This is a genomic window from Actinomyces oris (assembly GCF_001929375.1).
In the GTDB taxonomy this organism is placed as follows: Bacteria; Actinomycetota; Actinomycetes; order Actinomycetales; family Actinomycetaceae; genus Actinomyces; species Actinomyces oris_B.
On sequence record NZ_MSGO01000042.1, the window covers coordinates 1 to 47,836 of the forward strand.

Annotated in this window: 27 protein-coding genes and 1 pseudogene; 5 read left to right on the plus strand and 23 right to left on the minus strand. The window is 68.2% G+C overall.

All coding sequences use genetic code 11. From position 1 onward, the window contains the following. From BKH32_RS10380 to BKH32_RS10390, 3 genes are all read left to right on the plus strand, one after another. Positions 1–486: tetratricopeptide repeat protein (locus BKH32_RS10380; protein WP_143222796.1), on the plus strand; the 486-nt coding region annotated here is incomplete at its 5' end. Between the two features lie 51 nt (positions 487–537). Further along, complete coding sequence (locus tag BKH32_RS10385; RefSeq protein ID WP_075249970.1) at positions 538–1,863, plus strand: metallophosphoesterase family protein; 1,326 nt, start codon at positions 538–540, stop codon at positions 1,861–1,863. Next, positions 1,860–5,303, plus strand: coding sequence for an AAA family ATPase (locus BKH32_RS10390; RefSeq protein WP_075249971.1), 3,444 nt, complete (start codon positions 1,860–1,862; stop codon positions 5,301–5,303). The genes BKH32_RS10385 and BKH32_RS10390 overlap by 4 nt, the downstream gene beginning before the upstream one ends. A 66-nt stretch (positions 5,304–5,369) precedes the next feature. Here the strand turns inward: BKH32_RS10390 and BKH32_RS10395 are convergent, their stop codons facing one another. The 18 genes and pseudogenes from BKH32_RS10395 to BKH32_RS10475 form a co-directional block, all read right to left on the minus strand. Beyond that, positions 5,370–8,045: a hypothetical protein gene (locus BKH32_RS10395; RefSeq protein ID WP_256691619.1), complete on the minus strand. Its 2,676-nt coding sequence runs from the start codon at positions 8,043–8,045 to the stop codon at positions 5,370–5,372. A gap of 314 nt (positions 8,046–8,359) precedes the next feature. Further along, positions 8,360–9,382 (minus strand): hypothetical protein, encoded by a 1,023-nt coding sequence (locus BKH32_RS10400; protein ID WP_075249973.1) that lies wholly within the window; start codon positions 9,380–9,382, stop codon positions 8,360–8,362. 101 nt (positions 9,383–9,483) lie between these two features. Further along, positions 9,484–10,392 carry a hypothetical protein gene (locus tag BKH32_RS10405; RefSeq protein WP_256691622.1) on the minus strand — a complete coding sequence of 303 codons (909 nt, stop codon included), beginning with the start codon at positions 10,390–10,392 and terminating at the stop codon, positions 9,484–9,486. Between the two features lie 278 nt (positions 10,393–10,670). Further along, positions 10,671–11,594 carry a hypothetical protein gene (locus tag BKH32_RS10410; RefSeq protein WP_075249975.1) on the minus strand — a complete coding sequence of 308 codons (924 nt, stop codon included), beginning with the start codon at positions 11,592–11,594 and terminating at the stop codon, positions 10,671–10,673. A 30-nt stretch (positions 11,595–11,624) separates the two neighbouring features. Beyond that, on the minus strand, positions 11,625–13,784 hold the full coding sequence (locus BKH32_RS10415) for a hypothetical protein (RefSeq protein WP_178384620.1): 2,160 nt from the start codon (positions 13,782–13,784) through the stop codon (positions 11,625–11,627). 189 nt (positions 13,785–13,973) lie between these two features. After that, positions 13,974–14,387, minus strand: a pseudogene (locus BKH32_RS14770) (hypothetical protein); the annotation flags it as partial. Positions 14,388–14,425: 38 nt separating this feature from the next. Then, on the minus strand, positions 14,426–16,585 hold the full coding sequence (locus BKH32_RS10420) for a hypothetical protein (protein WP_178384621.1): 2,160 nt from the start codon (positions 16,583–16,585) through the stop codon (positions 14,426–14,428). A 136-nt stretch (positions 16,586–16,721) separates the two neighbouring features. Beyond that, positions 16,722–19,451: a hypothetical protein gene (locus tag BKH32_RS10425; RefSeq protein ID WP_075249978.1), complete on the minus strand. Its 2,730-nt coding sequence runs from the start codon at positions 19,449–19,451 to the stop codon at positions 16,722–16,724. A gap of 1 nt (position 19,452) precedes the next feature. Further along, positions 19,453–23,034 (minus strand): tubulin-like doman-containing protein, encoded by a 3,582-nt coding sequence (locus tag BKH32_RS10430; RefSeq protein WP_075249979.1) that lies wholly within the window; start codon positions 23,032–23,034, stop codon positions 19,453–19,455. A 128-nt stretch (positions 23,035–23,162) separates the two neighbouring features. Further along, positions 23,163–26,000, minus strand: coding sequence for a vWA domain-containing protein (locus BKH32_RS10435; protein ID WP_256691625.1), 2,838 nt, complete (start codon positions 25,998–26,000; stop codon positions 23,163–23,165). Between the two features lie 7 nt (positions 26,001–26,007). Then, positions 26,008–26,520, minus strand: coding sequence for a hypothetical protein (locus tag BKH32_RS10440; protein ID WP_075249981.1), 513 nt, complete (start codon positions 26,518–26,520; stop codon positions 26,008–26,010). Positions 26,521–26,617: 97 nt separating this feature from the next. Further along, entirely contained in the window at positions 26,618–27,205 is a 588-nt protein-coding gene (locus tag BKH32_RS10445) for a hypothetical protein (RefSeq protein ID WP_256691628.1), read from the minus strand. A gap of 72 nt (positions 27,206–27,277) precedes the next feature. Then, positions 27,278–28,105 carry a hypothetical protein gene (locus BKH32_RS10450; RefSeq protein WP_075249982.1) on the minus strand — a complete coding sequence of 276 codons (828 nt, stop codon included), beginning with the start codon at positions 28,103–28,105 and terminating at the stop codon, positions 27,278–27,280. A 152-nt stretch (positions 28,106–28,257) separates the two neighbouring features. Then, on the minus strand, positions 28,258–28,767 hold the full coding sequence (locus BKH32_RS10455; RefSeq protein ID WP_075249983.1) for a hypothetical protein: 510 nt from the start codon (positions 28,765–28,767) through the stop codon (positions 28,258–28,260). Positions 28,768–28,900: 133 nt separating this feature from the next. Continuing rightward, a complete protein-coding gene (locus tag BKH32_RS10460; RefSeq protein WP_075249984.1) occupies positions 28,901–29,101 on the minus strand; it encodes a Beta-galactosidase C-terminal domain in 201 nt (66 codons plus the stop codon). Positions 29,102–29,232: 131 nt separating this feature from the next. Then, the gene (locus BKH32_RS10465) at positions 29,233–29,673 is read right to left on the minus strand and encodes a hypothetical protein (protein ID WP_256691631.1); all 441 of its coding nucleotides are present in this window, start codon (positions 29,671–29,673) and stop codon (positions 29,233–29,235) included. Between the two features lie 298 nt (positions 29,674–29,971). Next, positions 29,972–32,206: a beta-galactosidase gene (locus BKH32_RS10470; protein WP_075249986.1), complete on the minus strand. Its 2,235-nt coding sequence runs from the start codon at positions 32,204–32,206 to the stop codon at positions 29,972–29,974. A 75-nt stretch (positions 32,207–32,281) separates the two neighbouring features. Further along, positions 32,282–34,732: a sialidase family protein gene (locus BKH32_RS10475; RefSeq protein ID WP_075249987.1), complete on the minus strand. Its 2,451-nt coding sequence runs from the start codon at positions 34,730–34,732 to the stop codon at positions 32,282–32,284. Between the two features lie 148 nt (positions 34,733–34,880). Between BKH32_RS10475 and BKH32_RS10480 the strand changes: the two genes are divergently transcribed. Beyond that, positions 34,881–35,837, plus strand: a complete 957-nt coding sequence (locus tag BKH32_RS10480) for a DUF4862 family protein (RefSeq protein ID WP_075249988.1) — start codon at positions 34,881–34,883, stop codon at positions 35,835–35,837. 110 nt (positions 35,838–35,947) lie between these two features. Here the strand turns inward: BKH32_RS10480 and BKH32_RS10485 are convergent, their stop codons facing one another. Further along, entirely contained in the window at positions 35,948–39,901 is a 3,954-nt protein-coding gene (locus BKH32_RS10485; protein ID WP_075249989.1) for a DNA-directed RNA polymerase subunit beta', read from the minus strand. Positions 39,902–40,081: 180 nt separating this feature from the next. Next, on the minus strand, positions 40,082–43,603 hold the full coding sequence (gene rpoB, locus BKH32_RS10490) for a DNA-directed RNA polymerase subunit beta (RefSeq protein ID WP_075249990.1): 3,522 nt from the start codon (positions 43,601–43,603) through the stop codon (positions 40,082–40,084). A gap of 796 nt (positions 43,604–44,399) precedes the next feature. Here rpoB and BKH32_RS10495 point away from each other — a divergent pair. Next, entirely contained in the window at positions 44,400–45,521 is a 1,122-nt protein-coding gene (locus BKH32_RS10495; protein WP_075249991.1) for a hypothetical protein, read from the plus strand. Positions 45,522–45,838: 317 nt separating this feature from the next. Here BKH32_RS10495 and rplL read toward each other — a convergent pair whose 3' ends face one another. The 3 genes from rplL to BKH32_RS10510 all read right to left on the minus strand — a co-directional run bounded on the left by rplL (position 45,839) and on the right by BKH32_RS10510 (position 47,568). Beyond that, positions 45,839–46,228, minus strand: coding sequence for a 50S ribosomal protein L7/L12 (gene rplL / locus BKH32_RS10500; protein ID WP_009747839.1), 390 nt, complete (start codon positions 46,226–46,228; stop codon positions 45,839–45,841). 63 nt (positions 46,229–46,291) lie between these two features. Next, positions 46,292–46,813 carry a 50S ribosomal protein L10 gene (rplJ, locus tag BKH32_RS10505; protein WP_075249992.1) on the minus strand — a complete coding sequence of 174 codons (522 nt, stop codon included), beginning with the start codon at positions 46,811–46,813 and terminating at the stop codon, positions 46,292–46,294. A gap of 272 nt (positions 46,814–47,085) precedes the next feature. Continuing rightward, positions 47,086–47,568 carry a DUF6912 family protein gene (locus tag BKH32_RS10510; protein WP_075249993.1) on the minus strand — a complete coding sequence of 161 codons (483 nt, stop codon included), beginning with the start codon at positions 47,566–47,568 and terminating at the stop codon, positions 47,086–47,088. Between the last annotated feature and the right edge of the window lie 268 nt (positions 47,569–47,836).

Consider the following 47,836-nt stretch of genomic DNA (forward strand, 5'->3'; position numbering starts at 1 on the left):
GACTCCGGCAGGCTCGACGAGGCCATCCCCCTGTACGAACAGACCCTCGAAGACCGCACCCGCATCCTGGGACCCCACCACCCCGACACCCTCATCTCACGCAATAACCTCGCAGGCGCCTACCAGGACTCCGGCAGGCTCGACGAGGCCATCCCCCTGTACGAACAGACCCTCGAAGACCGCACCCGCATCCTGGGACCCCACCACCCCCGCACCCTCATCTCACGCAACAACCTCGCCTACGCCTACCAGGCCGCCGGCAGGCTCAACGAAGCCATCACCCTGCACGAACAGACCCTCGAAGACCGCACCCGCATCCTCGGCCCTGATCACCCCGACACCCTGGCCTCACGCAACAACCTCGCAGGCGCCTACCAGGCCGCCGGCAGACTCGACGACGCGGATAAGCTCTTTGAGACGCCGTCGGGCTCCGAGGACGAGCAGGACGGGACCGAGGAGGACCCGGACCAGGAAGCCGGTCACTGACCGCCGCAGGCCGCCGTCATTGATGTCGGTGGGCTGTGAGACAGTGTCGGCATGCGGATCCTCCACACCTCCGACTGGCACCTGGGGCGCGCCTTCCACGGGCGCGTGCTCGATGACGCGCACGCCGCCTTCGCCGACCACCTCGTCGAGCTCGTCACCGCCGAGTCAGTCGACGCCGTCCTCGTCTCCGGGGACGTCTACGACCGCGCCATCCCACCCAATGACGCCGTCGCACTCCTCGATGAGACGCTGCGCCGTCTGACCGAGCGCACCCGGGTGGTCCTGACCCCCGGCAACCATGACTCCGCCCGCCGCCTCGGCTTCGCCGCCGATCTCATGCGCGAGGGCCTCATCATTCGGGCCCGCACCGCTGGCCTCGACCGCGGCATCATCCTGCCCGACGCCGATGGCAACGATGCCGCCATCGTCCACGCCCTGCCCTACCTCGACCCCGACGCCGCCCGCGAGATCCTCCCGCCCCTCCTCGCCGAGCGCCTCGGCGAGGAGCTCCCCGCGAAGCACACAGCAGGGGAATACCAGGCCGAGGGCGAGGGCACCGCCCTGCAGCCCGGCCCGCCAGAGCGCCCGCGCCTGCCCCGCTCCCACGAGGCCGTTGTCTCCGCCGCCCTGCGCCTCGTGGCCGCAGACCTGGACCGCCTGCGCTCGGCCCGCAGTCGGCGCCTGCCGAGCCTGCTCATGGCCCACGCCTTCGTCGTCGGTGGTGAGGCGTGCGAGTCTGAGCGGGACATTCGCGTCGGCGGCGTCGACTCCGTGCCCTCCGGCGTCTTCACCACCCTGGGCGGCTCGCCCCTGGCCGAGCGCAGCGGCGGCCTCGACTACGTGGCCCTCGGCCACCTCCACCGGCCCCAGGAGCTCACCCGGCCCACCGGCCCGCGCCTGGTCTACTCCGGCTCACCCCTGCCCTTCTCCTTCGACGAGGCCGAAGGCGCCCGCAACTCTGCCACCAAGTCCTCCGTCCTGCTGGACCTGGACGCCGACGGCATCACCGGGCTGGAGCGCATCCCCACCCCGGTCCTGCACCAGGTGCGTACCCTGACCGGCACCCTGCCCGAGCTCCTCTCCCCCGCCTTCGACGACGCCACCGGCGCCTGGGTGCGCGTCATCCTCCAGGGCGAGCGGCCACCCGGCGCCCTGGCCACCCTCAAGGAGCGTTTCCCCAGCCTCCTGGCCTTCCAGCACGAGGCCCCCACGCGCACCGCCCGCGAGCGCATCGCCGTCACCGCCGCGGCCGACCCGCTGCGTATCACTGAGGACTTCTTCGACGACGTCTGCGGGCGCGCCCCGCAGCCCTCCGAGCACGGCGTCCTGCGCAGCGCGTACGAGTCCGCCCTGGCGGGCGCGAGGAGCGAGCGATGAGGATCCATTCCCTGACCATGACCGGTATCGGCCCCTACGCGGGGCGGGAGCACATCGACTTCGACGCGGTGGGCGCCTCCGGCCGATTCCTGCTCACCGGCCCCACCGGCTCAGGCAAGACCACCATCATCGACGCGATCGTCTTCGCCCTCTACGGGGACGTGGCCGACTCGGCCGACTCCTCCAAGGAGCGCATCCGCTCCACCCTCGTGGGCCCGCACACCGAGAGCGTTATCGAGCTCGTCTTCTCCACCGGCGCCGGCGTCTACCGGGTGCGCCGCACCCCCACCTACGAGCGGGCCAAGCGGCGCGGCCAGGGCACCACCACCCAGAACGGCACCGTCAAGCTCTGGCATCTGGCCGAGGTCGGCGGGGAGCCGCTCGATGAGCCCGTCACCCGCGTGGGCGACGCCGACGCGGAGATCGCGCGCGCCGTGGGCTTAAGCCGGGAGCAGTTCACGCAGACGGTCGTCCTGCCGCAGGGCAAGTTCGCCCGGTTCCTGCGCGCCGACTCCTCCGAGCGCCAGCACCTCCTCAAGGACGTCTTCGGCACCGGCATCTACGACGCCATCCAGGACGCCCTCATCCAGGCCTCCCGGGACGGGGCCCGGCGGGTCGCGCAGGCCGCCGCCGACCTGCGCGGACAGGTCGCCGCCCTGGGACGGCACCCCCTCCTCACCGAGGCGCCCTCCCCCGCTGAGACCACAGATGCCGGCGAGGAGACCGCCGACGTCGATCAGGTGACGCTCCCGGAGGACTCACCGCAGGAGGCCCCGCCTGGGGGGACCCAGGAGGCGCTGCCGTTGCCCGCTCACGACGCCGACCGTGAGGAGCCGGAGGAGGTCGACGCCGGCCCTGCTCCGACGCCGGCCCAGGCCTTGGAGGCGGCGATGGCGGGAGCCGCCCCGGACCTGGCGGCTCTTCGCCGCGTCGGCACCCAGACACTGAAGGCCTCCCGCAACCGGGTCGCGCTGGCCGAAGCCCGCTCTGAGGCCGCAGGAGAGGTCCTCGCCCGGGCGCAGTCGGCCCGCGAGGAGGCCCAGAGCCTCCACGACCTCCTGGAGCGACGCCGGGCCCTAGTGGAGGAGAACGCGCGACTGGCTGAGCGTGCCGAGCAAGAAGCCGACGACGCCCAGCGACTCCAGGCCGCCGAGCGCGCCTCCCGGGTGCGGCCCTACCTGGTCGCCGAGCAGGCCGCCCGTCACCGCGCCCAGCAGGCCGTCGCCGCACTGGCCGCTCGCGCCGACCAGAGCGGGCTGGCCCACCTGGCCGAACAGGCCGGAGTCACCAGTGCCGGCAGCGCGGAGGATGCCACCGGCAGCGACGCTCACAGCAGCCATGACGCCGCGGTGACACCCGCCGCCATCATCGAGCCCCTGGTCCGTGAGGCGCAGCGCCAGCTCACCACCCTCGAGGATGAACCCAGCCAGGCGAGGGCCGGCGCTACCGCAGCGGACGCGGCCCCGCAGGACTCCGACGCGGCAGAGACCCCCGTGGCGGCCGAAGCGTCCGAGAAGACCCAAGCCGGGGCCCTGAGCCCCCACGACCTCGACGACCTGGCGCACCACTGCCGTCGCGAGCACGGGCAGCTCGAGGCCCTCGTGAACCTCGAGGCCGGCCTCCCCGAGCGCGAAAGCGCCTTACAGCAGCGGGAGGCGGAACTACAGCGCGCCGCCGCTGACCTGGAGCAGCGCGCGGAGAAGCTCGCCGAGCGCCCCGCGCAGCGCACCGCCCTGGTGGAGACGCTGGAGGCGGCGCGCGCGGCCCACGAGCGCCTCGACGGCCTTCAAGACCGCCGGGCCCGGGCCGAGGAGCGCCACCGGGCGGCCCTCGCCGTCGAGCAGCTCAGCGCCCAGCTCGCCCAACGGGACGCCGCCTGCGCTGAGGCGGCGGCACTCGCGAGGGAGGCGACCAAACAGGTTCATGCCACCCGCCTGGCCTGGATCTCCGGGACCGCCGGAGCGCTCGCCGGTGAGCTCACAGAGGGCGAGCCCTGCCCCGTGTGCGGCTCGACCACGCACCCCTCCCCCGCCAACGCCGGCACCGACGGCGCCACCCGTCAGCAGGTCGAGGTCGCCGAGGAGCACCAGCGGCAGGCCGACGAGGCGCTCAGCGGTGCCGTCCGACAGCGCGACACCTGTGCCGCCCGGCTTCAGGAGGTCCAGCGAGCCAGTGACGGCATGGATGCCCCCGCCGCCAAGGAGTCGCTGGAGGCTGCCGCCGCCGCCCTGGCCACGGCGCGGGCAACAGCCGACGGCGTCGAGGACCTGGCCGGGCGCCTCGAGGCCTTCGATGCGGGCACCGAGCAGGAGCGTGCCGCGCTCGATGCCGCCCGCTCCGCCCAGGAGTCGGCCCGCAGCCGCCTGGAGGCCGAGCGCGAGGCCCTCGCCCAGGACCAGCGGCGCTGCCTGGAGGCGCGCGGGACCTGGCCGAGCGTCACTGCCCGCGCCGCGGCCCTCCTCGTGCGGGCCAAGGAGGCCGAGGACGCCTCCCAGGACGTCGACACTGCCCGCACCGCCCTGGCCCAGGCCCGCAGCGCCCTGGCCGACCTGGCCGCCGCGCTGACGGAGGAGGACTTCACCGGCGCGGCCCAGGCAACAGCGGCCCTCATGGAACGCGGTGCCATCGAGGCCCTGTCGGCCGGCGTGCGGGCCGCCGCCACCGCCCACGAGCGGGTCCGCCTGGGCCTGGAGGACCCGCAGATCGCCGCCCTGAGCGGCCAGGAGGAGGACCTCCTCGAGGCTGCCGCCGCCGAGCTCGCCCAGGCGGACGCCGCCGCCCGGCAGGCCGCCTCCGTTCAGGCGCGCACCGCCGAGTCCCACGAGCACCTGCGTCGGGCCGTCGACGGCGTCGAGCAGGCGGCCACCGCCTATGAGGAGGCGGCCGGCTCCAGCGCCGACCTCATCCGGGTGGCGAACCTCGCCCGCGGGGAGAACGAGGCCGGCACGCCCCTGGCCACCTGGGTGCTGCAGGCCCGCTTCGAGGAGGTCCTCGTCTTCGCCAACGAGCGCCTGTCCCAGATGTCCTCCGGGCGCTACGAGCTCATCCGGGTCGCCGAGGAGACCAGCCAGCGCCGGCGCCGCAAAGGACTCGGCCTGGCCGTCGTCGACCACCTCGGAGACGAGCGCACCCGCGACCCCCGGACCCTCTCGGGCGGGGAGACCTTCTACGTCTCCCTGTCACTGGCCCTCGCCCTGGCCGACGTCGTCTCGGCCGAGTCCGGGGGCGTGAGCCTGGAGACCCTCTTCATCGACGAGGGCTTCGGCACCCTGGACGCCGACACCCTCCAAACAGTCATGACCCAGATCGACCACCTGCGCGCCGGCGGGCGCACCGTCGGCATCGTCTCCCACGTGGCCGAGCTGCGCGACCAGATCGCCGAGCGCATCGCAGTGCGGCGCGTCGCCTCGGGCGGATCCACCCTGAAGGTGACCGCCTGAGACGACGCGCCGCGAACGCATCCTGCTGGTCGGTGCCGCCCCAGCGGCCGGCACCGACCAGTCGTCCTAGAAGATGCTGTTGTTGGAGTAGATCGTGACGGTGGGCTCACCGTCGCCCTCCGGCAGCTCCACCTTCCCGGAGAAGGTGAACTTCACCTTGCGGGGGGCGGGGTTCTTGTCGAAGGCCGTCGGCTTGGGAGACCCGGAGATGTTGATCTCGTCAGAGGTGAAGGACAAGTCATTGCCGCCCTCGGAGAACTCCACCTTCGTGGCGTCCTTCTCCACCGACAACGAGGTCATGTCCGAGGAGGTCTGGACGGGGCAGATGTTGTCCATGTTCGTTGGAACAGTCGCACAGGTCTTCGTCTGCTCCTTAACCTTCTCCAGCGCCTTGGTCTTCAGCTCGTCAGTGGGAGTCGCATCCACCTTCTGGGTGCCCACCGACTCGGCCTCCGAGCTCGCACCCTGCCCCGAAGGAATCAGCGTGACCGAGGCCTCCTTCGCAGTGAGGTACTTGCTGACGGAGTCCGGCGCCGCCACCGGGTACACACCGGGGTAGGCGAACTGGGTCGCGGTGCGAGACCCACTCCACCCGCCACTCTCCTTAGCCAGGTCGATGGCGACCCCTGCGACCTTCAGCCCCGGAAGCAAGGAGGAGCTGAAGTCCGCGGAGACCACGAGAGGCTTATCCACCTTCCAGCTGTCCAGGCCGAAGGAACCCGACGTCTTCGAGGCGGTGAAGTTGTACTCGAAGGCCTTCCCGTCCAGGGACAGATGAGCCTTAACCGTGGCGGAGTCACCAGAGATGGTGGGCTTGTCGATCTTGGTGACCTTGATCCTCGCCTTGGCGGCCTTGAGGGCGTCGTCGGTCAGCAGCTTGCGCTGGTCATTGGGGACACCGGGGTCCACCATCTTGGTGGCCTCAGCGGCCTTGCCCTCCGACAGGAGCGTCAGGTAGCTCTCAACCGCCTTGTCAGGGCCGCGCATGCCGTTGACGACATTGAGCCCGACGACGCCGGCAACCACCAGCGCCACCACGACCCCGAAGGCCGACAGTCCCAGAATGACCTTCTTGCGCGAGGCCGCACTCATCGGGGCGGGCTCGGGCAACGCGCCCGCAGCAGTCGTGCCCGCGGTGGCTGCGCCGTCAAGACCGGGAGCCGGGGCCTGCGAGGCCGGCGTGGTCTCCACCCACTGCCCGGTCGCCGGGTCCATGGAGAAGACGGCGCCGGTGGCCGGGTCCATGGCGATACTGGCCCCGGTGGCCGGGTCCGTGCTGTACGCCCACTGCTGGGACGGCGTCGTCGACCGGACACCGGAGGTGCCCGCACGCCAGGCCGCACTGGCCTTCTTCCCGCCGACCAGCTGCAGCACCGCCGGGAAGACGGAGTAGACCCACAAGGGCAGCAGCTCCGCCAGCACCGAGACGATCGCCACCACAACCCCGAACAGGAAGAAGGTCAGGACGTTGGGCTGCATACTGACAGACATGTGGAGGCCGGCCCCGCCGCCCGAGGAGCGCATCGGGGTGTCAGCGCCTGAGAAACGCAACGGGAGCAGCCCGTAGAAGACGATCGCCCCCAGGACCAGCGACACGAGCGGAAGCTGCCAGACGCGCGCCCACTCGGTCCGCCCCGTGCGGGCACGCCTGACGCCCACGCGCACCGCCGCCGCCGCGATGGCCACGATCATGGCCACGAACAGCAGGATCGACCAGCTGCCGAACCAGGTCCAGGCGTAGGCGTCGCCGTCCTTCTCGCCGCCCAGGGACGGCAGGAAGTAGGCCAGAGCCTCCGCGGCCTCGCTCTTGTCCAGGGTGAGGCCTCCCAGGGACCCCATGCCCAGGGCGAGCAGCACCAGGTTCGGCAGGAAGACCGGCAGCAGAAGAATCGAGGCCAGGCTCCACCCCTGGGTCAGCGCCGCAACGATGTAAGCGACGATGACGAAGACCCCCAGGACCACACCCAGTGCGGTACTCAAGGCGCCCAGCTCACGGCCAAGCTGCACCACCGGGCTCGGCAGTCGCTCGAGCAGCGACCCGCCACTACGAGCCACCACCAGCGCTACGAAGACCACCACAGTCACCAACAGGATCGTCATCAGCGCGGAGGAGGAGACCGTCATGACCTTCAGCCCCATCATCTCGGCGGTCGCGGAGAACGGAGCCGTCACCAAGCAGGCCACCAGCGCCACAGCCAGGGCCTCGGCTCCGGCCCGCGCCAGAGTCGGGACCAGCGGGGCCGCCGAACCATCAACTGCGCTCCGGCGGCGCGCCAGCCAGAAGACCCCGATACCGGCGGCGGTCAGTGCCCCCATGGGCAGCAGCGTGAAGGTCAGGGTGATGGTCTCGTACTCGTTCGACCCCGACATGACGAACTGCCCGCCCAGGCTCCAGCCCATGAGCAACGGCAGCGTGGAGAAGGTCGTCGGGAACGTCTTCGTCGTCGTCCCCATGGTCGAGATGGCCACAAGCGTGAGGATCGCGCTGACGGCCGCCGATCCGAGCACGATCGCGAGCGTCAGGGCCGTGGAGGTCAGACCCGGGGCACGGAACCAGGCGGTGAAGGTCTGCGCCAGAGGCGAGGACTGAGCGACCTGCCCGGGCTGCACGAACCCGCCTTGAGCCTGCGGCGCCGGCGCTCCAGGGGCGGAGGCGCCGGCGACCGGAACACCCATCGTGTGCGGGGCGGCCACGGGGTCGGCTCCAGCGGCGGCCGGAGGCGGCGGAGGGGCCTCAGTCACGCTGTACGCCTCAGGCGCGGGAGCACCCGGCGGAGGCGGCACGGGCACAGCGGGGAAACTGCCGGTCTCCGGCCCCGACGTCGTCGGGGGCGTAGGGGCTGGAACCTCACCAGTGCCATGCGAAGGATCGGGAGAAAAACTGCTGTTGGACACAGGGCTGCCTTTGATAGGGAATCAAACACGGCAGTTCTACCCCATGGAAACCAGCCGCGCACCAGTTTCGTCCCCCAGTCTTGACATGCGATCCACGCTGTCCGCGAATAAGCACGGACAGAGCCTCCCCCGGTGCGCCCAACGTCCTACTGCACCCGAAGCTAGCCCTCGCCACCGGCCGAGTCGCCCTCACCCTGCTGGCCGTCGCCGCCTTCCTGAGAGCCGTCCTGCTGGCCCCCGGACTGGTCGGCACCCTGCGAACCCGAGTCCGGCGAGGCAACGCCCTGCTCGGCGGCCTTCTCCTTGACCGTGTTGAGGATGCTGATGAGGTCGTCCCGTCCGGGGAAGGACACTCCGGACTCCAGGGCCTTGAGGGCCTGGTCGACATTGCCGATCTTGAGCTGACCGGAGAAGCTCTCCGCATCGGCCAGGGTCTGCGTTTTGAGAACGCCCGCCCCGTAGTAGACGCCTGCCCCCGTGGCCACCAGGGGCAGGAACAGTGCCGCCAGGACCAGCAGGGCGGCAGGCCCCTTCGGCTTGGCTCTGGCCAAGGCCGAGCAGGACACGAGGAAGGCGAAGAAGGCCAGCACCGCGCCACCGCCGACAGCACCGATCGCCGCCCAGTTGGGCGTCCAGCTCCGAGTCGAGAGAATCTCGAAGACGTGCAGCGTGCTCAGCAGCGTGTAGGTCCCCCATCCCAGGGCTCCGCAGGCCGCCAGCACCATGATCGTCCCCACCGGCAGGGCGGCGGTACGACGGCGCTCAGGCGGGCGAGGAAGCTCCACCGGGGGCTCCGGCTCGGGCTCCCCCCAGGTCTCCTGCACCGGCACCTGGGAGACCGTGCGCCTTGCGGGCTCGGGGCTGGCGTAGACCGGCTGCACCGGCGTCGACATCGTCTGCCGCGCGGGCACGGGCTGAAGGACCTGGGTGTACTGGCTGCGCTGGTCCGGGGAGGCGGCCAGCTGCGGGGTCGACGTCGACGGCGGCAGGTACCCCCACCCCTCGCCCCCCGGCGGCATGGCGATGGCCTCCGTGACCCCCGGCTGTGCCTCCAACTGGTCAAGGTCGATCCGCTCGGTGGGCCGTCCGCGGTCAATGTGATCGATGCGGTCGGTGCGATCGACGGCCGCGTCCGCCTCTGCGTCGTCGTCGAACTGCGGCCCACGGGAGAGAGGACGGGACACGATGAGGCTCCTTGCCTGAGGATACCGATGGGGTCTCTACGTCCCCGAGGCTACGCCACCGGCGCCCCGGACACGAGGAGCCGACGACCTCGCCGACGACGTCACAACGACAGATCTCTGACGTGCATGCCCCACAGCAGCGGATCGAGCACCCTGAACGGGGAGATACCTCGTTCTGTGAGCTGCTCGTTGTGCCGCGGAGACTCACCGACCGCGGAAACAGCGAAGTGCCGATACTCATGGATCTGCCGGTTCGCCTTGGCCTGCTCAGCCAGGAGCGTCACCGACTTCTCTCCGATCAGCTGGAAGAGCGCCCTCACCTCTGCGTCCAGGAAATCGAGGTCTTCCATGAGCGCCTTGCCGGCGGCAGGTTCCTGCATTCCCGCCAGGATCATGGTGTCATCCCGGTTGATATGTGCCGCCGGATTGGCCAGCGCCGGCGCCATCGGACTCATCGCCTGGGGCAGCTGATGAAGAGAATCGAACTTGGAGACCGTCAGGGCCAGGAGCGCCCGGCCGGACTCCATGAGCCCCATAATTGCCGGCAGCACCTCCCCGGATCGCGCGCCCAGTCGCCCCTTATCGACGTCCGGAATGATCCCGGAGAGCACCTGCCGCACCGAGTCCAGCAGAATCGGGTCGAAGAGGAATATGACCAGGTCGGCTCGATCATGGAAGCTGAACGCAGGCGGCCGACCAGTGAGGCTCTCCATGTCCTCACCCGGAACATCACGCATCACGATATACAGACGTCCCGATCGAGCCCCTGAGACCTCCCAGATGAGAGGATCACTCTCGAAGGACGCCGCCACGCCCAGCGGGTGGGTGCCCTCCATGGCCACATTCTCTTTGAACAGCGGCCGATAGTACATGGCGTTATAGGCGTCCTGGGTGCGGCGCGTGTACGGCTGCACCGTGCACGCCCTCTCCTGCGCATACCGACGCAACACGTTGACCATGACGGCGATATAAACAGATTTACCGGCCCCCCGCGCTCCCGTGATAGCCATGGTGAACACATTGGCATCACGCCAGCCCTGCGGAAGGTCCCGATGGCAGACGCGACAGATTTCCTGAACGCACATCGACTGGCAACGCCGACACTTCACTGCACTCGGAAGAACCTTGACTTCCTGCCTCAGAGTCTCCCGATAGAAAGGAGTGCACCTCGTCTCATAACCAGCGTAGGAAGACGCCTGAGGATCCGGCGCGTCAGCACACCCGCCGGTGCACCTCAAGAATATCTCGGACGGAGAGATCGGAGTGAAACAGTATGGGCACGCAGAACTCATGATGACGTTCCAATCGACGCATTAGATGAAGCAGGGTGAGAGAGCCAGTCCAGAAGGGGGTCCATGGTGGCAAGAGTCTGCGAGGTGAAAGCCGTGTCCTCCCGCAGAAGCTCATTCCACACATCACCATCAGGAACGAAGTAGGGCGCCCCGCTGTGGGGGGCGAGCGCACGAACGATCTCCGGGCTCCCCACGACAAGGCACTCGCAACGCCCCGCCTCCAGGGGAATGTCAGTCACCACGATGCGCCTGCCCCGAGCATCGGGGTCCATTTGCACTGAGCCAACCCCACCCATCCCCGTTGAGGAGGCGCCGACCGAGCCACCGACACCGAAGGAACGGACAGGAGGTGCAGCAACGCCGATAGCTGCGCACGAGTCGGCCACAAAAGCCAGGAACGACTCCACGCGGGGCTGATGCTGCACCATGGACGCGGAGGCGTCAACAACGATCTCCGTGATCGTTGGCGCCAAGGACGCCCCGGACTCCTCTCTGCGCTTGGCGCACCAGCCTCCCAGCCCGAGCGTCGCCGCACCCCCCTCACCTGGACGGACACGAATCGAGCCACCCTCCAGCGTGAGCTGGAGGAGTGGGGCGCTGGCCTGGCCCGCCACCGGGATTCCCCTGATGAGGTAGGCGTGCTCGCCACCGGCTGCGTCGAAGGACAGGTCGACGACGCAGTCGCCGGGGAACGCCTCCTGGGATGACGCGTTGGCACGAACGGTGACAGGCCGTTCAGCCGAGACCGCTCTTCCAGGGAACGCGACGGCATCACGCGAGACCCCGAGATACTTCGGGGCGCTCGAGGTGCCCACGACCTCCAACGTGGCGGGCACGGGAGCGACCAGGCCGATCTCAAGAGCGCCTCGATTGCTCACCGAGAACTCTTTCCACTGCCCACTCGCGAGGATGTCAGACATTGGTTTTCCTTTCCCATAGCAGTCTCAGTATCATCTCAGTATCCTCCGACGACTTCCGGAGCCACGACCCGCAGCAGACAGCAGGGCCTTATCGACCCAGCGGCGCGCCCCAGCATCATTATTGAACAGGCCATAAAGAATCGGTTGTGACAGCTCGACTCCCCCAGCGCCGCCGCGAGCGAAGACGGCACGAACTATCGCTAAAGCCGCATCATCCTTACTTGAGAACAGGGCAGAGGACTCCATTTCAGTTCGCTCCAGCTGACTCACCTTCTCATCAACCAGCATCCCCATGTCCTCGGACATGCGAACGCCACTGCTGAAGTAGAGACTCTGGACCAAAGGCGGGATCAACGCACCCAACCCGTTGTCCTCGTCGGCGATCAGGTACTCCGGGTGACGTTGGAGAATATCAGGAAGCTCCGTCATCACCTGGGTCAGTTCCTGTTTCACCAGCAGGACCTCGGGACCGTTCCCCCTCAAGACGAAGTCCTCGAGAACGATGCGCCTACCGCCCCAGACTCCGGCCAGCAGCACCCCAACGGCCTTGACCATGGCTCGATGCACCGGATCGCGGCGGAGATCTCGACGTTGAGCCGCCAGCACACGGATGGCGATCAGCACGTTTCCAGCGTAGTTCAGGGCGGCATCGACACCCAGCTTGCTCATCAAGGGCATCTTCCGACTGAGCACGACCAGGCTCATGGCAGCAGAAGGGGAGACACGGTGAGCTAGCTCGGTAGTGAGGAGGCGCTCAGTGAGCCCGCAGCTGTTGAGGTGGTTCCGGACCACCTTTTCCACATTCTTCGAGCCATGGTTCCTGGCCAGGACCTCGGTGAAGATCTCGTGGAAATTCTGACAGCCATGAGGGAGGTGCTGCACCATGTCGGGCGTCGCCCGCCGTGACAGTGCCTTGACCACCGTGGGCTGAAGACTGAAGACGCCTCCCAGGCGCTCCAGCGCCAGGCATGCCCGGCCGACGTCATTCCCACCAGCGGCGACCGCCGTCACGGCGACCTGCGCTTCAATCTGTACTCGATTCCCGGGTTCGTTGTCCTGGCTCAGCCAGTCCAGGACCTCGCGACTGAGGCTGGGCAGGACCCTCGGTCGCCCAGAGTGCTCCTCACTATCGAGCTGCCAGTTCACCCGGTCAGCCAGCAGGCTACGGCTGAGCGGCGTCGCCGGCACAGCAAGAATCTCACGCTGCTCACGAGAACCGTTGGCGGCCGGCTGCATCATGTCGGCGTACCCCTGCAGGAGAGAATCACACGTCCTCGTCGAGACGTTGACGTGCTCGCGCAGCATACGATCCAGGACGCGCAGGCCCCCCGCAGTTCCCGGTTGCTCGGCCTCGACACGCTCTTTGGCGTGCACCAGTGCTGCATCGACCTTGGAGCGATGCTCCGGCATCCCGCTCCACTCACGCAGGCAGCGGTTGGCCTGCTCAGAGACGGGGCGTTCGAGGTCGGTCAGCCACCGGGCCTCGCGGCACGCGGCGTCAAGATAGCGTTCGCAGAGTCCACTGACGAGTCCACTCACTGGTGCCCACCGAGGAATCTGAGAGAGCCGCTCATACCAGGCGGCAGGGTTCCGCGTTGAAGAGCCGAGTACGCGATCGGTCACTACTGCCGCGAGGTAGTCATTACCGACCATGGACCTCGGATAGCACGACACGAGCTCAACCTCGATGAGCTCCGTCTCGTCCCCCGTCCGCTCCCCCACGTCCTGTGAAGAGCGCGGCGCCTCCTCCCGCTGAGACTCGAGGAGTCCAGGATCGCAGGCCTCGGCCACAGCCAGCGGCCACCCCGGGCTGAGATCGGAATGATCAGGCAGAAGGCTGAGGACGTCCTTCATTCCTTCGTAGGCGGCAACCCACGCTCCCAGATCCTGACTCATCAGGGCCACCAGGCGTCCCCACGACGTCGTTGGCGCCGGCTCGACGTCGCCGCCGCCCTCATTCGGGTCGATGACGACCAGGCCCGCTCGAGACTCCCCAATGTTCTTCAGGTCCTGTCTCGGGACGCAGGCCACGTCGATGCGAGACTGCACAAGCATCTCGACGTCCGAGGGCGTCAGGATCCTCTGGAGGACGGAATAGCTCAGGTGCCGTCCGGTGGCCGGGGCGCAGGTGCGCAGCAGCGCTCCGATCCACAGGGCGGCTTCATCGGTCGAGGACACCGCGAGGACCACAGTGTTCCTCCTGCTTGACCGGTCAGGCGGCACACCACCCCATTGGGCACGGATGGCCTGGACCAGCCCCGGCTCGAGAGCATCGGCCATGGCTACGAGGGCTGGGCTCCGCGAGCCGTCGGAGAGGAACTCGGCCACCGTGTCGTCGTCGACGCTGGTGCCGGGTCGCAGCGACGCCGGCTCGGGCAGCTCCGCCTGTCTCACCTGCTCGGGCCCGAAGGGAGTCACCCAGCCGGGTGACCTCCACAGATCGATGGTTCGTAGGTCGGGTGCCGGCTCATGGTGCTTCAGAAGCACCACATGAGTCATGGTGTTGGGCCGCCCCGTTGTGTCGTTCCCCGCCGGAGCGGTGTGGACGAGTACCAGCCCCTCGTCCGTCGAGAACTGCGCCAGGCGTCGATCAGCTGCCGCCACCTCCTGTGCCGTGGGAAATCCGGACAGGGGCGTCACGGGGTTGAGAGTGGGGTCGATCAGCGCGTACAGCGTGCTTGTGTCGCCTTCACTCAGTCCGGGAGAGTGCACCATCGTCTGCCACCCCGACCGTTCCACGCCGTCGACGACATGATCGACATTGGTGTAGAGAAGCTGCTCGCATCCCGACATCAAGCCGGCCTTCGGATCAGAGTCGTCTCCCACGAATGTCACCCCTTCTTGATGAGATCAGAGAGGGACGGATCGATCAGACCGAAGTGCTCGAGCGCCAGATGCCGAGCCTCCTCGTCAATGGCGCTCAGCGGATGGGAGTCGACAACCAGCCTGAAGTATCCGGCAGGAAAGTCCGAGTGATCGAACCACAGCGACAGCGGCTGTCCGTTAGGCGGCACCCGGACAGACGTGACAGCCTCCTGGTGATTGTCCTTGGTGGGACGCTCCAAGAAGAAGCCGACTCTCTGCCCGTCAGCGGCGTGGAGAGGAAGGTGCGAGGGGTTGTGCAGCAGCGTCAGTCCGATAGCCCCTGACTCATCGCAGACCCCCTTGAGGGCCTCAACGGTGATCTCCACGACGGTATGCCCGAAACGCGCCACCGCTTGACGCATAAAACCGCCCATGACCTTCACGTCACCCGGCCACTTGAGAGAATACTGGTAGGTCCACAATGAGGGAACCTCGATGCTCACTGGCGGTGAGGAGATCTGGGTGCCGGACATGTAGGTGATCGCATTGAGGTAGAGGCACCCGCCGGGAGCGGGCAGGCCGTTCTTGATGACGCAGCCACCATCGGCCTGGTAGTCCTCATGGGTCACGGACATGAAAGGTGTTGTCGAGTCATCGAACGGGGCGTCCAGGGCAGTCATGCGCAGCTCCACGAGAGTCGCATCGCCCGGCCAGGTGAATGTCACCAGATCCCAGTTCAAACGGCGAGTCAGCGTGACGTTCTCGATGCTGGCGGCACGTTTGCGCTGGACGGTCGTCCCGATAGTCACCTCACCGTCGCCGTGGAAGGTCACCGGGGTGAAGTAGATGGTGTCCCACTCATGTCCATCAGGCCATGGAACCGCAGAGATCGTGCGCAGCTGCCGGGCCGGGGTGTCGAGCTCCTCGATGCCTGCGGCCGCGGTGATAGCCGCATCCTGGGGAAGGCCCGCGCTAGCCAGTGCCTCCTCGGGAACAGTGGCTCGATCGGATGCCGCCGGGTCCACGGGCCTCTGGGTGCGGTAGACCGTCACGGAGGACTGAGACAGCTGGGTCCACGTGAGTCTCAGAGCCGATCCGCGCGTCCCGTCGACGCCCTGGTCGTCAACAATGCCCAGGTCGACGATCTTCTCACGTTCCACCTCGGGAGTGATCTGCTGGCGGATCGGCGTGGAGGTGTAGGTCTCCCCGGAGATCTGGACCTCGACGGCGGCAACGTAGTTGTACTGCTTTCCCCCCACGAGATTCTCAGAGTCCTGAAATCCTGCCCCATTATTCGGGATCTCGCAGCTGAGCCAGGCGCTCCCGCGTAGATAACGCCCTACTGGCTGTTCCAGAGGAAGGCGGGCGGTACGCACCTTCACCGTGGCCCCGGGAGGAGCCACCGGAGGTTCCCAGGAGGAGTCAACGCACCGGGACTCGGAGTTGAAGCCCAGGGACCACTGAGCCACGGGGTGAACGACGACGCGACTGGCAACTCGCCGGCACTGCCCCAGATACCTCTCATCATCACCAAGGCGCTCGTAGCCCCACACGGTGACGAAGCGCACGGCCGTTGTCCACGGAGCCGAATCCAGTGCATTCAGCCCCTCAGTGACAGCCGCCTCGTCGAAGTCATCCGGGCTATAGGGATCCTCCAGATCAGAGATGACGACCCGATAGACCTCAGACTGTCCCGCGTCGGGCCAGGTGTACCGAAGACTGCCCCCGACGTCACTGACGGTGACCGGGACTCGTCCTCCTTCCTCCGGACGGTCAAGATCCTCGCGAGAATAGTCGTAAGCGGGAAAGATCCAGTCGATCGCCTCCTCATCGGAAGGGGACTGCGACGCCAGGTCCGGCTCCGTCGTCGGCTCCTCGTTGGCAGCCTCCTGCATGACGTGCGCCTCAGGCGAGGGGGCGCCCCCGGACAGGCTGTCATCGGAGCCGGCTCCCTGCCCCTCCGGCGGGGCCTCGCTCCCCTCCTGGGGACCGAACCTGCTGTTGAGCATGAGCGAGACCGGCACGGCCACGGTCATGGTCAGATCATCGCGTCCGTCCAGTACACGGTCGACGATCTCCTGAGGGGAGAAGACCGTTCCACCGTCGACGTCCTTGCCGGTGAGCATGAGGGACTTCCATGACGAGGCCCGTAGGTGCTGCTTGACCTCGTCGGGTGCCTCGGTCATCCATTGCGTCATTGCATGCGTGAATTCACGAAAACTGATAGCCATAATGAGTGTCCTCAGGATCGGTATGAGATGGCGAACAACGGGTTCAGTGACGCCGCCGCTGTCGATGTGCGCAGGCGCGGCCCGTCGCCCACTAGTACTCGAGAGGACCGGACAAGGATTCCGGCCCTGCGGGCGCGTCGCCCAGAGCCCCGTTGGAGGAGGAACCAGCGCCGGCAGGAGGCGCCGTCTGGTCCCCTCCGACGTTGAAGTAGTCCATCCCGGAGAGCGGGCCACTCGGGCCCTGGTCGTGATCCGGGTAGATGAAGTCAGCCGGCGCAATCGGGTTCGTGGTCTCCACCAGCACCATCGTCGGAGACAACCCGTCATTCCACTGGCTGAGCCAGGACTGTTCCGGCACCGTCAGGGACTGCGGCCCCGAACGGGCCACCGGACCGAGAACATCGAGCACCACTGATCGTGAGCCCCCGGTCGTCAGGTCGTGGCAGTAGGCGGAGACCTGACGTCTCTCCCCCGAGGGCGTCATCACCGTGAGCCGGGGGTCGGGGCCCTGATCCCCCGAGAGGATCGCCAGGCACTTCTGCCAGATACGACCCGCCTGACCCGAGCGCACCCCCTTGGTCTCCAGGCCCTGCGCCCAGTTGCTCAAGGCGCTTCCCGCCTCACCGGACTCCGCAGTCAGCACCAGCTGCCGGGTGGCAAGACGGTTGCGCTGCTCAGGGTCCAGGTCCACGCCGATACCGGCCCGCATCGTCTCCCAGGCCTGGGTGAGCCAGCCGACGGTGAAGACACTGGTGCGCAAGGAGGCAGCGGCATCAGCGAGGTGCTCAGGCGAGGCTTCGGCCTCGACCCGCTGGATGGCATCAGGAAGCGCAACCTTCTGCGTGGTTCGGTCGGGTCCTGCGTCACGTGCACCGAGCGGGTCGTCCAAGAAGGCGGAGACGATCGTCGCCCAGCGCCTGAACTGTGAGTACGCGGCCCCCTGGGCGGCGAGGTCCTCCACCGCCAGACGAAGGTTCGCGGTGAGCAGGGGGATGCGTTGGTCGCGTTCCTCGATCCTGAACAGGATTCGGAAGACCTCGCGCTGCTGCGACACGAAGGTTGATATCGAGGCGGCCAGCCAGCCGATGACCGTCACGACCGCAAGGAGCGCGAAGTACAGCCAGCCGATGCGGCCCATGGTCTTGCTCACCACCAGGACCACCAGGACGATCGCGAGGATCAGCAGGAACAGGCGCAGAATCCTGGCCAGCCTGCGCTGACGCTGCTCCAGCTCCCCACCGGGCTCCTGCCCGAGAAGCGACTGGAGCTCGTGGGACAGGGCGGCGACGTCGTTCCTGGTTGAGGTGAAGCAGCTGGAGAGAACGGCACCCAGGCGCGGGAGGAGACGACGACTGTTGTCGGCTCGCCACCGGTCTATCTCCGCAAGCCGACGTGCCGCCTCTGGGGCCTGGGAGTGCTGGGACTGAGAGAGCTGCTGCAGATAGGTGCGGACGCGGTCGACCTCGAGCTGGTCCCAGGAGTGGAGCGCGGTGCCGGCCGGCAGGTCGCCCAGTGGCTCGGTGATCTCAATGCGATTCTTCGGGCCGAGAGGCGCAGCGATGGCGTCACGGCGCGGCAGGTACCCCTCGTAGGCCTGGATGCCCAGCGGGGGGTGGGCCGAGCCGTCCAGCAGGGCGATCGTTCCTGAGACCAGGTCCTGCCACAAGGCTCCGAAATCACGTTGGACGGGCTGACCCGACCGCGGGAAGTCCGCGGGCAACGTGTCGCTGGCGCGCTTGGCGGCATCAGTCAGCTCGTTCCAGCCGACGGTCCGCCCGTTGGAGTCCACGCCTCCGACGACGACCTGCACCGCGGATCCTTCACCGAAGACCGCCGACGCCACTCCGGAGGCTATCGAGGCCTTGGCGGCCCGCACACGGCTGCGGAGCCATTCGCCGGGAGCTCCGATGAGCGCCTTGACGAGGAAGGAGAAGAAGAGCTTGAGCGCCTCGAGGGCCCCCATGCGGCGCTGACCGGCGCGTTCTGGCATCGGCACCTGCGGACGCCTCAGCGAGTGGACGTGGCGCTCCTGCCAGGCCTGTGCCACAGCGGCGACCCTGGCCTCGGGATCCGCATATGCCGGAACCCGGACACCGGTGTCGGCGCGGGTGGGTTGCGGGAAGCTCTCGCCGACCTCGGTGACCTGACGGCGCAGCTGGTCCTCCACGCAGTGGGCGTCAACGATGCGGACGAAGCTGCGCACGACGTTGATGTCGTAGGAGACGTCTTCACGCTGTCCGTCATGCGGTGCTGCGTTCACCGCCCCGCACAGACCGGCCTGCACCGCCAGGCCGACCGCTGCCGCTCCCGGCATCGTCTCCGGCCTGGTCCACCACGGGATGGCGCTGTAGGCCGGATCGGATGTGGACTCCGGGGAGAGCATGATCTTCCGCCAACCGATGCGCCCCAGCTCGGCGGCCAGCGGCTGCGCGGAGTAGGGGACCATGACCCGCAGGCTCTCCCGGCGTGCGTGCTGCGGCACCCCCAGGAGCTGATAGAACTGCTCCGCGCTGGCGGGCAGGGCGTCCTGAGCGGGATGCCCCACAGGTACGACGACGAGCAGCCGGACCGTTTCCAGGTCATGACGGTTGACGATCCGGGAGAAGGTGCTCACTGTCACCTGTCCTTGATCGGCCCACACGGCGACGGGGTCGTAGCGGTCCGGAGCCTTGTCCGGCTCGCTGTCGCTCTCGATCCAGGCGAAGGGGGCGAGCAGCCCAGCGGCGGACAGATCGACAAGCGCGGACAGAACAGGCCGTTGGCTCGGCGGAGCAACGAAGACCGATACCGACCGGGACGCGGCCGGCCCTGATGATTCCATGTCAGTACTCGATTCCGGATCCGAATGATGTCGGCGAGGCGCCCAGTTCCGAGGCGGGCGGAACTGAGGCGACAACACCACGAACACGACTGAGCTCGTCGTACATGTCCTGGGCGAGATCAATGGTCAAAGGCGTCGTCTCCACCAAGGAGCGTCTGCGGTAGTTGGTGAAGTGCCCGGGTTCATCGGCCTTTCCAGGACCAGGCAGGTAGTTCTGCTCCAGGTCGCCGAGAATCACGTCGCAGTAGCTCAAGAGCTTTTCACGTCGAAGCTCGGGATCCGCGAGCTGATCGATTCCGGCGGCCGGAGTGAGCCCGTCGACCTGCCCCCGTCCCAGGAGCGTTGATACCGCCTCGTCCACCGGAGTCGTCACCCCGAAGGCGATCTGCGGCTCGTTGACGGAGGCGTCGGCCCATCGGCGCAGCACCCGCCAGGGCCTGAAGGCTTGCAGACCGTCCTCGCCCACCCGCAGATACGCCAGAAGGGATGACTCCAGCACCGCGGGCAGCCAGGCATTGGCGGTGATCATTCGTGACGGCGGAGTGAGCATGGGAGCGGGGAAGGCCACCCACTCCTGCTCCTCGGTGTCCCAGACACGCACCGGCTGGGTGTCGGAGTGGCCGCCCCACGGTGCCCGTTCGATCCCTCCGGCCAGGGTGGCCATCCACCAGCCGCGCACCATGGTGAGGCGTTCTGCGTCGCCGAGGGGCAGTCCTCCGCTCAGGGGACGTGCTCGCCTGAACCGCCAGAACGCGTCCCGGGCTCCCGCCGAGCCGAGGGCCCGGTCCCAGGACTCGCACACGGAGCGCAGCAGGCCGGAGTACGCCACGGGAAGAGTGCGGGGGTAGGAGCCGAAGACGTCAATGCGGGCCACGTCCTCGTCCCCCAGGGCCTTGTCGACTCGGTCGTGCACCAGCTCACGATCGATCGTCGACTCCTGATCGAGGTAGTCGAGGAAGTCCTGGGCAACGCTCTGATTGCGCAGAGGGATGGGAGAGAAGGTGTATGCCAGCGCGGGCGTGTCACCGTTGTGAAGAGAGCGGTAGGTCTCGGTGCTGATCTCCACCAGAGGCCGCGCCATCTCCAGCGTCCGTTTCAGGCCGGCGAGAACGGCCTGCGAGCGCTGAGAGCGCTCATGCTCCCCCACCGTCTCGTCGGTGAGGAAGCTGCGCAGGGACTGGCTGCAGAAGACCTCGAAGGCCTCACCGCGCCGTGCGACGAACGCTCGGGCGCGGCCCAGGACTTCTGAGGGGCGTAGGCGCAGCTCGTAGCGCGCCGGCGTCGGAAGCGCGCTTCCGGTGGCGCCCTGGAGGCCTGCGGGGACCCATGCGGTCGTCACGGTGAGCAGATCCTCCGGAGGCTTGTCCCCCGCCCCCTGCTCCCAGGTCCCCGAGATGACCTCCTGGACAGTACGGGAGTACGCCTGGTGGAAGTCGCGTTCACCGCCGACGGCGTCGGCGATGTGCTCCTCGAACCGTCCGGGATACTGTTCCACCGGCATGAGGACGACCTCGTTGTGGGCGGTGGCGAACCGCTGCGGCACGATGCTGCCGTCGGCCTGGCCGGGTTGAGGCTCCTGGGGCCATGCGCTGTAGACGTCCGTGGCGACGTCGGCGATGCCCTGCTGGCTGGCGCGGACCGCCCGCGCGTCCACGAGGACCTTGCGGGCGTCGTCCAGGACGTCCTCCAAGGGCTTGACGGCTGAGGTCATCATGTCGCGCATCGCCGTGGCGAGGTGAGCGGCGGTTCGCGCGCTGAGCCAGTGGAACGCCGACTGCTGCAGCTCGGACTCGAGCTTGCCGGTCACTTCCCCGAGCCCCGCTCCACCGAGAACCGCCTTCCCCATGCCGCGCAGCTGGTTCAGGAGGGAGTCAGGGAAGGACAGGGGGTGCTGGGGCGCCAGATGCTCCATCGCCGAGACCCGGGGAATGAGCGTGTCCAGGACGCCCCCGGGCTGACGCAGCCGCCCCAACAGATACAGGGCGTAGGGCAGTCCGAGGTCGGCGATCGCCTGCCGGGTGGTGGCAACGAGGCGGTCAGACATCTCCTCGACTCGTTTGAGAGCGTAGTTGAGGCTGGCACGCTCGAGCTCGGAGACGAGGGCCGATTCCTTGGAGGTGATCAGCCACCGGTTCATCCCGTCAGCCCATTCGGTCACCGGCATTCCCTCGGCCTGAGGCCGTTGAGCCAGCACGGCCTTGACCGCGTCCTTGGCGTGGCCCCCCAGGACGGACTTGTTGACGGTCGAGGAAGCCGTATCGCTCAGGAACCAGTCGATCGTGGCCTGGTCCACCGCCGAGCTTCCCGCCAGGACCGGGGCACCGGAGGAGGAGGGGAGTCCCAGGCTGTTCAGCTCGCTGTCCTGACGATGCGCCCACAGGTCGGCAAGTCGCTGGGTGTCACCGGTGGTGTCGCCCACCAGACGGAATCCGTCCAGGCTGTGGTCGACGGTACGCCGAGCAATGCGTTGGGCGGCGTACTCGGCGTAGCGGTCCCTCCCAGTGCTCAGCGACGCGTACCCGAAGGATCCCCACGCCGTGTCCGTGGGGTCCACTCCCCAGCTTGTCATGTCTCGACCCGGAATGGAGACCTGGTTGGCGATGTCGTAGGAGACATAGTCGTCGAAAGCCGACGACGAGATGTAGCGCGCCAGGCCGCGCCCCATCCCCCGGAAGACTCCCTCGGTGGTGCCGTCCCCGAAAACCGCACCGGAGCCCCCGGCGCGCAGGCCGATCGGGGTGACTCGCTTGAACGCCCGCCCCGCCCGATTCGTCAGTCCGAGTGTCTCGTAGAGCCGCTGATCGAGCATGGCCGCGGCGCCGTCGGCCCCCGCCTGGGCAGCCACGATCTCCCCCAGCATGGCCAGGGTGTTGCCCGGCATGCCCGAGCGCATGTGTGCAGGCACCGAGGCGAAGGCCTCCGCGGTGTAGAGGAACACCGAGATCAGCTGGGGGTCGATCGCCGGCGTCGAGTTGACTCCGGCGATGAGGCGACACACATCCAGGGTCATGGAGGCCCCGGACCCTCCAGCCATCGAGGAGACGACGAGCACCAGAGGCGGAGCTGTGGTGTCGGGGGCGGGACCGGCTCCAGGCACCGCCTGCGACACCAGGGCCGCCTGCTCCTGAGACCTGGGGCTCACCATACGTGCGAGAGCCGACTGCACGGCCTGCGAGATGTCGCGCAACCGCGTCAGAACCAGCAGACGACCGATCCCCCGGAACTGTCCGGCACCCACCGTCACGGGGAAGGCGACGTCCTTGGGGCGGCGGGGCATCCAGGTGGCCAGCTGTCGCAGACCCTGGCTGCCGTTACGTTGAACCGACTGGGTCAGAGCCTCATCGACGACGCGGTACTCACCGTTGGCGACGCCGCAGGCCACATAGGAGCCCCCTTGACGGCTCACCGAGGCCACGGCCTCACCCTGCTCCTCCTGGAGGGGGGTGTCGACGTTGAGGAACTGCCAGCAGCCCGGCACCTCATCGATCCCGTGGACGGCCAGGTCCGCGTGCAGCTGGTCCAGCATGTAGGACAGCGTTCTGGCGCCCGACCCACCGCATCCGACAACGAGGACCTTGTGCATGGTTCGATCGTTCCTTTCTGCCGACCTTCGGCATTATATGAAGTGGCTGTATTACCGCAGATCACGAACTGATGACCGGCGTGATATCGGCGTGCTCCGCCCGAGGCGGGACTCCCTTTGACAAGACGCTATAACGTGGGGAAGGCGGTCGGAGGGTCCTGGGGGCTGGAGCTGGACGAGGGACGCTGCGCCGCCTCCTGCGCCTCAGGGCTGGACGCCTCCTGCGACGATGTGCCCGAGCCGGTCGGGAAGCCGGCGAAAGGGTTGTCGTCGACGGGGTCGAGGGAGCCGAAGCCACCCCCGGCGTCCGGCATGGACGTCCCCGCGGTGGGCAGGGTCCCGATCCGCCCCTGGGCCGCCGAGCTCGACGCCCCGGTCGGCTTGGCGGGAAGGATCGAGTCAACGCGAGAGACGAGATGGGCACGGGCGTCGTCCACAACCTTGGCCAGGACGGCGTCGTCCATGGAGGCTGCCAGCACGATCAGGGTAACCCGCCGTACATCGTCCGACTGCGACGACTGGTCGGCAACCGCGATCCACTGGCCCCGGACCCCCAGGGGCAGGACCGCTCTGCCCCCGCGCGATCCGGGTGTCGCCCCGGACACCGATGGCGCCTCCGGCTCGACGAGCTCAACCCTGGGGACTGCGGCAGGCGAGGCCCCCATGATGGCGCGCAGACGATAGCCGTCCATCTCAAAGGTGCGCGTACGGCCTCGAAGGGAGTACATCCTCATCCGCTGGGAGGGCAGCTCGATCCTGGGAACGGTTCCGTCACCGGGAACCTCCACGACGGTCGTGCCCACGACCAGTGAGCCCGAGGGGATCACGGCCGACAGGTACTTGAAGAGGTAGAGAACTCCGATCGGGATCAGCACTCCGCACAGCAGCGCGATGACGAAGGCCGTCCATGCGGTGCCGACGTTGAGCGGGCAGCGCATATCGGCTTTGAAGGGGACGGCGACGCCTTGGGGCTCTCCCTGACTGTTCAGCGGAGCCACCGTAACGGTCACGGTTCCTGTCACCGCGCCGTTCGCGTGCTCCTGAGCCGCCAGCTTGACCGGCACCGTCCCCGTCTGCCCCTCCTCGACCTTGACGCACGTGTCCTTCGACGACGCCTGAGCCGAGAGCGTGACGGTTCCGGCCTCCTTCGGAGACCCGGTGAGCGTGGTCTGACCGTCCCCGATCCAGACACAGCCCGGGCCGGTGACCTTGAGGTCGGCGCTGGCCGAGGTCTGACCATCCATGCGACCGAAATCGATCTGATCTCCCAGAGTCGGATAGTTCGACGGCGGTGAGACGGTCACCGAGGTGGAGGCCAGCGATGGCGAGAGCGTTGTGCCTTTGACGGGTGAGCCACTGGCGCCGGTGGCATCGCCTGTCGTCACGGTGAGGCTGGTGGTCACGGTGCCGCTGCCTAAAGCGGCGTCCTTGGGGACAGTGATCCGTTGGGGCTTGGACAGTGAGGTCGGGTCGGTGCTGTTGAAGAGGGTGTGCTCCTTGCCCTTCGCATCCTTCAGCGACACGCTCAGGGAGACTGGACCGGTGAGATCGGAAGGCGGAACCTCACGACCTCCGACTCCGTCAACCAGCTTCAGGTCGGCGTTCGGCACCGCCTCCCCCTGACGCAGCGTCGTCTGCCCCAGGTTCTTCCAGGCCATCGTCAACGGCGAGCTGAGGTGGAGATTGACATGAACCTCATGCCCTGCCGAAGCTGCCCGCCTGTCAACGAAGACCAGGCGCCACTGCCCGGCCCATGCGCCGGCGCTGCTGGAGTCAAGATCGATTCGTAGTGTCCGCCCTGTCATCCACTCGTATGAGACACCCTGCTTGTTCTGCGGCCCGGTGGAGTCCGGTGTCATCGCGATGGGCGTCTGAGAGCCAGGAGCGTAGAGGTCGGCCTCCAGTCCTTGCGTATCCGATGAGGCCAGAATGTGCACGCTGCGCAGCGAACGATCCAGGACGAAGCTGGTCTCGCCGTCGGAGCACACGTCTCCCTGACAGATCTTGGTCACGCTGCTGGAGACGGAGCGCCCCGGGGCGGAGATCGAGTCAAAAGCCATGAGCAGCGAGTCAATATCCGTCACGGGATAGAATCCGCCCGGAGGATCGGATACATTGCCGCACGACTCAACGGAGTTCTTAGCGGCATTCGCCCCTCCACCCAACGTGATTCTCTTCATGAAATCGAAGTTGGAGTCTCCGTTGCTCAATCCAATGCCCAGCAAGGTGATGTGGGAGGAACGCAGCTGGTCAGCGAGTCCGGTCGGCCGGCACATGTCCTGCTTTCCCGCGGACTCGGCCGTCTTCACGCCTGACTCGTCAGTCAACGCGGAGCCAGGGGCATAGGGCTTGGCGGTACCGAACTCCTGCTGGGACTGCTCAGAGTCCCGCACATCGAGGTCGTAGGCGCCGTCCGAGAACCAGGCCACCGCGCGACACTCTGATCGGTCATGTCCCGCGAGGTCCTGACGCGCCCCCTCCAGAGCGGTCCAGTAGTCTGTGTCGTAGTCCTTGAGATCGTCTCCGGCCACGGTGATCTGCTTGTCGACCTCAGCCAGGGAACCTGAGTTGATAGTGACCCAATCTCCCAGTGCGTGATAGTCGGAGGCGAATCCCGCAACCCTCACCTTCAACGTGACCTTGGAGGAGTCGGCGAAGGCTGCAAGACGCTGCACAAGATACTTGCTCGCCCTCACTCTCGCCTTCTGCGGATCCGACTGCCGCAGGGAGCCCGACTGGTCCATCAGGAGGACCAATGACCCCTCGCCCTTACCTGACAGGCAGGCCCCGAATGCACTCAGAGGTCCAGGGGACTGATCCTCCTGAGGTGCGGCGAGAGCCTGAGGAGCAGTCGACAGAGCGCCCCCTGCGAGCACGAGGAGCGTGACGCCCAGAGCTGACAGGACGTTGACGGCCAACCGCCTCAATCGATGGATCAGTTCACAGCAACTGCGACGCGGGATCATATGCCACTCACATCCTACCCACGAACAAAGCGATTCTGACAGAGGCGGCCACAATGGCCAGGAAGCATAGCAGCACCGACAGTCGGTACAGGAGCTGGGGGCGCGAAGAATAGAGATACCATGGGCTTGTCTGACGTTTGGCGTTCTGAACGACGAAGACCGTGGCGGTCCCCAGTCCCACCAGCACCGCAAGCACCCAGCCGATCCCGGCCACCACGACGGACTCGAATAATGCGGACAAGGCGATCGCGATGACGGCTGCTGTCAAAGCGACGTAGAGGAGCCCTTCGGGGGCCTTGGTCACGTGGATCGAGGTGCTCTCGGAACGCCAGGTCGAGCCGTCGGTCCCGGAGCCGAATCCGATACCACTGCGCGTATCGCCGTCCCTCGACCGGAGGCTGCCGGACGCCCCCTGCGTTGCAGCTGCCTGTGAGGGCGCTCCACCTGTACTGCTGAAGTCCCCCGCGGAGGGCTGCTTCGACCAGGATCCCGCACTAGGAACCTTGGGAAACTGCGCCATGATCGCTCATCATCCTCTCATCTGCTCGACGCCGCCAGAGCAGATCAATACCATCGCGTTCTTTGTTCCGCGACACATTTCACCATCTTGAACACGATTATGAGACTCCTTCCTTGCTCTCGCGCAGCAGCGCGACAAGATCGTGCCGCCAGGGCACAGGAATCCCCGTCTCCTCAACCTTGGCAAGGACCGCATCGACGCTCTCGGGGCGCACCTCGCCCATATAGTGCCGAGCCTCGGTGAAGGTGTTCCTCCGTAACGCCTCAGCTCCCGCGTACCCGCCGGAGCCTGCCACGATTGCGGGTAGAAATACGCCGCACAGGAGGACAACCACGGCAAGTACCTTCGGCCTGGATCTCACAATCGCGATGATCGCCATGACAACGGCAACGAATGCCAGCAGAGCCCCGGCAATCACAGCGATGATCGCCTTCCAGCTGACAAAAGGCGCACCATCGAACACGATGGCGAACACATGGATCGACGTGAGGAACGCGTAGACACCCCACCCGAGCAGGCAGCATCCGATAACGGTAAGCAGAATACTGGCCGACATCGCCCTGCTGCGCCGAGCGATCTTCACCGAAAGCTCAGCTGAAGATGGCTCAGCCTCACCGGATGAACTTCTCTGAAGCATCTGCAAGGAAGAACCGGCGGACGGCTCAGACAATGAGGGGAAGCTCATCCTCGACGCCTCCCGACAACAAAAACAGCGCAATCAGCCCACGCTGCACCGTCAGTACTCCGAACCCCATAGTCAGAAGAGCCCATAAGAGTTCCTGTTCAAGGTGAAACCTTTTCCTGTCCATTGATTCCAGCACTTCACGCCGTCCTCACTGGATGAACAGGCATAGTTCCCGTCCGAGCTCTCACCCGTCGTTCCATACTCCAGGGTTTGCATGTTCTCACCCTCATGTCCGGCCAGAACGAGTCCGCACGCCACCGCAGCGTCGCCGTTGCCGACGCTCAGGGCGAACAGGGTTTCTTCACAGTCCTGCTGGCCGTTCTCAGCATAGAAGCGCTCATTGATGAAGCAGTTCAGTTGGCCGTCCTTGACCTCGCACACGATATTCTTCGAGGGTGTCTGAAAGAGATCCGTAGTAATCGCGCCCTCAGGTGCCGGACTCTTCTTGTCCGACGTAGCGCTAGCACCCGACCTGGAACTCGAGGAGCCGAGCTTATCAATGGCGTGGATGCAACCGTACATCAGCGCCATGACAACCACTGAGATGACGAGGCAGCCCAGTGCCATCCCCCCGCAAGACGAGTTGGCGCCGGATTTCGCTCGTACAGGGGCTTGCTGCGCCCCCTGCGGCGAAGCCTGCACCGGAGACATCTCCCGGGTCTGGTGAGACTGCACAGGAATAGTCTGGGTGGCAGCCTGCCTGGCCTGATATCGGCTCCACGCCTCCGCCGCCTCCTTGGACCCCCGTTCCTCGATGATCCACTGGCGCAGTGCCGGGGGGCACGAAGGATTCATCACGATGAGGGCGTACAGCTCGGGATACAGATCCGCCAGCTGCTCAAGCCTGTCCGCGGAGGTCTCCGGATCACGAGCCTCAGCGGCTTCAGGAATCTCCTTCATATCATTTTACCTCAACCAAACGATCGTACTCCGAGAGCCGCTCACTCATTGGAGCCCCTCCTCAATCGGCATGGGCTTCGTCGCCCATGCAGCACTCATTGTCTTGCTTGATGGGCCAGCGATCTTCACGCAGTCGCGCCCACGGCTGTTGACTAGTTCAAGAATACACGCCACAAGTGCCTGGCAACCGAGAACACTAGTGCGGGAACGCCAATTATCACAGCCAAACCAACTTTGACAGCATACAGCATTAACGGCAGAATGATGAGCAAATTCAAAAACACCAGGATATCGCCTCTGAACCTGAACGAGAACCCAAGTGAAGCAATGATAGAATTCATAAACGATAGCGCGCGCCACCCGAAGGGGAATCCAGCCCCCAAGCCGAAGAAGACCGCATAGCCGGCCAGATCGTCAAAGGACCTGGTCACGGCGTAGAACAGTCCCACACCGGCAAGGGCCCCCAGAATCATCATGACAGCATCCTTGATGATGCTGTGGGAGATCTCCGGCGTCATGTTCATTCGAGAGCGGAGGGGTTGACGCCCGACCGGTTGTGAGGATGGCACCGCCTCTTCCGTGAACGCATAGGGATGTGCCGTCGGCGACTGGTTCATGTAGTACTGCGACAAGTCTTCAGGGACGTCAGTGGGGATCGTCATGGCGACAGTGTAGACGCCATCACCTCCGTGCGATGTCCTGTTGAGCAGCTGCTGCGCATTCAATGGCCGTGACGGCCTCCCTACCGGCAAGGACTCACCACCGGGCGCGTTTTGTCGTTGCTACTGATTGACATCAGACATGTCCCGTGCAGGCCTGGCCGGTCAGCAGGTCGGTGCCCACGACTCCGGACACCTCAGCGGCCCGGTCGGCGTGGTTGAGCAGGAAGAGGATCCCCCCACGCCGCTGCGCCTCGACGCCGTCGGGCAGGTCGGCGGCCACGCCCGCCTCTGCGTCGTCGTCGAGCTGCGGCCCACGGGAGAGAGGACGGGACACGATGAGGCTCCTTGCCCGAGGGGACCGATGGGCCTCTACGACCACGAGGCACGCCACCGATGCCGTGGGTACGAGGAGCCCGAGGTCCCTCCGAGAACCTCACGACCACAGCCCCTCGCACGGCAGCACCGTTACGACACGACGTCCTTGGCTGAACGAATGGTCTTGATGATCTCATCACGCCAGGGAATCGGGACTCCCAGGTCCTCGACCTTGCCAAGTACTGTGTCGACCTGCTCGGGCTCCACCTTCCCCGCGTACTCCAGAGCCTGATCCATCGTGTGGTCCTTCAGCGCCGAGGTGCCGTAGTGACCGCCGGCCGCCATCGCGGCGGCGGGGAGAACCAGTGACGCCAGGACCAGGACAGCCGCCATGGTCCTGGGGCGGGTCCTGACCACTGCGACGATGGAGATGACGACAGCAACGAAAGCCAGGAAGGCACCGATCACCACCGCCGCGACGGACGGCCAGCTGATCAGCCCGGCCCCGTGGAAGATCACGTCGAATACACGGATCGAGGCGAGGAAGGCGTACGAGCCCGCCCCCAGAAGCGCACAGGCCAGGGCCACCATGACGATCCCCGTCCAGAGTGCCCGGGAACGCCGGGGCTCAGGAGACGTGGTGACGGCTGTTCCCGGTGCGGGCTGCGCAGACATGTCAGGGGAGGCCCCCGCCCCTTCTTCCGAGACAGTGACCTGAGAGCCTGCGGGAGGCAAAGGCGATAGCGACGGGGAGGAGGAAACAGACATGGGACGCTCTTTCGGAGGTGAGGACACGTCGAACCTGAACGGCGCCGACGACATGAGTATGGCGTTCCTTCGGCTTGCGAGGAATGGAAAGGCCTCCCCATGAAACAGCGTCGGGGGAGCTCTAACGCACCACGAGCGCCGAGCGTGGGGACAGGATCACATGTCCCGTGCAGGCCTGGCCGGTCAGCAGGTCGGTGCCCACGACTCCGGACACCTCAGCGACCCGGTCGGCGTGGTTGAGCAGGAAGAGGACCTCCCCACGCCGCTGCGCCTCGACGCCGTCGGGCAGGTCGGCGACAACGGGTCGCAGCCGGGCGTGCGCGCACACCAGTGTCAGCAGTGCCGCCCGACTGAGGACGTCGAGATCGGCGGCCACGTACCAGCCTGCTCCTGCTCCTTCCGCGGTCCGTCTGGTGATGGCGGGCCGCCCGGCCAGGTCGGCTCCTCCACCGCGGCCGTCGAAGACCGCGACGACCTCCACCGTCTGCCGGCCCCGCCCGGCCCGGGTATTCTCGGCTGCCTCCTCGGTCGCCCCGTCGATACGGACCTCCTCGGCCCAGCCGCCGGCGCGCAAGTCGGGGGTGGGAGTGCCCATCCGGTCCAGGATGCGGCGCAGCGGCTCGCTGATGGCCTCCAGTCCCGTCCAGGTCTCTGCGCCGGGAGTCCCGACGGCGCGGCTGAGGCGGTTGACGAGCTCGCCCCGGGGATCGCCCTGCCCGATCGGGCCGGTCAGGGCGGCGTGATCGGTGACCCGCACCCCCAGCAACGGCCGCAGGGTTCCCAGGTAGCCGCCCAGGACAGCGCCCGCGTTGGCGTCGACGACCCCGGTGGGGCCGGCCACCACGACCTGGGCGCCCGCGGCGACCGCCCGCTCCAGGTGCCCGGCGAGCTCGGGGCGGTCGATGAACACGGCGGGAACGACGATGAGGCGATAGCCGTCCAGCCTCCGGCCCACCGGGACGATATCGGTGGCGATCCCGGCCTCCCACAGGCTGCGGTGCCAGGCGCGAGCCGCCTCGAAGCGCTCGCCGACCTCGACCGGGCCGATGGCTGTGCTCAGGGCCCACTGACTCTCCCAGTCCAGGACGAGGGCCGCCTCGGCCCGCACCGGCTCCCCCAGGACCGGCCCGAGCCGTTGGAGCGCCCGCCCGGTGGCCACGGTCTCCTCCCAGGTGCGGCTGTGGCGCCCGGCATGGGGGACCATGCCGGAGTGGAAGGTCTCGGCGCCCTGGCGGGACTGGCGCCACTGGAACTGCAGGACGCCGTCGGCGCCGTGGGCCACGCGGGCCAGGGACCACAGGAGGAGCTGGCCGGGACGCTTGGGCGAGTTGCGCCTGCGCCACTGGACGGCGCCGGGCGCCTGCTCCATGAGGATCCAGGGGCGCCCGTCGGCCAGGCCCCGCATGAGGTCACCGGCCCAGGCGACCTCGTGGGCGGCGGCGGGGTCGGCGGGGTCGGGGTAGGAGTCGTCGGAGATGACATCGAGCGCCTCTGCCCAGCGCCAGTAGTCGGTGGCAGGGAAGTCGCCCATGAAGTTGGTGGTCACCGGCCGTGTCGAGCGCTCCCGCAGGACGCGGGCCTCGGTCTCCATGAGGCTGCGCAGCTGGTGGTCGCTGAAGCGCCTCCAGTCCAGCATCTGGGCGGGGTTGGGGAAGGTGGGCATGGCGGCGGGCGGGGCGACCTGCTCCAGGCTCGCATAGCGCTGGGACCAGAAGTCGGTGCCCCAGGCGGCGTTGAGGCGCTCGACGTCGCCGTAGTGCTCGGCGAGCCAGGCCCTGAAGGCCCGGGCGCAGGCGGGGCAGAAGCACTCGGCGGTGTGGCAGCCGTACTCGTTGCCGATGTGCCACATGACGACACCCGGGTGCTCTCCCAGGCGCTCGGCCAGCGCCGCGGCCAGGGCGGCGGAGCGCTCCCGGTAGACGGCGGAGCTGGGGCAGTACTGCTGGCGCGAGCCCAGGCCCAGGCGCACGCCGTCGGCGTTTATCGGCAGGGACTCGGGGTGGTCGGTGGCCATCCAGGCGGGCGGGGAGGCGGTGGCGGTGGCCAGGTCGACGGCGATGCCGGCGTCATGGAGGCGGCCCACGATCTCCACCAGCCGGTCGAGCTCGTAGACGCCCTCGCGCGGCTCGAGGCGCGCCCAGGAGAAGATGCCTAAGGAGACCAGGTTGACGCCGGCCTCGGCCATGAGCTCGAGGTCCTCGGCGAAGGTGGCCTCGTCCCACTGCTCGGGGTTGTAGTCGCCGCCGTAGGCGGGGCTGGTCAGCCCCAGCAGCTCGTGCGGGGCGCGGCGGGGCGCGGCGGCACCCGGTGCCTGCTCGGGCCGGGGCGTGGAGGCTGAGGGCGAGGGGATCGTCATGGGATGATTCTCCCCCACCTCTCCCCCCCCCGCCCTGTGCACCGCGGGCGCCCGGGTCGGCGGGGTCGGGAGGGCTCAGCTGATGGTCGAGCGCGAGCTCGTCAGCCAGGCCAGCGGCACGGTGGTCAGGAAGAGCCCCTGCCACTCGCGCTCCCACAGCAGGGCGATGTCACCGCTGGGCAGCTGGGCCATGCACTGGTAGACGTAGTGGCGCGGGTTGATGACCCGGTTGTGGGGCCAGGTGGCGCCGTCGTCCTGGCTCAGGCGCAGAACGCCACAGCCGCGGAAGGGCAGCATCCGGGAGGCGTTGGCGAAGACGATCCCCCGGCCGGCCGTATCCTTAGCGCCGTCAGTGACGCCATCGCCGCCTCCGTCCCCTGCACTCGCTGCGCGCTCCAGGCCGGTGATGGCGATGGCGTTGGGCTGGGAGAAGATCTCGGGGAGCTGCTCGTCGTAGTCGACCTCCCCCCAGGTGACGCCCCCGTCGTGGGAGACGGCGTGGGCGACCCTCCCCGAGGGGTGCTGGTTGCGAGCCCACACGTGCACGGCGCCGTCGGATCCTTCGACGAGGACGGACTCGTACAGGCCGGCCCGCTCGTCGGCCAGGTCCCGGGAGGAGACGACGGCGCCCAGCACCTCGCGTCCGTCATTGGGTGAGGTGCCCAGGGTCCAGGTGGCCCCGCCGTCGTCGGAGTAGATGGCGGCGCAGGACAGGCAACCGGTGCCGCCGGCCTCGTGGCTGTAGTAGACGGGTGCGAGGATGCGTCCGGCGTGCTCCGGCGCGGTCAGCTGGATGGCGTTGCCGGGGCCGGTGCCCAGGAAGCACATCCAGTCGGCCTTGACCTGGGCGGTGATGTCGAGCGGCTCGGACCAGGTGGCGCCGTCGTCGTCGGAGGTGATCATGAGCAGGTGGGAGCCGCGGTGCTGGAAGAGGCAGCCCTCGGGGGCCTGCTCGTGGGCCAGGTAGATGCTGCCGACCGCCCGGCCGGCCAGGAGCACGTCACCGGCGCGGGCTCCGGTGGCATCGTCGTCGCTGACGACGATGCGGTAGTCGGTGGCCTCGCCTGCGGCGGTGCGGACGCTGCCGTCGGGCTCGACGGCGAAGAGCTCGCCGTCGCGGTTGTGCAGCACGCGGCGCCCCTGGGCATCGAAGCCGGTGCCGACGGTCGCGTTGGGCTGGCCGATACCGCCGGGGAACTGGTCGACCAGGCAGATGACGCGCCCGGTGGAGCGGTCCTGGACCAGGACGGAGTCGATGAGGCTGGCGCCCAGCGCCCCGGTGCCCGGGAGGCTGATCAGGGTGCGCATCTCCTCCCAGGTGGTCCCGCCATCCAGGCTGCGGCGCATGACGAGGTTGATGTCGTTGGGGGCGTCGTTGGGGATGGAGACGCGCTGGTCGGCGCCGGCCAGGATGACGCCGCTGTCCAGGGTGAGCAGGGAGGGGATCCGGTAGGACCGGGCGCCGTGGTAGCCGGTGTCGAACAGGGCGCGCGTGGGCAGCGGGGCGGCCCCGGCCAGGCGCTTGACCTGGGCGTCGGTGAGGGCGGCGTCGTAGATCATGGCGGTCTGCGCCTCGCCGAAGAGGCGCCTGCCGTCCAGGTCCGCGCCCACCACGACGCGGGTCACCGGCGCGATGTCGGCCAGGAAGGCGCCGCCGGGGGCCAGGGCCACCTGGTAGCCGTCGACGTGGATCTCCACTGCTCCGCGCCCCGAGGTGACCACGACGTCGTGCCAGTTCCCGTCGTCCCAGTGGCCCGGGGCGCGCACCTCGATGAGGGGCTCGTCCTCGGGTGAGTCCTCACCGGGGAGCACCCGGTAGCTCAGGCCTCCCGCGTCGATGTCGAGGTGCAGGGTGCCGCCCTGACCGCTTGCGGCGATGATGGTGCCGCCCTGACCGCGACCACGGGTGCGCAGCAGCGCCCGGATGGAGCCGGTGGCCAGGGCGCCGGTGCGGCGGGCGTCGCGGGCGGAGAGCTCACTGGCCGCGAACTGGACCAGCGGGGTGGCGGCCAGGGACTGGGCCATGACGGCGCGGTCGCTGAGCGGCTCGTCCCAGGCGGTCAGGCGGGTGACCGTGGCGATCCCGTCGGGGTCGATGCGCACGTCGGTCAGCCCTATCTGGGCGAGGAAGGCCGGCAGCGTCGTGGAGAAGCACTCGTAGCCGTCGGCGTAGAGGTGGGTGCCGGTCTCGTTGACGGTCACGACGATCGTGTGGGGGCGGCCGTCGTCCAGGCCCAGGGCGTCCTCGGCGTCGAGCACCCGCCGCCGGGCCCCTCCCTCATCCCCTGTTCCGGGGGCCTCCTCCGGCAGGCCCGCCGCACCGAGGACCTGCTCTCCGTCGAGGCGGCCGGCGCGAAGCGACAGCGTGATCCGTCCGTTGGTGCCGGTGAGCGCGATGAGGGTGGCGTCGGCGCGGGCGGCGACATCGAGAAGAATCGTGCCGCGCCCGCAGGCGGCCAGGGCGGCGACATCCTGCTCGCTGAGGCTCAGGGGGGAGGTCTCGGATGCGGTGAGATCGAAGAGCATGGGGAGGTCCTTCGTGCCGGCATCAGCTCTCCACCGGCGTTGCACGACCGGCCGTGCCGTGCGCGACGGTGCGCCACCACACATCCAGTCATATGATGTCTGACGTATCGCGCACTGTAGCACGATCCCTGAACCTCAAGGAGACCACATGTCCGCCACCTCAGAGAATCGGACTGAGACACCCGCCCAGACCCGCACCGTGCCCTTCGTCGTCGGCGCCTACCCCATGCTTCCGCCCGACGACGAGGACCGCCGCGGGGCCGCCGCCCTGTACGCCGCCCTGGGCGACCTCGGCTGGGTCGACGGTATCGAGCTGCCCTTCCGGGAGGCCCTGGACGCACCCGAGCCGTGGCTGGCCGAGCAGCTGGCCGGGCGCTTCCACCAGTGCGTCGTCACCGCGATCCCGGGAACCATGGGGCGCGCCGGGGCCGACCCCGCCTTCGGGCTGGCCTCCCCCGACGACGACGGACGGGCTCAGGCGCTGGCCTACACCCGCACCCTGCTGGAGGCCGTCGACCGCCTGCACGAGGCCGCCGGCGAGCAGCTGGTCACCCGGGTGGAGCTGCACTCGGCGCCGCACCACCAGGCCACCCCCGAGGCCTTCCACGCCTCCTTGAGCGAGCTGAGCGAGGACTTCGCCTCCCGCGGCCTGGGGATGATCGTGGAGCACTGCGACGCCGAGGGCGGCGTGGGCCCCTCCGAGAAGGCCTTCCTCCCGCTGGACCAGGAGATCGCCGCCTGCCGGGACACCGCGGCGCTCATCACCGTCAACTGGGGCCGCTCCGTCATCGAGACCCACGACCCGGCCACCCCTGAGATCCACGTGCGCGAGCTCGTCGAGGCGGGTCTGCTGGGCGGCGTCATGATCTCGGGCGCCGGGCCTGAGGAGACGCAGTGGGCCTGGGCCTGGGCCGACGCGCACCTGCCGCTGGCCGAGCACGAGCCGACCAGCTGGCTCACCCCGGAGCGCGTGGCCACCACGATGCGGGCCGCCGACGGCGCCCAGGTCTACGAGGGCCTCAAGATCAACACTCCGGCGAGCGCCTCCCTGGAGGACAAGCTCGCCTGGGTCGGCCGCCTGCGCGAGACCATGCTCAGCGCCTGAGTCCCGCGTCACCGCACCCGGCCTCTGACGACGTGCGGCCCGCTCCCCTGCTGGGGAGCGGGCCGCACGCTATGCGAGCCTCAGGTCCCGTGGGCCCGGTGGGGGCTCGATCAGAACTCGACATCCTCACTGCTGGAGAAGCCGGTGCGGAAGTCGTCGGAGAAGTCCGCACGCAGGTCCCCGCCGAAGTGGAAGTCGTCCAGGGCGACGGACTCGCCGAAGACGCCGTCTCCCAGGTCCACGCGGGAGAAGACCTCGGCCTTGACCTCCTCGGTGGGCTCGACCTCGATGTCCGAGTAACGGGCCAGGCCCGTACCGGCGGGGATGAGCTTACCGAGGATGACGTTCTCCTTGAGGCCCAGCAGCGGGTCGGACTTGCCGTTCATGGCGGCCTCGGTGAGCACGCGCGTGGTCTCCTGGAAGGAGGCGGCACTCAGCCAGGAGTCCGTGGCCAGCGAGGCCTTGGTGATTCCCATGAGCTCGGTACGGCCGGTGGCGGTCTTGCCGCCCTCGGCCATGACCCGGCGGTTCTCGGCGCGGTAGTGCATGACGTCCACGAGGTCTCCCTGGAGGAGGCGGGTGTCCCCGGAGTCCAGCACGGTCACGCGGCGCAGCATCTGGCGCACGATGACCTCGATGTGCTTGGAGTGGATGTCCACGCCCTGGGAGCGGTAGACCTCCTGGACCTCCTCGACGAGGTGGCGCTGGGTGGCGGCCACCGAGCGCAGGCGCAGGACCTTCTTGGGGTCGACCGGCCCCTCGGTGAGGGCCTGGCCGGGCTCGACGTGGTCGCCGTCGCCCACCAGCAGGCGCTGACGGCGCGAGACCGGGACGATGACGTCCTCCTCGCCGTCGTCACGGGTGATGACCAGGCGCTTGCCGTCGGCGTCGTCCTCGATCTTGAGGGTGCCGGCGGCCTCGGCCACGGCGGCCTCGCCCTTGGGGGTGCGGGCCTCGAAGAGCTCCTGCACACGGGGCAGCCCCTGGGTGATGTCGGCGGCGCCGGCCGCACCACCGGTGTGGAAGGTACGCATGGTCAGCTGCGTGCCGGGCTCACCGATGGACTGGGCGGCGATGATGCCGACGGCCTCACCGATGTCGACGCGTTTACCGGTGGCCAGCGAGCGGCCGTAGCAGGCGGCGCAGGTGCCGACGTTGGAGTCGCAGGTGAGCACGGAGCGCACCGTGATCTCCTCGATGCCCGCGTCGATGGCGGCCCGGATCTCGGCGTCGCCCAGGTCGGCGCCGGCCTCGATGATGAGGTTGCCCTCGGCGTCGATGGCGTCGCGCGCCAGGGTGGTGCCGAACACGGTGGTGCCCAGGATCTCCGAGGGCTCCTTGAGGCGCTCGTCGCCGGCGTCGATCCAGGAGAAGATCCGCTTGGTCAGGCCCTTGCGGGTGCCGCAGTCGTCCTCGCGGACGATGACGTCCTGGGAGACGTCGACCAGACGTCGCGTGAGGTAGCCGGAGTCGGCGGTACGCAGCGCCGTGTCCGCCAGGCCCTTACGGGCGCCGTGGGTGGCGATGAAGTACTCCAGGACGCTCAGGCCCTCGCGGTAGTTCGACTTGATCGGGCGCTCGATGAGGCGCTGCTTGGGGTCGGCCACCAGTCCACGCATACCGGCGAGCTGGCGGATCTGGTCCCAGTTGCCTCGGGCCCCGGAGACCACCATCTGGTAGACGGTGTTGCGCTGCGGGAAGTTCTCGCGCATCGCCTCGGCGACCTCGGCGGTGGCCTTGGTCCAGATGTCGATGAGCGAGGCGTAGCGGTCGTCCTCGGTGAGGGCACCGAGCTCGAACTGCTCCTCGATCTCGGCGGCCTCGTTCTCGTAGCGCACGAGGATCTCCTGCTTGGCCTCCGGGGAGACGACGTCGGCGAAGGCGACGGTGATACCGGACCAGGTGGACCAGTAGAAGCCGTTGGCCTTGAGGGCGTCCAGGGAGGCGGCGACCTCGACGCGCGAGTAGTTCTCCGCCAGGGCGTTGACGATGTTGCCCAGCTGCTTCTTGTCCACGACGTAGTTGACGTAGGGGAAGGTCTCGGGCAGGGAGGTGTTGAACAGGGCCCGGCCCAGCGAGGTGCGCAGGGTGATCGCGTCCCCCTCGCTCCAGCCCTCGGGCGGCTGCCAGCCCTCGGGCGCGGCGATGCCCTCCTCGAAGCGGATGTCGCAGGCGGCGTTGACGTGGAGCTTGCCGAAGTCGTAGGCCATGACCGCCTCCGCGAAGGAGGAGAAGGCCGGGACGACCTCATTGCCCTCGGCGTCGCGCTCGACCTCGACCGCCGGGTCGGGGTCGGAGGTGAGGTAGTAGGTGCCGATGATCATGTCCTGGCTGGGCATGGTCACGGGGCGCCCGTCGGAGGGCTTGAGGATGTTGTTCGAGGACAGCATGAGGATGCGGGCCTCGGCCTGCGCCTCGGCGCCCAGCGGCAGGTGGACGGCCATCTGGTCGCCGTCGAAGTCGGCGTTGAAGGCGCCGCACACGAGCGGGTGCAGCTGGATGGCCTTGCCCTCGATGAGCTGGGGCTCGAAGGCCTGGATGCCCAGGCGGTGCAGGGTGGGGGCGCGGTTGAGCAGCACGGGGTGCTCGCGGATGACCTCGGCCAGGACGTCCCAGACCTTGGGGTTGGCGCGCTCGACCATGCGCTTGGCGGCCTTGACGTTCTGGGCCTCCTTGAGCTCGACGAGCCGCTTCATGACGAAGGGCTTGAACAGCTCCAGGGCCATCTGGCTGGGCAGACCGCACTGGTGGAGCTTGAGCTGGGGGCCGACGACGATGACGCTACGGCCCGAGTAGTCCACGCGCTTGCCCAGCAGGTTCTGACGGAAGCGGCCCTGCTTGCCCTTGAGCATGTCGGACAGGGACTTCAGCGGGCGGTTGCCCACGCCGGTGACCGGGCGGCCGCGTCGGCCGTTGTCGAACAGGGCGTCGACGGCGTCCTGAAGCATGCGCTTCTCGTTGTTGACGATGATCGTCGGGGCGCCCAGGTCCATGAGCCGCTTGAGGCGGTTGTTGCGGTTGATGACGCGACGGTAGAGGTCGTTGAGGTCGGACGTGGCGAAGCGGCCGCCGTCGAGCTGGACCATGGGGCGCAGGTCCGGCGGGATGACCGGGATGTTGTCCAGGACCATCGACTCCGGGGCGGTGCCGGTCATGCGGAAGGCGTTGACGACCTTGAGGCGCTTGATGGCGCGGGTCTTGCGCTGGCCGGTGCCGTTCTCGACGATCTCGGCCAGGGCGGAGGCCTCGGCCTCGAGGTCGAAGCTGCGCAGGCGGGCCTGGATGGCCTCGGCGCCCATGGAGCCCTTGAAGTAGATGCCGTAGTCGGCGACCATGTCGCGGTAGAGGACCTCGTCACCCTCCAGGTCACCGACCTTGAGGCTCACGAAGCGGTCCCACACCTTGTCCATGTGCTCCAGGGCGCGCTGGTTGCGGCGGCGCATGGCCGTGATCTCGCGCTCGGCGGTCTTGCGGAGCTTGTCGCGCTGGGAGGCCTCGGCGCCCTCGGACTCGAGCTGGGCGAGGTCCTCCTCGAGGCGCTGCTGGCGCGCCTCGACCTCGGCCTGGCCGGACTCCTCGAGGTGCTTCTTCTTGACCTCCAGCTCGTTGCGCAGCGAGGGCAGGTCGTCGTGACGGCCCTCCTCGTCCACCTCGGTGACCATGTAGGCCGCGAAGTAGATGACCTTCTCCAGGTCCTTGGGCGCGAGGTTGAGCAGGTAGCCCAGGCGCGAGGGGACGCCCTTGAAGTACCAGATGTGGGTGACCGGCGCGGCGAGCTTGATGTGGGCCATGCGCTCGCGACGCACCTTGGAGCGAGTGACCTCGACTCCGCAGCGCTCGCAGACGATCCCCTTGTAGCGCACGCGCTTGTACTTGCCGCAGGCGCACTCCCAGTCCCGGGTGGGGCCGAAGATCTTCTCGCAGAAGAGGCCGTCCTTCTCAGGCTTGAGGGTGCGGTAGTTGATGGTCTCGGGCTTCTTGACCTCGCCGTGGGACCACGAGCGAATGTCCTCCGCGGTGGCGAGGCCGAGCTGGATCCTGTCGAACACGTTGGCGTCGAGCACAGTTCCTACTTCCGATGGTGAAATCTCATCAGGTGGTGGTCTGGGGGCGTTCCGTCGTCGTTGTTCCATGACTCCGACGGCGCCTGCGAGCCTGGTGGGAGGGCGAGCGGCGGCTGGGCCACCCGCCCTCAACCGGGGCTCGATGAAGTTGTCACGAAGTCGTCACCAGGCGGTGGCCACTCAGATCTCGTCAACCGTGGAGGCCATGGCCCCGCCCGGACGCCGGCCCAGGTCGAAGCCGAGCTCATCGACGGCGCGCGAGCCGTCGTCGTCGGTGTCGTCCAGGGCGATGGCGACGCCCTCGGCGTCCAGGGCCTCGACGTTCAGGCACAGCGACTGCATCTCCTTCATGAGCACCTTGAAGGACTCGGGGATGCCGGGCTCGGGGATGTCCTCGCCCTTGACGATGGCCTCGTAGACCTTGACACGGCCGTTGACGTCGTCGGACTTGACGGTGAGGAGCTCCTGGAGGGCGTGAGCGGCGCCGTACGCCTCCATGGCCCACACCTCCATCTCACCGAAGCGCTGACCACCGAACTGGGCCTTACCACCCAGCGGCTGCTGGGTGATCATGGAGTACGGACCCGTGGAGCGGGCGTGGATCTTGTCGTCCACGAGGTGGTGGAGCTTGAGGATGTACATGTAGCCCACCGAGATGGGGTACGGGAAGGGCTCGCCGGAGCGGCCGTCGAACAGGCGGGCCTTGCCGTTGGGCTCGACCAGCTGCAGGCCGTCGGGGGTCGGCAGCGTGGAGCCCAGCAGCCCCATGAGCTCGTTGTCCCGTACGCCGTCGAAGACGGGCGTGGCCACGGGCGTGCGGGGCTCGGCCTTGATGCCGTTCTCGGGCAGGTTGGCGGTCCAGGCCTCGCCGGCCTCGCGGGCGGCGGTGGCGTCCCAGCCGCGGGAGGCGACCCATCCCAGGTGCAGCTCGAGGACCTGACCGACGTTCATACGGCTGGGCACGCCCAGCGGGTTGAGGATGACGTCGACCGGGGTGCCGTCGGCCAGGAAGGGCATGTCCTCCACGGGCAGGATCTTGGAGATGACGCCCTTGTTGCCGTGGCGGCCGGAGAGCTTGTCACCCACGGTGATCTTGCGGCGCTGGGCGATGTAGACGCGCACCATGCGGTTGACGCCCGCGGGCAGCTCGGCGTCGTCGGAGGCGGCGTCGATCTCGCGCACGCCGGTGACGATGCCGTACTCCCCGTGGGGCACGCGCAGGGAGGTGTCGCGCACCTCGCGGGCCTTCTCGCCGAAGATGGCGCGCAGGAGGCGCTCCTCGCTGGTCAGCTCGGTCTCCCCCTTGGGGGTCACCTTGCCCACGAGGATGTCGCCGCTGCGGACCTCGGCGCCGATGCGGATGATGCCGCGCTCGTCGAGGTTGGCCAGGGTCTCCTCGCTGACGTTGGGGATGTCGCGGGTGATCTCCTCGGCGCCCAGCTTGGTGTCGCGGGCGTCGACCTCGTGCTCCTCGATGTGGATCGAGGTGAGCATATCCTCGGCGACCACGCGCTGGGAGATGACGATGGCGTCCTCGTAGTTGAGGCCCTCCCAGGTCATGAAGGCGACCAGGAGGTTCTGGCCCAGGGCCAGGTCGCCCTCGTTGGTGGCGGGGCCGTCGGCCAGGACCGTGCCGACCTCGACGCGCTCGCCCTCGGTGGCCACGACCCGCTGGTTGTAGCAGTTGCCCTGGTTGGAGCGGCGGAACTTGGCGACCTTGTAGACGATCTCGGTGCCGTCGTCGTTGGCCACGCGCACGAAGTCCGCGCAGACCTCGGTGACGACACCGGCCTTGTCGGCCACGAGGACGTCACCGGCGTCGACGGCGGTGCGCCGCTCCATGCCCGTGCCCACCAGCGGGGCGTCGGGGCGGATGAGCGGCACGGCCTGGCGCTGCATGTTGGCTCCCATGAGGGCACGGTTGGCGTCGTCGTGCTCGAGGAAGGGGATGAGGGAGGTACCCACCGACACCATCTGGCGCGGGGAGACGTCCATGAGGTCCACCTGCGAGGAGGGCACGAGGGCCGGCTCACCGCCGGTGACGCGGCACAGGACGTGGTCCTCGGCGAAGTGGCCGTCCTCGGTGAGGGTGACGTTGGCCTGGGCGATGACGTGGCGGTCCTCGTCGTCGGCCGTCAGGTAGTGGGTCTCGTCGGTGACCCGGCCGTCGACGACGACGCGGTAGGGGGTCTCGACGAAGCCGAAGGGGTTGATGCGCCCGAAGGTCGCCAGCGAGCCGATGAGGCCGATGTTGGGGCCCTCGGGGGACTCGATGGGGCACATGCGCCCGTAGTGCGAGGTGTGGACGTCGCGGACCTCCATGGAGGCGCGCTCACGGGACAGACCGCCGGGGCCCAGGGCGCTCAGGCGGCGCTTGTGGGTCAGGCCCGCCAGCGGGTTGTTCTGGTCCATGAACTGGCTGAGCTGGGAGGTGCCGAAGAACTCCTTGATCGCGGCCGTCACGGGCCGGATGTTGATGAGGGTGTTCGGCGTGATGGCCTCGACGTCCTGGGTGGTCATGCGCTCGCGCACCTGGCGCTCCATACGGCTCATACCGGTGCGCACCTGCGCCTGGATGAGCTCGCCCACCGCACGGATGCGGCGGTTGCCCAGGTGGTCGATGTCGTCGTACTCGACGGCGATCTCGGTGATCTCGCCGTCGCGCACGCCCTCGACGGTCTCGGCGCCGGAGTGCAGGGCCAGCAGGTAGCGCAGGGCCGCGACGATGTCCTCGATGCGCAGGGTGGACTCGGTCAGGTCCGAGGCCAGGCCCAGCTTCTTGTTGATCTTGTAGCGGCCGACCTTGGCCAGGTCGTAGCGCTTGGGGTTGAAGTAGAAGTTCTCCAGCAGGGTGCGCCCGGCCTCGACGCTCGGCGGCTCGCCGGGGCGGATCTTCTTGTAGATGTCCAGGAGCGCCTCGTCCTGGGTGGTGATCTTGCGGTCCTCGTCCAGGGCGGAGGTCAGGGCCGGGAAGTCGGCGAACTCCTTGCGGATCTCCGACTCGTCCATGCCCAGGGCCAGCAGGAAGACGGTGACGTCCTGCTTGCGCTTGCGGTCGATGCGCACCGCGACGCGGTCGGACTTGTCGATCTCGAACTCAAGCCAGGCGCCGCGCGAGGGGATGAACTTGACGTTGTAGACGTACTTGTCCGTGGCCTTCTCGGTGGTGCGCTCGAAGTACACGCCCGGCGAGCGCACGAGCTGGGAGACGACGACGCGCTCGGAGCCGTTGACGATGAAGGTGCCCTTGTCGGTCATGAGCGGGAAGTCGCCCATGAAGACCGTCTGGGACTTGATCTCACCGGTGGAGAAGTTCTCGAAGTCCGCCACCACGTAGAGGGGGGCGGAGTAGGTGAGGTCCTTCTCCTGGCACTCCTCGGCCGTGTACTTCGGCTCCTCGAAGCGGTGGTCGTGGAAGGACAGGGCCATGGTCTCCCCGAAGTCCTCGATCGGGGAGATCTCGTCGAAGATCTCCTCCAGACCGGAGGTCTCGGGCAGGGAGCCCGGGTGCGCCTTGTTGGCGGCGATCATCCGCTCGCGCCACCTCTCGTTACCGACGAGCCAGTCGAAGCTCTCGGTCTGAAGGGCAAGCAGATTCGGAGCCTGCATGGGCTCGGCGATCTTGGCAAAGTTGATACGACGCGACGCGGTACGGGCGGCGATGTCAGCAGCAGTGGGTGCGGAGGTGCGCGAGGCAGCCAAAGGGGGATCCTTCCCTCAGATCGGGGATCACACAACGCACACCGCGAGCACCGGGTTGAGTAGAATCTCCGTTGCCGGGATCACGCCCGCCAGGGTTCCGACGGGCCGGAACCCGTGCGGAGGGCAGATACTCCTCGCACCAATACACACAATGCACGCAAAGCGCTAGCGTACACGGCCCACGTCAAGGACTCCACGCCGATCCCCACCAGATCCTTGCGATTCCCACCACAGTCGCGCATACTGCCCCACCCGTGTCCGCCGCGTGACCTGAGTCCCTCAGTGGGCGCCGTCCTCTGAGCGGCTACCGGCCGGATCGCACCCGGCACGCCCAGCCCCTGCAGCACGCCCGGCCAGCCGCCCCCCCTGCCCCGACAGCCCTGCACGTACCCGGCCCCCGCAGCCTCTGCGCCCGCCCGACCTGCCCCGTTCCCCCGGCTGGCGCCTTTGCCGACGTCGGGGACGTACTTTCCGATCGGCGACTGCGTTCTCCCCCAGACCACTGGGGGCGGACCTCAGTCGTCTGGAGGACATCGCAGTCCTCGACGCACATGTACGTCCCCGATCCCCACCGGAACGTCCACCGGCCGGCCGTCCCAGCCCGAGAACGACCACCGCCCCGAGCCCGACGCCGTCGCGACGAGCGCATCGCCCCCTCCCCTTCGACCAGGACTCCGAAGACCAGCGGCCACCCCGGGAGCCACAGCGAAGGCCTCCTTCGGTCAGACGCCGCCGACCCCACAGCCACGGAGATCTGCGCTCGTCATGCCCCGTTCCTCTTGAGAAGACTCGCTGCATGAGCCCCCTCGCCACCACTGCCAGCCGCCCCACCCCCATCTGCCCGGTCCCGGCGCGCCTCCGGCCGACCATCATCTACTCGGGCCGCCGCAAGCGCTTCCAGCCATCACGCGATCCTGGTCTGCTACGACTCATGCCGGGCGCCTACCTGCGCCCAGTCCCGGGCGGACGACGCTGGGAGCAACGGTTCATGGTGTCTCTGGCGCGAGCGATCGCCGCCCAACAGCTCCTGCCCTCCGCCACCTGCCTGTCTCACACATCGGCCGCCCTGATTCACGGGCTGGCGATGTGGACAGGCGAGCCGGATGTCTACCTCGCCGTCTCCGGCCACCCGCGCCTGACCACGACGACACTGCCCGCGTTCCGGTACCCATCATCGGGGATACCGGCCCCCATCGAGGAGACGCCCGCCGAGGCCGCTCCGATCCGAATGCATCGTCGCAGGCTTCGGCTGCGGGACGAGGAGATCGAGGTGGTCGGGGGAGTTCCCGTCACGTCCGTGCTGCGCACCGCCTTCGACTGCGCCTGCGACGAGCCCCCGCACAACGCGCTCTCCATCGCAGATGCGGCCCTGAACCGGCACTGCCGACCTGATCCGTGGCACCGTGGCTCCTGCGCCACGCGGCTGAGCTCGGCTCACGCCTGCTGGGAGGAGCTCATCGCACGCCATCGGGGGCGGCGAGGGATAGCGCAGGCGCGGGCGGTACTCGCCGCCGCCACCCCTTGGGCGGTTTCGCCCGGGGAGAGTGTGCTGCGGTGGATGACGCTCGTGGTGGGGCTGCCCGAGGCCGTTGCCCAGTACCCGGTTCCGGGGCTGTCGAAGGACCGGTTCCTGGACCTGGGCTGGCCCGATCACCGTGTCGTGGCGGAGTTCGACGGTCGCGCCAAGTACCACAGCGAGGAGGACGTCTTCCTCGAGAAGCTCCGCCAGGACGAGCTCGAGTCGCTGGGGTGGAGGTTCTTCCGGGTGACGTGGTCGTCGCTCGGGGACATGCGCACCCAGGCCGACCGGCTGCTGTCGATGTTCCCCCTGGAGGTGGTCTCCCGTCTCTCGCCGGTGGCCGGGCTTCAAGGTGGCGGGCTGTGGGGCGAGTGCCCGCCCGGAGTGCTGGTCCCGTGAGATCACGGCTCCCGGCGTCGTCTTCTGGCTCATCAACCGCACCCACCGGCGTCGGGGACGTACTTCCGGCTCGGCGACTGCGTTCTCCCCCAAATCACTGGGGGCGAACCTCAGTCATCTGCGGGATATCGCAGTCCTCGACGCACATGTACGTCCTCGAGCCCGACGACGCGCCGAAGCGCTCCAACGTCGGACAGCGCCCGGGCTCCTCGGAACACGACCGGGTCCCGCCCACCTCATGGTGGACGGGACCCGGTGAAGCTGGACCTCCCCAGCCGTCGGCGCCCCTCAGGCCGCCTCAGGCAGCGGGGAGAGACTCACTTGAGGGTGACGGTGGCGCCGGCGCCCTCGAGCTGCTCCTTGGCCTTCTCGGCGGCCTCCTTGTTGGCGCCCTCGAGGACGGGCTTGGGAGCGCCGTCGACGAGCTCCTTGGCCTCCTTCAGGCCGAGGGAGGTCAGGGCGCGCACCTCCTTGATGACCTGGATCTTCTTGTCGCCGGCGGCCTCGAGAATGACGTCGAACTCGTCCTTCTCCTCGGCAGCGGCGTCGCCACCGGCAGCGCCGGGGGCGGCGGCAACGGCCACGGCGGCCGGAGCGGCGGCGGTAACGTCGAAGGTCTCCTCGAAGGCCTTGACGAACTCGGACAGCTCGATGAGGGTGAGCTCCTTGAACTGCTCGATGAGCTCTTCGGTGGTCAGCTTCGCCATGATGGGCGTTCCTTCCTTATCAGGTTCCTGCGCGCGCAGGGTTGGTGGATGACGCGTGCGGCCTCAGGCCGCGGTCTCCTGCTTCTCGCGCAGGGCGTCGACGGTGCGCACGGCCTTGGAGGCCGGTGCGGCGAAGAGGTACGCAGCCTTGGACAGGGACGCCTTGATGGCGCCCGCGGTCTTGGCGAGCAGCACCTCACGGGACTCGAGAGAGGCAAGCTTGTCAACGCCGTCGGCGGACAGCACGGCGCCGTCCATGACACCGCCCTTGATGACGAGCTGCTGGTTGTCCTTGGCGAAGTCACGCAGAGCCTTGGCGGCCTCGACCGGCTCACCGGTGACGAACGTCAGGGCGGAGGGGCCCGTGAGGTCGTCGGCGAAGCCCTCGAGCCCGACCTGGCGGGCAGCGATCGCAGCAAGCGTGTTCTTCACCACGGTGTACTCGGCGTTACCGGCGAGGGAACGACGCAGCTCCTTGAGCTGGGCGACGCTCAGTCCCCGGTACTCAGTCAGCAGGACCGCGTCAGCCTGGCGGAACTTGTCCGCCAGCGCAGCAACGGCTGCTTCCTTGTCAGGCCGTGCCATGGGCCCTCCTTCCGTGGTATGCCGCAGGGGTCCATTCACTGGAAAAGCCCCGCGCCGGTGGGCACGGGGCTCGAATTCGGGCACGCCCGAAGAAGTCTCGTTCTCACCTGCGCCGGCTCCACCTGACGTGGACTTGGTCCCGCCGGAGCGGGCGACCTGCGGTCTTTGGCAGAGAGCACCATACCCGGCAGCGGGCCCCGCCGCGCAAGGCAGGCGGCCGTGGAACTGGTCACGTCGCCGCGAGCGCTCGCCGGAAGCGCCCCCGGCAGTGTTCAGACTCCGAGGCTCTCGGCCAGTGCCTCCCGCTCCGTGACGTCGTACCAGAGCAGGTCGGCCTCGGCGGCACGCTCGAAGGCGTCCTCGTCGCCGAGTCTGGCGGCTCGCACATCGGCCTCGGCCTCGGCCTCGTCCACGAGCAGGGCGGCGACATCCTCCCAGGTGATCTCACCGGAGACCTCGATCGTGCCGGGCAGGACATCGCCCTCCACGGGAAGCTCGCGCACGTTGTCGCCATCGACGTCGGCCGCGATGACGATACGCCGGTCAGCCAGACCCGCGGCCTCGGGCTCGGCCAGCAGGACGACAGAGGCGTCGGCGGCGCACAGTGAGGCGGAGACCTCCAGCCCCTCCTCATCCTCCTCGGGCAGGGCCTGGGCGAGAGCGGGGGTGGCGGCGTGAGCCGTGAGCGGCTGGTGCGAGGAGCCCAGGACGCTCGCACGCAGGTGGGCGGCGGTGGCGGGCAGGTAGATGCGCATGCGCCCAGTCTGCCCTACCACCGCACTCGACCTCCCCCGAAGCGCACGGTGTCAGCGCGCACGGTGTCTGCGCGCACGGCACCGCTCGCGCGCGCCCGGTCTCAGTAGCGGTGTCGCCCGGCTCCCGGCGGCACCGGCGGAGGGCCGCCCGAGCCCCGATGATCGCCCCCGCCCGGGGCGCGGCCGGCCTGCGGCCCTTGCGCCACCCCTGGGGGCGCTCCTGTGCCCGGAGCCGCCCGCGCGCCGGGCCACCGCGCAGCCCAGGGCC

Excerpts from the sequence above, each read along its gene's own strand:
- BKH32_RS10410 (WP_075249975.1), bottom strand. The coding sequence starts at position 11,594 with ATGTCTGACATCCTCGCGAGTGGGCAGTGGAAAGAGTTCTCGGTGAGC.
- BKH32_RS10455 (WP_075249983.1), bottom strand. The coding sequence starts at position 28,767 with ATGACGATCCCCACTGACGTCCCTGAAGACTTGTCGCAGTACTACATG.
- BKH32_RS10470 (WP_075249986.1), bottom strand. The coding sequence starts at position 32,206 with ATGACGATCCCCTCGCCCTCAGCCTCCACGCCCCGGCCCGAGCAGGCA.
- BKH32_RS10435 (WP_256691625.1), bottom strand. The coding sequence starts at position 26,000 with ATGATCCCGCGTCGCAGTTGCTGTGAACTGATCCATCGATTGAGGCGG.
- BKH32_RS10450 (WP_075249982.1), bottom strand. The coding sequence starts at position 28,105 with ATGAAGGAGATTCCTGAAGCCGCTGAGGCTCGTGATCCGGAGACCTCC.
- BKH32_RS10420 (WP_178384621.1), bottom strand. The coding sequence starts at position 16,585 with ATGACCGAGGCACCCGACGAGGTCAAGCAGCACCTACGGGCCTCGTCA.
- BKH32_RS10390 (WP_075249971.1), top strand. The coding sequence starts at position 1,860 with ATGAGGATCCATTCCCTGACCATGACCGGTATCGGCCCCTACGCGGGG.
- BKH32_RS10385 (WP_075249970.1), top strand. The coding sequence starts at position 538 with ATGCGGATCCTCCACACCTCCGACTGGCACCTGGGGCGCGCCTTCCAC.
- BKH32_RS10445 (WP_256691628.1), bottom strand. The coding sequence starts at position 27,205 with ATGAGCTTCCCCTCATTGTCTGAGCCGTCCGCCGGTTCTTCCTTGCAG.
- BKH32_RS10405 (WP_256691622.1), bottom strand. The coding sequence starts at position 10,392 with ATGGCTATCACGGGAGCGCGGGGGGCCGGTAAATCTGTTTATATCGCC.
- BKH32_RS10495 (WP_075249991.1), top strand. The coding sequence starts at position 44,400 with ATGAGCCCCCTCGCCACCACTGCCAGCCGCCCCACCCCCATCTGCCCG.
- BKH32_RS10475 (WP_075249987.1), bottom strand. The coding sequence starts at position 34,732 with ATGCTCTTCGATCTCACCGCATCCGAGACCTCCCCCCTGAGCCTCAGC.
- BKH32_RS10465 (WP_256691631.1), bottom strand. The coding sequence starts at position 29,673 with ATGGTGGCCCTGGCCTGTGCGCTTCTGGGGGCGGGCTCGTACGCCTTC.
- BKH32_RS10510 (WP_075249993.1), bottom strand. The coding sequence starts at position 47,568 with ATGCGCATCTACCTGCCCGCCACCGCCGCCCACCTGCGTGCGAGCGTC.
- rplL (WP_009747839.1), bottom strand. The coding sequence starts at position 46,228 with ATGGCGAAGCTGACCACCGAAGAGCTCATCGAGCAGTTCAAGGAGCTC.
- BKH32_RS10440 (WP_075249981.1), bottom strand. The coding sequence starts at position 26,520 with ATGGCGCAGTTTCCCAAGGTTCCTAGTGCGGGATCCTGGTCGAAGCAG.
- BKH32_RS10480 (WP_075249988.1), top strand. The coding sequence starts at position 34,881 with ATGTCCGCCACCTCAGAGAATCGGACTGAGACACCCGCCCAGACCCGC.
- rplJ (WP_075249992.1), bottom strand. The coding sequence starts at position 46,813 with ATGGCACGGCCTGACAAGGAAGCAGCCGTTGCTGCGCTGGCGGACAAG.
- BKH32_RS10425 (WP_075249978.1), bottom strand. The coding sequence starts at position 19,451 with ATGGAATCATCAGGGCCGGCCGCGTCCCGGTCGGTATCGGTCTTCGTT.
- BKH32_RS10430 (WP_075249979.1), bottom strand. The coding sequence starts at position 23,034 with ATGCACAAGGTCCTCGTTGTCGGATGCGGTGGGTCGGGCGCCAGAACG.